Genomic DNA, 56497 nt, shown 5'->3' with positions numbered 1-56497 from the left:
CATTCCGCACTGGTGCGTGTCGATCGCCCTGGTCGAACGCGGGGAGCCGCAGCATGCGGTCATCTTCGATCCGCTGCGCAACGAGCTGTTCACGGCCAGTCGCGGCAGAGGGGCGGTGCTCAATGACCGCCGCATCCGGGTGGCGGAGCGCCGTGATCTGGACGGCGCCCTGCTGGCGACCGGCTTCCCGCCCCGCGAACGGGTCCATGCACCGGCCCAGCTGGAGTGCGTGCGCGAGCTGCTGCGCAGCGCCGAGGACATCCGCCGCACCGGCTCGGCCGCACTCGATCTGGCCTATGTCGCCTGCGGCCGCTTCGACGGGTACTTCGAATCCGGGGTCAAGCCCTGGGACATCGCTGCCGGCATACTGCTGGTGCGCGAAGCGGGCGGCCGGGTGTGCGATTTTGCCGGCGCCCAAACCGCCCCGCTGGACCAGCGTGGTATCCATGGCCGCGCCTTGATCGCCAGCAACCAGAAGCTGACCGGCGAACTGCAGGCGTTGATCCGCCAATCCGGTTACGCCGCAGCCATCGGCTGACGTTTTTCCGGCTCGCAGGCCCAACATGGCACAGGCCGCAGCAAACTGCGGCCTGCCTTGAACGACATGCCCTGACTGATCAGGGCCGGCGCGCTAGCTCGGCGTGATCCTTGGCCTTGGGCATCAGATCCTGCTTGGACACCTTGAACGGGCCGATGGTCAGCATCGGCACCGCCACCACCACCGACGACACCACCACGATCACCGCGCCGATCATGTGGGTCTCGGCCAGCCCCTGCATCGAGCTACCACCGTACAGGTACAGCGCCAATGCCGACAGGAAGAACATCACCGCCGTGATGACCGTGCGCGACAGGGTCTGGTTGATCGAGCGGTTGAGCACTTCCAGCGGCTCGACCCGCAGGCTGCGGAAGTTCTCGCGAACGCGATCGAACACCACGATGATGTCGTTGACCGCAAACCCCATCACCGAGAGCAGACCGGCCAACACGGTGAGATCAAACTCGCGCCCCATCAGCGACATGTAGGCGATGGTGAGAATCAGGTCGAAGAAGGCGGTGATGCTGGCCACGACCGCGAATTTGAACTCGAAGCGCACGGCGATGTAGGCCAAAAACCCGACCAGCATGAAAATGGTGGCATATACGCCATTCATCGCCAGGTCGCGCCCGACCTGCGGCCCGACGAACTCGCCAGGCTGCACGGTCACGGGGTTGTCGGGCGTATCGATGGCAGCACGCACCCGCTCGGCGACCTTCTGGGCCGCATCGGCCTCGTTGACATGCAGGCTATCCGGCTGCAGACGGATCATCACGTCATTGCCGCCGCCGAAGGTCTGCACCTGGGCATTGTGCATGCCGGCCTGCGCCAGTTTCTTGCGGACCAGCTCGACATCGACCGGCTTGGAGAAATGGGTGCGCACCATGGTGCCGCCGGTGAACTCCAGCGCGAAGGTGAACCCTTTGAGGCCGATGATGGCAATCGAGGCGATCAGCAACAGCAGCATGAACACCAGCACCGGCTTGCGGTACCGCATGAAGTCGATGTTGGTGTCGTTCGGGATGAGGTGAAGCGGAAACAGTTTCATGCAGTCAGGTTCCTAGTCCCGTCAGATCGCCACCGACTTGAGCTTCTTGCGCCGCCCATAGATCAGGGTGGCCAGCGCACGCGAAACGGTGATCGACGTGAACATCGAGGCGAAGATGCCGATGATCATGGTCAGCGCAAAGCCCTTCAGCGGGCCGGTACCGAAGGCGTACAGGGCAACGCCCACGATCAGGCCGGTCAGGTTGGCGTCCATGATGGTGTGCGAGGCACGCTCATAGCCCATGGCAATAGCCGTCTTGGGCGGCACCCCCTGCCGCAATTCTTCACGGATACGCTCGTTGATCAGCACATTGGCGTCCACCGACAGGCCCACCGACAACGCCAGACCCGCAAACCCCGGCAGGGTCATGGTGGCACCAAACAGCGACATCACCGCCACCACGATCACCAGGTTGAACAGCAACGCCACCGAGGTGATCAGGCCGAACATGCGGTAATAGATGCCAAAGAACACCAGGGTGAACAGGAACGAGAACACCACCGCCTTGACGCCGCGTTCCACGTTCTCCGCGCCCAGGCTGGGGCCGATCACGTACTCCTCGACGAAATCCATTGGCGCTGCCAGCGAGCCGGCGCGCAGCAGCTTGGCCAGGTTCTCGGCCTCGGCGCGCTCAAGCCCCGTGGTCTGGAACTGCTTGCCGAACACGCCCTGGATATTGGCCACGGAAATCACCTCCTCCTTGACCCGGAAGCTGCGCACTTCCTTGCCATCGACCATCTTCACCTGCGGCACGCGCTCGGTGTACACCACCGCCATCGGCTTGCCCACGTTGGCGCTGGTGAAGTCGAACATGCGCTGGCCGCCAACCCCGTTCAGGGTGACGCTGACCGCCGGCAGGCCGTTCTGGTCGGTGGACACGCTGGCCGCCACCATCTGGTCGCCCGTGGCGATGACCCGCTTGTTGAGCAGGATCGGACGACCGGCGCGGTCGCGGTACAGCTTGGCTTCCGGCGGGATGCGGCCGGTTTCAGCCGCTTCCTGGGCATTGCCCTCCACCACCGCGCGATATTCCAGGGTCGCCGTGGCACCGATCATGCGCTTGGCCTCGGCGGTATCCTGCACCCCCGGTAGCTCGACCACGATGCGGTCTTCGCCCTGACGCTGAATGATCGGCTCCGCCACGCCCAGCTCGTTGACGCGGTTACGCAGGGTGGTCAGGTTCTGCTCGATGGCACTGTTGGCGATCTGCTGCATCTCGGCCTGCGGCACCCGCACCAGCAGGCTGCCATCGGCACCATCGGTATAGGTCATCGTCGGCTGCGCCTTGACCAGTGCAGCACGCGCCTTGGCCAGATCGGCCGGATTGGCCAGCACCACTTTCAGGCTGTCCACGCCGCTGCGCTCGACCGCACGATACGGCACGTGGGCATCGCGCAGGGTGCTGCGAATATCGTCGGCGATGGCGTCGAACCGCTTGTCGATGGCGGCTTTCTTGTCCACCTGCAGGGTGAAATGGACGCCGCCGACCAGGTCCAGGCCCAGCACCATCGGCTTGCCACCCAGCCGGGTCAGCCACGGCGGCACGGTCGAGGCCAGATTGAGCGCCACCGTATAGCCATCACCGATGCTTTCGCGGATCAGGGTATTGGCACGCGCCTGATCCTCCAGCGAGGTCAGCCGCACCACCAGGCTCTCCCCTTCCTTGGCGATCGACTTTGGCTTGATCTTGGCGTCTGCCAGGACTTGGCTGACTTTCGCGGTCAGGGCGTCGTCGATCAGGGCGCCACGGTTGGCGGTGATCTGCACGGATGGATCCTTCAAGTACAGGTTGGGCAGCGCGTAAAGCACGCTCAGCGCCAGCACCAGAAGGATGAGGACGTATTTCCAACGTGGAAATTCAAGCATTGCAGGATCCTGCTCGACGCCGTGACAGCGTCAGGTCTGGACAAGAAAGAGGGTAAGGACTCAAGCCGACTTCAGCGTGCCCTTGGGCAGGACGCTGGCGATGGCGCCCTTCTGCACACGCAGCTGCACACCGTCGGCCACTTCCACGGTGACGAACGCCTCGCCGATGGCCGCCACGGTGCCCGCAATGCCGCCGTTGGTGATCACTTCATCGCCACGGGCCAGCTTGTCGAGCATGACTTTGTGCTCTTTCTGGCGCTTGATCTGCGGCCGGATCATCAGGAAATACATGATCGCGATCAGCAGGATCGGGAACAGCAGGGTGGACAGCAGGCCCGGTGCGGCAGGTGCGGGCGCAGCCGCCTGGGCATGGGCAACGGGAATCAGCAGATCAATCGGGTTCATCAGTACATCCGGAAGAAATGGAAGGTCTTGCATCAAGGCCAGCGGCGGATTATGCCACGGCTGGCCAGCCACCCTGACCGCCGAGCGTCTTGCCGGGGCTTCACCTTACGTCTGCGCCCCGCGCCGGGCGGCATAAAACGCCTCCCGAAACGCCTGAAACTGCCGCGCGGCGATGGCATCACGCATCTGCGCCATCAGCCGCTGGTAGTAGCGCAGGTTGTGCAGGGTGCCCAGGATCGGCGCCAGCATTTCGTTGCAACGATCCAGATGGCGCAGGTACGCGCGCGAAAAGCCACCGGCGCAGGCCACGCAATCGCAGCCTTCCTCGATCGGCCGCAGGTCGTGCTCGTACTTGGCATTGCGCACCCGCACCACCCCGGCGGCAGTGAAATAGTGGCCATTGCGGGCATTGCGGGTGGGCATGACGCAATCGAACATGTCGATGCCGCGCGCCACCGCTTCCACCAGATCTTCCGGCCGCCCTACGCCCATCAGATAGCGTGGCCGGTCGGATGGCAGCTGCGGGCAGGTGTGATCGAGCATGGCATTGCGTTCGTCTTCGCTCTCGCCCACCGCCAGCCCACCGACGGCATACCCATCAAAGCCAATCTGCAGCAGGCCCTGCGCGGACCGGGTGCGCAGATCGGGGTGTACGCCGCCCTGGACGATGCCAAACAGCGCCGCATCGTTGCCCTCGTGCGCGCGCTTGCTGCGCTCGGCCCAGCGCAGCGACAACTCCATCGATTTCTCGACCACCCGGCGGTGCACCGGCTGACCGTCCTTGCCGTGTACCGGCGGGCACTCGTCGAAGATCATCACGATGTCGCTGCCCAGTACCTTCTGGATGCGCATCGACTCCTCGGGCCCGAGGAACACCTTGCGGCCATCGGTGGGCGCAGCAAAGGTCACACCGTCTTCGGTGATCTTGCGGCGGTGCGCCAGCGAGAACACCTGGAAGCCGCCGGAGTCGGTCAGGATCGGCCCGTCCCAGCGGGCAAACCCGTGCAGGCCGCCGTGTGCCTCGATCACCTCCAACCCCGGCCGCAGGAACAGGTGAAAGGTATTGCCAAGGATGATCTGGGCACCCAGGTCGCGCACCTGCTGCGGCAGCACGCCTTTCACCGAGCCGTATGTCCCCACCGGCATGAACGCGGGCGTTTCGACCTCCCCACGCGGAAAGCTGATCCGACCACGCCGGGCCGCGCCATCACTACCCAGCAGGGTAAACCGCATCCGGCTCATGCCCCCGCCTCCTGCGGCCACAGCAGCATGGCATCGCCATAGCTGAAGAAGCGATAGCGCTGGCGCACCGCATGTTCGTACGCGGCAAACACCCGTGCCTTGCCGGCAAAGGCCGAGACCAGCATCAGCAGCGTGCTTTCCGGCAGATGGAAGTTGGTCATGAGGGCATCGATGCTGCGGATGTGATAGCCGGGATAGATGAAGATATCGGTGTCGCCGGAAAACGGGCGCAGCTCGCCTGCGACCATGGCGCTTTCCAGCGCACGCACCACGGTGGTCCCCACCGCGATCACCCGCCCGCCAGCGGCGCGGGTGCGCTGCCATTGCGCCACAAGCTCGGCGCTGACGTTGATCCATTCGCTGTGCATGTGATGCTGGCGCACGTCCTCCACCCGCACCGGCTGAAAGGTGCCCGCCCCCACGTGCAGGGTGATCTGACCGGTTTCAATGCCATGCGCACGCAACGCTGCCAGCAGCGGAGCGTCGAAATGCAGGCCCGCCGTCGGCGCGGCCACCGCCCCTGCCTCGCGTGCGAATACGGTCTGGTAGCGCTCGTGATCGGCGGGCTCCGGCGCACGCTGGATATAGGGCGGCAGCGGCATCTGCCCGGCGCGTTGCAGCCAGTCTTCCAGTCGGCCTTCGACATGGAAGCGCAGTTGCCAGAACCCATCGTCCTCGCGCGCCAGCACCTCGGCTTCGCCGCCCGCCTGAAGCAGGATCCGGCTGCCGGGTTTGGGCGGCTTGCTCACCCCTAACTGCACACGCGCCTCGTCGCCAGGCAGCAGACGCTCGATCAGGATCTCCACCCGCCCCCCGGTCGGCTTGGTACCAAACAGCCGCGCCGGAATCACCCGGGTGTCGTTGAACACGAGCAAGTCGCCCGGCCGTAGCAGCGCGGGCAAATCGCGCACATGGAGGTCTTGCAACGGCGCCGTGCCCGGCGGCACATGCAGCAGGCGACTGGCCGAGCGCTCGGGCAACGGCGCCTGGGCGATCAGTTCGGGCGGCAGGTGGTAGTGAAAATCGGTGGTTTTCAACGCAGCGTCAGGGCAGCCAGGGGCTGCGCATTGTAGAGGGTGGCGGCATCCGGCCTGCGGGCCGGGGCTTTCAGCGCTCAAACTTGGTGGACAGGATGATCGAGGTATTCGTGCGCTCCACGCCCTCGATGGCGCCGATACGGTCGGTCAGCACATCCATCTCGCCGACCGTACTGGTCACCACCAGCGCGATCAGATCATGACCGCCGCTGACCGAGTACAGGACCCGCACCTCATGCATGGCCTGCAAGGCCTTGACCACCAACGTCATCTGGCGGGGACGCACGGTGATCATGATGTGAGCGCGGATGCGGTTGCGCTCCAGTTCGTCATCGACACGCACGGTATAGCCGCGGATCACCCCGTTCTGCTCCAGCCGGGCGATCCGGTTCTGCACCGTGGTGCGGGACAACCCCAGCCGGCGGGCAATGTCGGCGGTGGACGCGCGGGCGTCCTCACGGAGCAGGGATAAAAGCTGTTCGTCGGCGGCAGAAATTCGCATAGTGCCGAATGATACCGTCGATTCGCCCAAAATGCCCTGCGTTTGGGTCGAAACCACCCTACCGAACGACACCGATCCCGCGATAATGGCATTTTGGCCGGCTGCCGCCCGCAGCCCATGGCCGCCGACCGGGAGAGTCCATATGCACCTGATCGATACCCTTGCCCCGCTGCGTGCCCATGGCGGCATGCGCACCATTGGCCTGGATGACGCCACCCTGGCCGCCTTCGCCGCGCGCGACCCGCAGCTCCCCGAAGCCGTGGCCGCTGCCGCCGCCGAGTATGAGCGCGTGCGCGCCGAGTTCCCGGAGCTGCTGGACATGCACGAAGACGCCCAACGCGCCCGGGTGCAGGACGGGTTCGTCAACTTCTACTCGCAGGACAATGCCAACCCCTACGTGGCACTGGCCGCGCGCGGGCCGTGGATCGTCACCCTGAAGGGGGCGGTGCTGTACGACACCGGCGGCTACGGCATGCTCGGTCTGGGTCATGCCCCGGCCGCGGTGATCGAGGCGATGGCCAAGCCGCAGGCGATGGCCAACATCATGACCCCCAGCATCTCGCAGCTGCGCTTTGCCCGGGCGATGCGCCGGGAGATCGGCCAGACCCGTGGCGGCTGCCCCTATGCCGCTTTCATGTGCCTGAACTCGGGCTCGGAATCGGTGTCGCTGGCCGCCCGCATCGTCGATGCCAATGCCAAGACCATGACCGACCCCGGCGCCCGCCACGCGGGCAAGACCATCAAGCGGGTGGTGGTCAAGGGCGCCTTCCATGGCCGCACCGAAGCCCCGGCGCTGTATTCGGACTCCACCCGCAAGACCTATGCGCAGCATCTGGCCAGCTTCCGCAACGAGCACAGCGTGATCACGGTGCCGCCTTATGACATGGACGCGCTGCGCAAGGTGTTCGCCGATGCCGAGGCCAATGGCTGGTTCATCGAGGCCATGTTCCTGGAGCCGGTGATGGGCGAAGGCGACCCCGGCCGCAGTGTGCCGGTGGCCTTCTATAACCTCGCCCGCGAGCTGACCGCCGCGCACGGCAGTCTGCTGCTGGTGGATTCGATCCAGGCCGGCCTGCGCGCCACCGGCTATCTGTCGATCGTCGATTACCCCGGCTTTGAAGGCATCGAAGCCCCGGACATGGAAACCTATTCCAAGGCGCTCAACGCCGGCCAGTACCCGCTGTCGGTGCTGGCGGTCAACGCACGCGCTGCCGACATCTACAAGCGCGGTCTGTACGGCAACACCATGACCGCCAACCCGCGCGCACTCGATGTCGCCTGCGCAGTGCTCAGCCAGATCACCCCGGCCCTACGCGAGAACATCCGCGAACGCGGCCGCCAGGCAATCGCCCTGCTGGAAGCCCTGAAAGCCGAACTGAACGGCCCGATCACCAAGGTGCAGGGCACCGGCCTGCTGTTCTCCTGCGAGCTGACCAAGGAGTTCAAGGGCTACGGCGCCGGTTCCACCGAGGAGTGGCTGCGCGAGCGCGGCATCGGTGTGATCCACGGCGGCGAAAACTCGCTGCGCTTCACGCCGCACTTCGCCATGACCGAGGACGAGCTGAAGCTGGTGGTCGGCATGGTCAAGCGCGCGATTCTGGAAGGCCCGCGCGTGGCCCGGCCTGCCGCCGCCTGAACCTGACTCACGCTCTGCCACACTGCCGGGGCGGCCATCTGGCCGCCCCGTCTGTTTTTGCGCGCACGATCCCGCTACGCTGGCAGTATGAAAACCGTCGTCGTCGATCATCCGCTGGTCCGCCATAAGCTCGGCAAGCTGCGCGACATCCAGACCGATCCGGTGCATTTCCGCCAAATCGCCGGTGAAGTGGCCAGCCTGCTGGCCTACGAGGCCACCCGCGACCTGCCCACCGAGCCGATCACGGTGCAGACCTGGGCGGGACCGCTGGCGGTCGAACACGTGCGCGGCGAGGCCCTCACCCTGGTGCCGATCCTGCGCGCAGGTCTTGGTTTTCTGCCAGGTGTGCAGGCGCTGCTACCGGCTGCGCCGGTGAGCGTGATCGGCTTGCGCCGTAACGAGACCACCCATCGTCCGGAAGGCTATTACCAGCGTCTGGCCGACCGCATGGACGAGCGCATCGCCCTGCTGATCGACCCGATGCTGGCCACCGGCGGCAGCGCCATCGCGGCCATTGCCATGCTCAAACAAGCCGGTTGTCGGCGCATCAAATGCCTGTTCCTGGTCGCCGCACCGGAAGGGTTGGCGGCCCTGGAGGCGGCGCATCCGGATATCGAGGTATTCGTGGCCGCCATCGACGAACGGCTCGACGAGAACGCCTACATCCGCCCCGGCCTGGGCGATGCCGGTGACCGACTGTTCGGGACGCCGGTGGACTGAAAAATCAGGGCAAGGCCAGCCACACCCCGGCCAACGCCATCAGCAGCAGCACCAGCCAGGTCAGGGCCGTCCCCCAGAAGCGCCCGAACGAATACCCGCCGGTCCGCGACAACCCCACCGCGTGCATCACCCGCGCCACCAGCAGGGTGCCGCCCAGCGCCCAGACGGCCAGCGGCGCCAAGCCGTTCATCTCCAGCAGGGCGAGCAGCAACAACGCCATTGGCACGTGCTCGACGAAGTTGGCATGCACCCGGATCTTGCGGGCCAGTTCCTTGTCACCACCATCGCCCAACCCGATCTTGTGGGCGTGGCGATGACGCGAAATCGGCGCCAACAGCGCCAGCAGCAAGACGGTGTGCAGGGCGGCAAACAGCAGGGTGATCTTGGGCGGCATAGGAGGATCGCTCAGTGGGCCAGGGGGCGGGCATGCAACTCGGCGTGCTCGTGCGCGGTGGTAAAGCGCCCGTTGCCGTCGCGCACCACCTGCGCCAGCGCACAGCCGGGGTCATGGGTGAAGAACAGGTGGACGTTGCGCGCCAGCTTGTCGTCCAGGAAGGCGCGCTTTTCGTCGATCAAAAGCTCGGGATAGCGGTCATACCCCATGGTGATGGGCACGTGCACCCACGGCCGGCCGGGGATCAAGTCGGCGCAGAACACCACACCGCCGTGCGGCTGGCCATCGACCATCTCCGGCCCGACGATCTCCGCCAGCAGCAGCCCTGGCGTGTGGCCATCGCTGTAGTGGAAACGCACGCTGTCGCCCAGAGCGTGGCAGTGGTCCCCCTCGACCAGCTCCAACCGGCCGCTGGCCTGCAGCAGCGCCGGAAGTTCCGGGATGAAGCTGGCGCGATCGCGCGGATGTGGCTGCGTCGCCCGCGCCCAGTGGCGGGCACTGACCACGAAGGTGGCATTGGGAAACAGCAGTTCCGGCGCGCGCCCCTCCGCCCATGGCGCCAGCAGGCCGCCGGCATGATCGAAGTGCAGATGACTGAGCACCACCACGTCGATGTCTTCGTGGCTGAAGCCCGCCTGTGCCAGCGAGTCCAGCAAGACGTGGCGGTCTTCCACCACGCCGTAGCGTTCGCGCAGCGCCGGCGGGAAGAACGCGCCGATGCCGGTCTCGAACAGCACGGTCTTGCCGTTCAGCGGACTGGCTAGCAGTGCGCGACAAGCCAGATCAATGCGGTTGTGGGCATCGACCTGCACCCAGCGCTCCCACAGCGCGCGCGGGGCATTGCCGAACATGGCACCGCCATCGAGTTTCTGGGAGTTGCCGAGGATCGACCAGAGCTTCATCGCACCCACTCCTGCCCGCAGGCCTTCAATGCGACACCAGGACGGCCGCCTTGCCGACCTCGTTGCGGGGATCGCTGCCGCCACGCAGCGCATCGCTGCGGCGATCCCACTCCACCGTCTGCAGGTTGCCCCAGACGTGGCTGGAACCGCGCCCGCCTTCGGCTTCGGCAGGCGGCAGCTCCAGGGTGTGGCCCATCGCGCGCAGCTTCGCCGCGGCCTCGGCGGAAATCGCGTTCGGCTCGGCATCGATCACATCCGGCAGCCACTGGTGGTGATAGCGCGGCAGCGCCGCGACCTGCTGCGCGTCCAACCCGGCGTCATAACCCAGGATGCCCAGCAGCACCATGGTGATGATGCGGCTGCCACCCGGGGTGCCAAGCACTGCCACCTTGTCCGGCGATTCCATGAAGGTGGGCGTCATTGAGCTCAGCATGCGTTTGCCCGGCTTGGGCGCATTGGCCTCGTAGCCCATCACGCCGAAGGCATTGGGGGTACCGGGCTTGAGCGCGAAGTCATCCATCTCGTCGTTGAGCAGCACGCCGGTGCCGGGCGGAATCAGCCCGGAGCCGTACAGCAGGTTGACGGTCTGGGTGGCGGCCACGCGGTTGCCTTCGGCATCGATGATCGAAAAGTGCGTGGTCTCCTCGTCCTCCAGCGGAGTCGGCTGGCCGGAGAGAAGATCACTGGGTGTGGCGCGGTCGGGGTCGATGCCAGCGCGCAGCCCGGCGGCATACTCCGGCGACAGCAGCAGCCGCTGCGGGATTCGCACGAAATCCGGGTCACCCAGATAGAACGTGCGATCACGGAATGCGCGCCGCATCGACTCCACCACCATGTGCACGCGCTCGGCCTCGGGCATCGCCTTGAGGTCGTAAGGCGCAAGAATCTGCAGCATCTGCGCCAGTGCGATGCCGCCCGAGGACGGCGGTGGCGCGGTGGTGATGGTCCAGTCGTGGTAGCGGAAGCGGATCGGCTCGCGCTCCTTGACCTGATAGGCCGCCAGTTCCGCCAGCGTCCACTGCCCGCCGGCGGCATTCACGCCCGCCACCAGACGCTTGGCGGTGGTGCCGCGGTAGAACCCGTCGAAGCCCTGCGCGGCAAGGCGCTCGAGCGTGGCGGCCAGATCCGGCTGGTGGAACAGATCGCCTTCACGAATCGGCCTGCCGTTGGGGGAAAACACCGCGCGGGTGCCGGGATAGCGATCCATCACCGCCCGCTTGACGGCATAGCCCTGCGCCATGCGTGCATACACCGGGAACCCATCGCGGGCGATGCGGATCGCCGGAGCCAGTGATTGCTTGATCGGCAGCCGCCCGTAGTGTTCGGCCACGTGCACCAACAGCGCCGGCAGGCCGGGGATGCCGGCCGACCACGGCCCGTTCTGGGCGCGGTCGGGATTGAGCTTACCGTTCTTGTCGAGGAAGCGCTCGGGTGTCGCCGCCGCGGGCGCGGTTTCGCGCCCATCGATGAACACATCGCGCCCGCTGCTGGCGTCATGCAGCAGCCACATGCCGCCCCCGCCCAGGCCGGAGCTGATCGGCTCGACCACCGACAACACCGCCGATACCGCCACTGCGGCATCGAAGGCGTTGCCCCCTTGCTTAAGGATCTCGATGCCGGCATCGGTGGCCAGCGCATGCGCGGAGGCCACCGCAGCGCCTGGCGGATGGGACTTGCCACCCGCTTCCGGCTCGGCCGACAGCACCGCCAGCGGCAGCACGAGCAGCAGAGTCCAGAGCGCTAAAACGACACGTTTCATCCGCGTGCTCCTGGCGGGTGGGCCGGCGGCATGACATCACGCCGCCGGCAGGGTACAGGCCAGAGCGACTTGCGCCCCCGGCTCAGCTCACTTGGCTTCTTCGAAGATGTAGGTCACCCCGGCCGGTTCAACCGCCACCTTGACCCGCTCCCCCAGGATCGGCGTGCCGATGAAAACCACTTTCACGCCCTTCATGGTGCCCGGCTGAACCTGCTTGAAGGCGGTCTCGATCATTTCGACTTCCTTCTCCTGCGCCGGCGAAGCAAACACCAGCATCACGCCCTCGGTCATGCCGCGCCCCAGGTCAGCCTGCAGCTTTTCCAGCTGGCGCTGGTACTTGCCTTCGAAATCTTCGGCATCGGTGTTGGGCAGGAAATACACATAGGGGCTGCTGGTGATGCCGCCCATGTGCGGAGTGATCTTGTATTCCAGATAGGGCTTCCAGTCTTTCTGTTCGCTGCTGGTGGGCAACGGTGGCGCGACCTTGGCCTCGTTCTGCTGCGGCGCCTCCTCCTTCTTACAGGCGGCAAATGGCAGCACCAGACTGGCAATCACGAGCAGGCGGAACACGATATTCATGGGCAATCCCCCGGGCGGTCAGTGGTTGTGGATGAAGCGGGCGCCTTCCTGCCGGAAACGGCCCGCCAATGGGCTTCGAGCGCCGCCGCAACGGCCGGCGGAACGAAGCCGGACACATCGCCGCCAAGGCGCGAAATCTCACGCACCAGCGACGACGAAATGAAGCTGTATTGCTCGGCCGGGGTGAGAAACAGCGTCTCCACCTCGGGGATCAGGTGGCGATTCATGCTCGCCATCTGGAACTCGTACTCGAAATCGGACACCGCCCGCAGCCCGCGCAGCAGGACGCCTGCGCCGACCTCGCGGACGAAGTACGCCAGCAGGCAGTCGAACCCCCGCACCTCCACGTTCGGATGGTGCGCCAGCGCCTGCCGCGCCAGCTCCACCCGCAGCGCAAGCGGCAGGGCCGGCCCCTTGGCCGGACTGGCGGCCACCCCGACCACCAGCCGCTGAAACAGCGGCGCCGCCCGGTTCACCAGATCCAGATGCCCGTTGGTGATCGGGTCAAAGGTGCCGGGATAGACCGCGATGCGCGAGGCGACACTCATATCGTCTTGGTCACTGCCGATCTGTCGAAAGATATCTGGGCAACGTCTGCGGAGAACTGCTCGGCAACGCTTGGGACGTCACCGCCATTCATGCGCCCAGTGTACCCCGCCGGTATAGGGCATAGCGCACCTGCCGGGTACGGTTTTCGCGATGCACCGCCCAGTCCGGGGGCAATACCGGGGTGTATTCCGCTGGCGTCTCCAGATACAGCCAGGCGGTGGTCGCCAGCCTGGGCGGCAGCAGTTCCAGCACGGCAGGCCATAGCCCGGCGGCAAATGGTGGATCCACGAAGGCGATGTCCCAGGCGGGCTCCGGGCTGGCTGCGCGCAAAAACGCCAGGGCATCGCCGCAATGCACCGCCACCCGGGACTGGCCCTGCAGGCGCTCCACTGTGGCCATCAGGCTACGCGCCAGGCCAGGGTCTGCCTCCACCAACTGGACGTGCGCGGCCCCGCGCGAGGCGGCCTCCAGACCCAGTGCGCCGCTGCCGGCAAACAGATCCAACACCCGCGCCCCGGGCAGTACCGGCTGCAGCCAGTTGAACAGGGTCTCGCGGACGCGATCGGAGGTTGGCCGCAGCCCGGGGCGGTCGGGCACCGGCAACCGCGAGCCGCGCCAGTGCCCCGCAATGATGCGCACGCTGCCGGGACGCACCATCGGTGCGCGCGTGGGTTGCCGACTCATCGGCACGGGAGGGAAGCAGGTACCATGCGCATCATTCTCCACCATTCCTGCGACCTCATGCTCAGCTGGTTCCGTCGCAAACCCACTGACCCCAAGCCTGCCGACCCCAAGCCTGGCAACGGCGAGCCCGCCGTGCTGGACGCAGCACCACCGGCACCCCCGGAGGTTCCTTCTGCCCCTCCCGAACAGGTGACCACGCCCGCCAGCAAACCCGGCTGGCGTGAGCGCCTGCGCGACAGCGCCCTGGCCCGCACGTTCAGCGGCCTGTTCTCGCGCAACCCCCGGCTGGACGATGCCCTGCTGGAAGAAATCGAAACCGCCCTGCTCACCGCCGATGTCGGAGTCACCGCCAGCACCCAGGTGATCGAATCGCTGCGTCGGCGCATGCAGGCGCGTGAGTTTGCCGATGCTCAGGCCTTGCGCAACGCACTGCGGGCAGAACTGCTGGCGATGCTGACCCCGGTGGCGGTGCCGCTGCGGATCGACCCGGCCAGCAAACCGTTCGTCATCCTGACCGTCGGCGTCAACGGCGCCGGCAAGACCACCACCATCGGCAAGCTGGCCCGGCGGTTCAAGGACGAAGGCCGCAGCCTGATGCTGGCCGCTGGCGACACCTTCCGCGCCGCAGCGGTGGCGCAGCTGCAGGCCTGGGGGGAGCGCAACGGCGTGGCGGTGATTGCCCAAGGCCAGAATGCCGATGCCGCCTCGGTGGCATTTGATGCCCTGCAAGCCGCCAAGGCGCGCGGTATCGACGTCCTGATCGCCGACACCGCCGGCCGCCTGCATACCCAGGGCGGGCTGATGGAAGAACTGGCCAAGGTGGCCCGCGTGCTGCGCAAGCTGGATCCACAGGCACCGCACGAGGTGCTGATGGTGATCGACGGCACCACCGGCCAGAACGCCATCAGCCAGGTGCGCAAGTTCCGGGAAAAACTGCCGGTCAGCGGGCTGGTGGTCACCAAGCTCGACGGGACCGCCAAGGGCGGCGTGGTGTTTGCGTTGGCACGCGAGTTTGGCATTCCGATCCGCTTTGCCGGGATCGGCGAACGGCCGGAAGATCTGCGCGTGTTCGACGCCGAGGCGTTCGTGGACGCCCTGCTGCCGGAGACGCTGGGCGGGTGAGCGCCGTGCCCGCACGCTGGCGTCGGGCCCTGTGGCTCCTGGCACTGCTGTCGATCGCGCTCACCGCCTGGCTGCTGCAACCGCAACGGGGCGGGCCACTGCTGCTGACCACGCTGGGACGCACACTCGACCTTGAGCTGGACGCCACCGCGCTCGATTACCGGCTGCGCGGCACCCCACAGCTGACGCTAGATGGCCTGGTCGTGCATCGCCCGGGCGATCCCCAGCCCCTGTTGCGCGTGCGCCGGGTGTACCTGGCCCTGCCCTGGCACACCCTGCTGCATGGCAACCAGGCGCTACGCCTGCGCCGACTCGAACTGGACGCTCCGGTGTTGAACCTGCCGGCCTTGCAACGCTGGCTGGCCAGTCGACCGGCAGGCGCCCTGCGTCTGCCGCGCCTCGATGACGGCCTGCGCGTACAGAATGGCCGGATCGACGCCGGCGCCCGGCACCTGGATCAGATCGACCTCGACCTGCCACGGCTGGACCCGACGCAATACTCCCGGCTCCTGCTGCTGGCACGCTACCGCGACACGGATGCCGGTCTTGCGATACCGGCCCGGCTGGTGGTGACGCTCGACTCACCGCAGGCCCTGCTGGCTGGCCGCCCTGCCCAGCTCACCGTGGAAGGCTGGCTGACCCCGACCGCCTCGGACTGGCGTCTGCCGATGGCCGTGCATGTGGCGGGTTCTTTGGTTCTGGCGGACGGCTCCCTGAAGCTGGCCCCCGCCCGCCTAGGGCTGGCCGGACGCTATCTGGCCGCGGCCCAGGTGCTGCCTTTCCGGCTCGGAGTGAACGGGTCGCTGGACCTCGATCAGCAGGGCATGCGGCTGATGCCGTTTGTCCTGCGCCTGTACGGCGACACGGCCGTCCCTGACCTGACCGCACAGGGCCGCCTGATCGTTGCCTCCCACCTGCAGGTGCAACTGCAGGGCATGCTGGCCGACTGGCCACCGGCCTGGCCGCCGCTGCCGTCCCCCTTGGCGACCTCCCGCGCACCGCTGCCGTTCACCTTGAACTACGTCGGCGCCGCGGACCTGAGCGCGCCCCTGACGCTGACCCTGCGCCGCGACGCCACCCAGTTGCAAACCCGTCTGGCATGGCCGCACCTGCAGACCTGGTTGCAGGCACCAGGCACCGGCTCGCCTCTGCCCCCACTGGACGGATGGCTGTCTGCGCCCACCCTCGAAATCGAAGGAATCCGGCTGGAAGGGGTGGAACTGCGGATAAAGGACACGCCATGACCGCCCCGACGACTGAGTTTGCGGCACGGCTGCTGGCCTGGTACGACCGCCACGGCCGCTTCGATCTGCCCTGGCAACACCCACGTACCCCGTACCGGGTCTGGCTGAGCGAGATCATGCTGCAACAGACCCAGGTGGCGGTGGTGATCCCCTATTTCCAGCGCTTCGTGACCGCCCTGCCCGACCTGCCGGCCTTGGCACACGCCCCGCAGGATCAGGTGCTGGCGCTGTGGTCGGGGCTTGGCTACTACGCCCGCGCCCGGAACCTGCACGCCACCGCCCAGCACTGCATGACGCACCACGGCGGCGCGCTGCCGCGTGATCTGGCCGCCCTGCAGGCGCTGCCCGGAATCGGCCGCAGCACTGCCGGCGCGATCCTCTCGCAAGCCTGGAACGAACCCGTCCCGATCCTGGATGGCAACGTCAAACGCGTGCTGTGCCGGGTGTTCGGCATCGAGGGCTGGCCGGGAACGCCAGCCGTGGAAAAGCAGCTCTGGGCGCTTGCCGAGCGCCTGCTGCCGCAAACGCGACCGGCCGACTGGACCCAGGCGCAGATGGATTTTGGCGCCACCCTGTGCACCCGCGCCCGGCCCGCCTGCCCGCGCTGCCCGTTGCAGGACATGTGCGTGGCGTACCGCAGCAACCGCATCGCCACCCTACCCACGCCACGGCCGAGCAAGGCGCTCCCGGTGCGCGACACCTGGATGTTGATCATCGAAGACAATGCCGGCCGCATCCTGCTCTGGCGCCGACCGCCCACCGGAGTGTGGGCCGGGCTGTGGTCCCTGCCCGAGCATGCCGAACCCGCCCAGGCGCAGACCTGGGCCAAGCGCCAGCTGGCCACTGATCTCGCCACCGCCCGCGCCCTGCCCCCGCTGGAGCATCAGTTCTCGCACTTTCGCTTGCGCATCCATCCGCAGCGGCTTGCCTGCAACGGGATGGCCTCCGCCATCGGCGATAATCCGGATCTGCGCTGGACGCCGCGGGACGAACTGCCTGCACTCGGGCTGCCGGCACCGATCAGAAAACTGCTTCAGGAGCCAATGCCATGACCCGCACCGTGCACTGTGTGGTGGACGATATCGACACCGAGGGCCTGGATTTCCCGCCCTGGCCGGGAGAACTCGGCCGGCGGATCTATGACATCGTCGGCAAACCCGCCTGGCAGCGCTGGCTTGCGCACCAGACCATGCTGATCAACGAGAACCGCCTCTCACCGCTCAACCCGCAGCACCGGGCCTTTCTAGAAGGCGAAATGGTCAAGTTCCTGTTCGCAGGCAAGGCCGACCTCCCCGCCGGTTACGTGCCCCCGGCGGGGTGATGGGATGCCCCACCCGGCGGTCACGAACCTGCCGGCGCGGTGGCTTCGGCCGGCCGTTCGACCGGCTGCGCAATCTTGCTGGCATCCCGCTCGGCCTGGCGGATCGCCTTCACGTCCAGCGGCTGGATCGACTTGATGGTGCAGGGAATGTCCGGCATGCGCGGGCCAAAGCCCACCGGAATCACCTTGTCGAACCCGGCCCAGACCTGACCCACACTGCGGCTTAAGCTGATCATGGGGGCAAAGCTCAGGTTGTTGCATGGCCCGTACAGCTTGAGCAGATAAGCACGGCCGGGGCTGGCCCAGACCGCCAGGGCGCTGTCGCCAAGCGGCGTCCAGCCATCCAGTGCCATGGTGTAGGAAAAGCTGGATACCGGTGCACCGGCGTGCTGCTCATACAGCGCCAGCTTGTCGGCATCACTCATCCGCGGCCCGCTGGCGCAACCGGCCAACACGGCCGCCGTCACCGCCAGTGCCGCCACCCAATGTGGTTTCTTGCTAGGCATCGTCATCTCCTCCTGCCGGTCAAAGGGGCATGGCGCATGATCCACGCCACAGCGTCCGCCTGCATGAAATGTGGATGAAAGCGGCCGCAGACAAGTGGGGCGGATTGCGATGATTCAGCTTCGCGCCGACGGGTCAGGCGCGCTTGGCGGCGCCATAACGGCGCTCGACGTATTCATCGATCAAGGCGATGAACTCGCTGGCAATGTTGTCACCACGCAAGGTCACAGCCTTCTCGCCATCGATGAACACCGGCGCCGCCGGGGCTTCGCCGGTGCCCGGCAGGCTGATGCCGATATTGGCATGGCGCGACTCGCCCGGCCCGTTCACCACGCAGCCCATGACGGCAAGCGTCATGTTCTCGGCGCCGGGGTGGCTGATCTTCCACTCCGGCATCTTCGCGCGGACATGCGCCTGAACGACTTTGGCCAGCTCCTGGAAAAACTCCGAGGTGGTCCGACCGCAGCCCGGACAGGCGGTGACCATCGGGGTAAAGGCCCGCAACCCCATGGTCTGCAGCAGCTCCTGCGCCACGATCACTTCCTGCGTCCGCGAGGCCCCCGGCTCCGGCGTCAGCGAGACGCGGATGGTGTCGCCAATGCCTTCCTGCAGCAGCACCGCCAGCGCGGCCGCGGAGGCCACGATGCCCTTGCTGCCGATGCCGGCCTCGGTCAGGCCTAAGTGCAGGGCGAAATCACTGCGCGCCGCCAGATCGCGGTAGACCGCAATCAGCTCCTGCACGCCGCTGACCTTGGCGCTGAGCACGATGCGTTCCTTCGGCAGGCCCAGTTCCACCGCCCGCTGCGCCGACTCCAGCGCCGACAGGATCAATGCCTCGCGCATCACCCGGCCGGCATCCCACGGCTCTGCGCGCTGGGCGTTTTCGTCCATCAAGCGCGCCGCCAGGGCCTGGTCCAGCGAACCCCAGTTGGCGCCGATCCGCACCGGCTTGCCGTAACGGATGGCGAACTCGATGAGCTGGGCGAACTGGGTGTCCTTCTTCTTGCCAAAGCCGACGTTGCCGGGATTGATGCGGTACTTGGCCAACGCCTCGGCGCAGGCCGGCTCATTCGCCAGCAGGGTGTGCCCGTTGTAGTGGAAGTCGCCGATGATCGGCACGTGCACGCCCATCATCGCCAGTCGATCGACGATGCGCGGCACCGCGGCTGCGGCCTCCGCTGTGTTCACCGTGACCCGCACCAGCTCGGAACCTGCCCGCCACAACTCAGCGATCTGGCGGGCAGTGGCCACCACGTCGGCGGTGTCGGTGTTGGTCATCGACTGCACCACCACCGGTGCGCCGCCCCCCACCTTCACCCCGCCGATCTCGACCGGCCTGGTCATACGCCGCGGACGCGGGCCGTAGCTGTCTTGATGCTGTGCGTGCATGGCGGCAATTCTACCCGTCGCTGGGCCGGCACCGGGCTGACCAGTGCCGGAACGGCGGGTATGCTGGGCGGATGCGCCGTGAACCCGAGGTCCTGACCCCCAGCCAGCTCAATACGCTGGCCCGCACCCTGCTGGAAGACAGTTTCCCCGCCATCCTGGTGGAAGGCGAAATCAGCGGCCTCAGCCGGCCAGCCTCCGGGCATCTGTATTTTTCCCTCAAGGACGAACGCGCCCAGGTGCGCTGCGCCATGTTCAAGCCCAAGTCGCAGTGGCTGCGCTTCCCGCTGCGCGACGGGCTGAAGGTGCTGGCACGCGGGCGGATCACCCTATACGAGCCTCGCGGCGACTTCCAGCTGGTGTGCGACAGTCTGGAGGAAGCTGGCGAAGGGGCACTGCGTCGCGCCTTCGAAGCCCTGAAAGCACGGCTGCAGGCCGAAGGGCTGTTCGACCAGGCGCGCAAACGACCACTGCCCGCGCTGCCGCGCCGGATCGGGGTGCTCACCTCGCCCACTGGTGCGGTGATCCGCGACATCCTCAGCGTGCTGCGCCGGCGCTTTCCACTGGTCGCTGTGGAACTATTGCCGGTTCCGGTGCAGGGGGAAGGCGCCGCGGCGCAGATCCGCGCAATGCTGCAGGCCGCCGATGCCAGCGGCCGCTACGACGTGCTGGTGCTGGCGCGCGGCGGTGGCTCGCTGGAAGACCTATGGGCCTTCAACGACGAAGCCTTGGCGCGCGCGATCGCCGCCTGTGTCACCCCGGTGGTGGCCGCCATCGGCCACGAGACCGATGTTTCGCTGGCCGACTTCGCCGCCGACCTGCGCGCCCCCACCCCATCGGCGGCAGCCGAGTTGCTGGTGCCGGACATGCAGACCCTGGCGCGACAGCTTGCCACCCTGCGCCAACGCCTGAATGCACTTGCCCACCATCACCTGCAACGCGCCGCCCAACGCAACGACCGGGCCTGGCTGCGGCTGCATGCCCAACGTCCGCAACTCCGGCTGGCCAGCCAGGCGCAGCGTCTGAGCCAGGCCAGACAACGCCTGGATATGGGCGTGCGCCAGCGCCTGCTGGGCGCGCGCGCAGAACTGCGGCATCTGTGCGCCGTGCTGCGTGGCCAGCAGCCGCAGCTGCAACTGGCCCGACACCAGCAACGGCTACTGCAGTTGCGGCGTCGCCTGGAAACCGGCATCCAGCAGTCGCTCAAGGACAGCCGCATCCGCCTGCGGCATGCCGGTGCCGCCCTGCGCGCTCAGCATCCCGGCCAACTGCTGGCACGCCTGCGCCGACGCCTGACCGAGCTGCAACCGCGTCCACGCCGGCAGCTCGAACGCACCCTGCAGATCCTCCGTCAGCGTCTGGACATGCTCGGCATGCAGCCGCAGGCCTGGATCGCCCGTCGCCTGCAACACCATTTGCTGCGCCTGGAAGGGCTGGCGCGCTCCCTCAGCGCGAACAAAGTGGACGCCACCCTCGCACGCGGCTACAGCATTCTGCTGCGCGAGCATGGACAGGTCGTTGCCAGCGTGCACGATGTGCAGCCCGGCGAACGGCTGCGCGCCCGGCTCCGGGACGGCGAACTGCGGCTACGGGTGGAGCCGACGGAATGACCGCCGGCAGGTTCAACCTGCCGGCAGCGGCACTGGCGGGCTGAACAGGAAACCCTGCCCGTAGTGACACCCCAGCGCTTGCAGGCGATCGCGCTGGTGGCGGGTTTCCACACCCTCGGCGATCAACTCGATGCCAAGGCTGCCGGCCAATGCCACGATGGCGCGGATCACGGCCACGCTCTCGGTACTGGAATCGCTTTCCAGCCCGGACACGAAACTGCGGTCGATCTTCAGGCAGGTAATCGGGAACCGGTGCAGGTAGGACAGCGCCGAAAACCCGGTACCGAAATCATCCAACTGCGCGCACACCCCATGGCGTTTGAGCAGCGCCAGGCTTTCACGGGTTCGCGGTGCATCGTCGAGCAGGGCCACCTCGGTGATCTCCACCCGCACCCGCACTGGGGCCACGCCGGCCTGATCGAGCAGATTGAGCAGGCGCTCTGCGAAATCCGGGGCCCGGAAATGCAGCGGCGAGACATTGATGGCCACATACCCAGGCAGCACATTGCGCGCCACGTCATGCACGACACGGGTATACATCAGCCAGTCGATCTGCTCGATCAGACCGCTGTCCTCGCCAACATCCAAAAACTCGCCCGGCACCAGCAACCCATTCTGCTCATGATGCCAGCGCAGCAGTGCCTCATGGCCGACGGTCGCACCGCTCTCCAGCGCCACGATAGGCTGGTAGTACGGCACGAAGCGTTCCGTCTGGATCGCTCGCCGCAGATCCATTTCCATATCCAGGCTGCGCAATGCCTGGCGATGCATTTGTTCGTCAAACAGCATGCAGCGATCGCGCCCTTCCGCCTTGGCGCGATACATCGCGGCATCGGCGTCGCGCAACATTTCCTCGCCGCTGCGATAACGCGGATGCCACATGGCAATCCCGATGCTGGCACCTTGGAACAGCTCGCGCCCGGCAATCCAGATCGGGGCATTGAGTGCGTCAAGCACGCGCATCCCCAGCTCTTCCGCCATCGCCGGGCCATCCAGCCCGTCGGCAAGGATCGCGAACTCATCGCCCCCCAGCCGCGCCACCACATCCGTGCTGCGCACACTGGCCACGATCCGACGACCGGCTTCGATCAGCAATTCGTCACCAACGGCGTGCCCCATGCTGTCGTTGACCACTTTGAACCGGTCCAGATCCATGAACAGCACGGCAAAACAGGCATCCGGTGTTTGCCTGGCATGGGCGATGGCCTGCGCCAGCCGTTCCAGCAGTTGCAGCCGATTCGGCAATCCAGTCAGTGGGTCGTGCAGGGTCTGATGCAGCAGCTTGCGCTCGATCCGCACACGCTCGCCGATCTGCTCGAGCAACTCGGCATTGGCCTCGGCCAGCTCGCGGGTGCGCTCACTGACCCGCTGTTCCAGGCTGTTATAGGCCTGAACCAGCCGGTCCTGCGCCTGCTTTCGGGCCAGGCTGCTGCCGATATGGAACGAGACAAAGGTCAGCAGATCCTGATCATGCGGGTAGAAGGCGATATCGGCGGAATAGCTCTGCACCGCGATCACCCCGACCACCCGGTCTTCCTGCCATAGCGGCACCCCCAGCCAGCAATGCGCCATGCTGCCATGGATCTGGATCTCGCCCTGGGCCTCCAGCGCAGCGATGTGCTCTCGATCGGCCAGCAGCGGCTTGCCGGTGCGGAGCACGTACTCGGTCATGCCACGCGACAGCTTGCGCGGCTGCCGGTGCAGATCGCGCTCGTCCACCGAATAGGGGAACTCCAACATAGTGCCGTCGTCGGACAGCATGGCAATGTAGAAATTGCGGGCATACAGCAACTCACTGACGACGTCATGCACTTCCGCATAAAAAACCGCCAGACTCTCGCTGGTCATCGACAGTTCGGCAATCCTGAACAACGCCCGCTGGATTTCCTGGCTGCGCTGCCGCTCGAATACTTCGATCTGCAACTCTTCGTTGGCGCGCTGCAACTCGGCAGTGCGCTCGGCCACGCGCTCTTCCAATCGCTTGCGCGCCTCGCGTCGCTCCAAAGCGGTCATCACATGCTGGGCGACAAAAACCAGCAGCACGCGGTCGGCTTCGGTATATACCCCTGCCTGTTCATAGCTTTGCACCACCAGCGCCCCGGTCACGCGACCGTCACGCCACATCGGCACGCCAAGCCAGTCCGCCGCGTCCGGGCCAGTTGCATCGCTCAACGCAACTCCGTACTGCGCCCGCAGCACATGCGAGGGCCCGCGCATGGTCTGCCCTGACATCAGCAACTGGTAGGTCAGGGAGTTTTCAAGCTCGGCTACCGGCATTTCCCGTTCCGGATCAACGGCGTAACTGTCCTGCTGATCGACGAAATAGGCAAAGCGCACGGTCTGCTTCACATCGTCAAACAGCACGATGTAGAAGTTTTCGGCATACATCAATGTGCCGATGATGGCGTGCACACGCTTGAGCATGACCGGCAGATCCAGGCCGCCACTGGCCAGATCGGCGATCTCATACAACGCCTTGCCCAGCTGCTCGGAGCGCCGCAGTTCATTGATCCGGTCGTGCGCCAGCTCCAGCGCCACAGCCTGCTCCACCAACTGCCTGGCCTGCCCCATCCAGGCATCCAGCGCCATCACAGGCCAGTCCTGCGGCAGAACCGCCATCACCTCGAACGTGCCGCCGTCGCCATCGCTCCAGGCCAGTCGCTGCCCCGTGGCGGGTGGCTCGCCGCCCGCGCTGACCGCATGACCGCGCCCCAGGGCGGGGTGGTGCCAGTCCACCCGGACGCAGGCTCCTGCCGGCAGGCTCTGCGCCAGTCGGTCAGCCGTCCCAGCCAGCATCCCATGCAGGGGCGCACGTGAAGCACTGGCGACGGAAGCCGGCAAAGGCGTCAAGGAAGCGTTCATATTCGCTCCATATTGCCTGCAATGCGCTTGGGATGCCATCGCCGGCCACAGGCAACGTCAGCCAGCGCTCGATAGCGCATCCCCCGCACCGACAGGCCACAGCAGCAAGGCTAGAATGCACGCCATGGACACTCCTTCTGCGGCGCATGGCAAAGCGCCTCTTGGTTCCCTGCGCGCGCTGTGGCCGTTCATCCGTCGCCATCGCGTGCTGTTTGTGGCGTGGCTGCTGGCGTTGGGCGCATCCTCCACGGCCTCGCTGAGCCTGCCGGTCGCCTTCCGCACCATGATCGATCACGGCTTCCGCAGTGGTGCGCCGGGCGAGATCGACCGCGCCTTCCTGCTGCTGTTTGCCGTGGCGCTGGTGCTGGCGGTGGCCACGGCGGCCCGTTTCTACTTCGTCTCGCTGCTCGGCGAGAAAGTGGTCGCCGACCTGCGCAACCAGCTGTATGGCCACCTGATCGGGCTGGATGCCGAGTTCCATGACCGCACCCGCAGTGGGGAATTGGTATCGCGGCTGACCGCCGATGTCGAACTGATCCGCAACCTGGTCGGCAGCGTCATGTCGATCGCGCTACGCAGCAGCATCACCGCGATCGGCGCCCTGGTCATGCTGTTTGTCACCAGCCCGCGGCTGGCCGCCTGGGCCTTGCTGGGAATCCCGGCGGCGGTGCTGCCCGTGGTGCTGGCGGCGCGCCGGATCCGCAAGATCTCCCGCCGCAGCCAGGATCGTGTCGCCGAGGCCAATGCCATGGCGGGCGAAACCCTGGGCGCGGTGCGCACGGTACAGGCGCATGCCCGCGAGGCGTACGAACGCAGCCGCTTTGCCGCGGCGGTGGCGCAGGCAGTGGCGGTGGCGCGCCGGCGCATCGGCGCACAGGCGCTGATGACCGGCACGACCATCACCCTGTTTTTCGGGGCGATCTCCCTGGTGCTGTGGTCGGGCGCGCATGATGTGATCGCCGGCCGGATGAGCGCCGGCACCCTGCTGCAGTTTGTGCTGTATGCGGTCTTCGGTGGCGGCTCGGTGGCTGCCCTGGCCGAGGTCTGGAACGAACTGCAGAAGGCCGCGGGCGGCATGGGTCGGATTGACGAGCTGCTGCATGAACGTCCGCGCATCGTGGCCCCGCCGCAGCCGCAACCGCTGCCCAACCCGCTGCGTGGCGAGATCGTATTCGACAACGTGACCTTCCATTACCCGCAGCACCCCGAGCGCCCGGCGCTGCAAGGGTTCAACCTGCGCGTGGCCCCTGGCGAGACGGTGGCGCTGGTCGGCCCGTCCGGTGCCGGCAAGAGCACGGTGCTGGCACTGCTGCTGCGTTTTCATGATCCCCAGGCCGGGCGCATCCTGTTGGACGGGATCGACATCCGCGCATTCGATCCGGTCAAGCTGCGCGAGGCAATCGGGCTGGTGCCGCAATCACCGGTGATCTTCGCGACCAGCGCGCGCGACAACATCCGCTATGGCGACCTCGACGCCAGTGACGAGCGCATTGCACACGCCGCCCGGCTGGCTGAGGCGGATGCCTTCATCCGCGCACTGCCACAAGGTTATGACACCGAACTGGGCGAACGTGGTGCGCGGCTGTCCGGCGGCCAGCAACAGCGCATCGCCATCGCTCGTGCGCTGCTGAAGGATGCGCCGATTCTCCTGCTGGACGAAGCCACCTCGGCGCTGGACGCGCAGAGCGAGCGCGCCATTCAGACGGCACTGGAACATCTGATGGCTGGACGCACCACGCTGGTGATCGCCCACCGGCTGGCCACGGTATTGCGGGCCGACCGCATCGTGGTGATGGAACACGGCCGGGTGGTGGCGGAAGGCCGCCATGCCGAGCTGATGGCCCAAGGCGGCCTGTATGCCGAGCTGGCCAGGTTGCAGTTCCTGGATCGACACGACTGAATCACGCCGCCCGGCCAAGGCCGGGCGGCGTGTCAGTACGATCGATTGACCAATCGCTTATTTCTGCTTCCAGCTACCACCGGACTGATACCACCAACCCGGCTTGGCGCTGTCGATCCATTGCCGTGCGAACACGGCACGAATCTGGGCTTCCCACTCGGGATGCCCGTTGGCCACTGCCACTTCCCGATAGACGGCGTTGCGGTCACGATTTTCATCGGCCACTGCGGCGGTGATCGCCACTCGATCCTTCAGATCCAGCTTGGCCGGATCACGCACGGCCACCAACCCGTCTTCCGTAAAGCCCAGCGCACCGCTGTCGAAACCGGCACGCAGCACGGTATCGAACCGCTGCTTCATGCGCGCCTGGATGGCCTGAATCGCTGGCGTCTTGATGGTGATGTCAGGCGCGGCTTGCGCCCGGGCACTGCCAATGCCCAGCAGCACCCAGGGGTCGAGTCCTTCGCTGCGCACCCGCATGCCGTCGCTGCTGGCCATCCCGCCACCACCGCCAGCCGGCGGGGTTTGCTTGATCTCCACCTTGTCGGCATCGTTGATGATTTTTTCGACGAACTCCTTGGCCGCCTCCTTGGCCTCGGCCGCCGGGAAATACACGTTGATGGTCACGCATGCACTCAGCACGAGCGCGCTTGCAAGGGGAAGCCCCCACCACTGTTTCATGACCGGTCTCCTTCTCTGACCATGACGGTTTCAATGAATCACTGGGGCCGTATCACCGCGGGTTGCGGCCCGTAACCGGTTGACCAGGGTTTCCCAGTCCACCGCCCGGTTATGGCCGACCACATCCAGACGCGGCAGGCCCTGACCCTCGACGATAGTAAAGGCGTTGCCTTCTGAACGCAGACCGGATGTGGTGCAGATCTGGTGCTCCAGCTTGCAGCCGATTCCGATGCGACGGTAACCGAAATCGTCGAACAGGCGCAGCAGCCGACCCTGCAGCGTTTGCACCAGCGAAGCCCCACCCACGCTGCTGATGTCCTGTACCGCACGTTGACTGATGCGCCGCGGCACGCCGGGTTTCTCATCGGTAATCAGCCGGGCATCGAAGGCCACCGGTGTCCAGTCCACGAGTCGCAGTCCGGTGATGCGTCCGTCCAGCCGGCCGGTGATACTGCCAAACCCCAGCACTTCGGTCAGACGCAGCAAGTCCAGATCGTCCATAGCGATATCTGCGCTCAGGCTGGGCGCAGGCCCAAATGGGCGCTCCAGTGTCAGCCCCGAGACCGCGACCCGGCCGTCGAACACGCCCAGTTGCAGGCCGCCATCGAAGTCGATGCGGTTGCCGGCGTAATGGGCCTGCGGCAGATCGCCGTTCAGCCGTCCCTTGAACGGCGGCAGGTCGAGCGCCTGCGCCACCTGGCCGACATCGACGTCGGCCAGCCCCAGACCAAAGCGCACATCCAACCCCTGCCCAGCACGGGGCGGGCGGATCCGCACGTTCGTCAGCGTCATCTGGCCGCCCATCAGCGGCACCGTCACCGGCTCCCGGGTGCGCAGTTCGCCGCCGGCGCTGATCCAGGCCGTACGCGCTGGACCAAAGCGCAAGCCGTACAACTGCCCGCCCTGCCAAGCAAGCTCACTGTTCACCGGCGCGGCGGCGGAATAGCGCAGATCACCCTGCAAGCGATCGAACACGAACCGCCCGGACGGATCTTGCACGTTGACCGCATGCAGCCGTGCGTCCACCGCCTGCAGTACACCCTCCTGCACGGTCAGGGCCAGCTCCAGACCGCCATCCAAGCCAATCCCGCTCAACCCGGCCAGACCCAACCAGGCTGACAGGTAGCGGGCCGGAAGCGGCGCCAGCGTCTCGCTGCGCGCGGTCAGCGCCAGCCGCTGCAAGCGGCCATCCGGGGCCAGTTCGGCCATCCCGCTGGCGTGCAAGGCGGTGCCGTCCTGCCAGGTCAGTTCATCCAGCCGCCAGCCAGCCGCCGCCGGCTGCTGCGCGCGAACGCTCAGCGTCACGGGCGTTCCGCCCAGCGCCACGTACGTCGAGCCGACCAGCCATTCGCCGCCCTCCAGCCGCCCCTGCAACGCAACTCGTGTGTTGTCCCGACTGGCGCGATAGTCCAGCTGCAGATGCCCTTGCACGCCCTGCGCAACGACACTGGCGTCCCCGGACTCCAGCCCGGCATCTCGCACGTCCAGCGCCCCACCCACCTGCATGTCGCCGGTCGCTGGCATGTCCACCTGCACGCCACCAGTCAACCGACCAGCAGTCAGCCGGGCCTGTGGCCACCCCTGCGCCAGCAGCCCCTGCAGCCAGGCCAGCGGCACCTGCGACAGCACCGCCTCCAGCCGGTCGGGACGGGTCGCAGATTGCGTCAGCCGAAGCCGGGTCTGCCCCTGCTGCAACTCGGCCGTGGTGGTCACCTCACCCAACCGAATCAGCAACTGCGCCGGCGCCGCACCCGCAACGCGCAACGCCCCGGTACAGCCCCACCCCCCTTCAGGCAGACGGCGCAGCTGGCAATGCCAGTCCACCTGCCGCAGATCCGCGCCCAGGGCCGGCACCTGCACACGCACCGCCTGTACCCGCAACTGGCCGGCCGTGGCCGTGGCCGGCCAGTCCAGCGCAATACGTATGCTTTCCATGGTGGCCCCTGCTGCCGACAGACGCCGGGCCTGCAGCTCCAGCGTACCTGCCGCTGCCGTGGAGGCCGCCAGCCATCCCAGCAGCCCGAAAAGATGGTTTAGGATCGGCCGGCGCATGGACGCAGGATACAAACCGCAAGGAGCATTCGCATGCACGAGCCTTCTTTACCCTCCCATCCCTGGCTGCTGCTGGTGGAAGACGATCCGGCCAGTGCCGTCTTTATGACCGCTGCGGCCACGCCCCTGCCAGCCCAGGTCTGTCAGGCCGACGCTCTGGACGAAGCGCGCGCGCTCTGTGCCGCGCACACCTTCGACCTCCTGCTGATCGACGTCAACCTCCCCGATGGCCATGGCGAGGATTTCCTGCGCGAGCTGCGTGACGCCGGCATCGCCACCCCGGCACTGGCGCACACCGCCGACCCTGACCCGGCGCTACATGCCCGTCTGCGCGCGGCAGGATTCGCGGAGGTTCTGCTCAAGCCGATCGCCGCCACCACCCTGCGCGCCGCATTGCGTCGGCATCTCCCGGAGACGGCCAGCCCGATCTGGGACGACACCGATGCACTGGCGGCACTGGGCGGACAAGCCGAGCATGTGCAAACGATGCGCGACTTATTCTTGGCTGAACTGCCGGCACAACGCCAGCGCATCGTGCAAGCCGCCATCCATGCCGACATCAGCGCATTACGTGCGGAACTGCACCGGCTGGTGGCCAGTTGTGGATTCGTCGGGGCACGCCGCCTGGAACAGGCGGTCCGCAGGTTGCAGGCATCCCTGCTGGATCCGGACGCCCTGCGTGCACTGGAAGCCGCCATCGAGGAGCAGCTGACCACCCCGGCCGCTTGACCGCGCCGGCTGTGGTCTGGGCGCGACCTCATTCGCCGGTGCGCAGCACCTCAAGCAGGGCCTGGGTCACCGGATCATCCGCCTGCCCTTGGCCTTGCAACGCCGGCAGCAGGCGCGAGGCCAATTGCTTGCCCAGCTCCACCCCGAACTGGTCGAATGCGTTGATCTGCCACAGCACCGCCTGCAGATACACGCTGTGTTCGTAGAACGCGATCAACATGCCCAGCGCCTGCGGGGTGAGCGCATCCAGCAACAGCAAGGTACTGGGACGGTTGCCCGGATAGCGGCGGTGCGGATCCTCGCTGTCTTGCCCATTGGCAAGCGCCTCGGTCTGCGCAAGCAGGTTGGCCAGCAGGGCCGCATGGTTGGCTTCAAACCCATGCGCGGCCTGGCGCACACCGATGAAATCCGCCGGCACCACCTGGGTGCCCTGATGCAAAGCCTGGAAGAAGCTGTGCTGGGTATCGGTGCCAGCCCCGCCCCACCACACCGGGGCGGTGTTCACGGCCACCGATGCCCCGTCGATCCGCACCGATTTGCCCAGGCTTTCCATGACCAGTTGCTGCAGGTAGGCCGGCAGCAGCCGCAGCCGTTCGTCGTAGGGCAGCACCGCCTGAGTTGCGGCCTGCAGGCCGTTGCGGTTCCACACCGCGGTGAGTGCATGCCAGACCGGAAGGTTCTCGCGCAGCGGCGCCTGCAGGGCGTGCGCATCCAGGGCCGCCGCCCCTTCCAGCAACGCCTCGAAGCGCTCCATGCCTAACGCCAATGCGATCGGGAACCCGACCGCCGACCACAGCGAATAGCGCCCGCCAACCCAGTCCCACATCGGCAGCACGCGCTCCGGCGCGATACCAAACGCTTCGGCCCGTTGTGGATACGCGGTGACCGCGTACATGCGCTCAGCATCGCCCAACCAGTCGCGGACGATGCCACCATTGAGCAAAGTTTCCTGAGTGGTGAACGTCTTGGAGATCATCACCGCCGCAGTGCGCGCCGGATCCAGCCCGGCCAGCACACGCTGGGCGGCGTGACCATCTACATTGGACAAAAAATGCACGCGGAAGCGCGCCTGCGGCTGCGCCAGTGCATCCACCACCAACCGCGGGCCAAGATCGGAGCCGCCGATGCCGATGCTGACGATATCGGTCACCGGGCTTGCCGCCAGCGCCTGCACCAGCTCGCGCATGCGCAGCTGCACGGACACCGCCTGGGCCCGGGCCGCCAGCGCGAACGCAGACTGCGCGACCGCACCGCGCAGGGCACTATGCAGGGCCGGCCGCGCTTCGGTGGGGTTGACGATGTCGCCTTCCAGCAGACGCCGCAATGCACCGGCCAGATCGGCACGCTCGGCAATCGCAAACAGCGCATCGAGTGCCGCGCGGTCGTAACGCTGACGGGCGAAGTTCACATACAGCGGACCGCAACGCAGAGCAAACGCCTGGGCGCGTTCGGGATCGGCGGCGATCAGGGCCGACAGCGGTGTGCCGGCCAGCCGGCGGACGTGTGCGTCTAAAGCCTCGCGCAGGCCGCCCATGCCGGTTCAGGCTGCCTGCTTGGGCATCGAGTGATTGGTGTGGGTCAGCCGGTTGTCGCGGTCCACGTACACGCACACCGGCTTGTGTGCAGCCGCCTCGGCCTCATCGCACTGCACATAGGCGCAGATGATGATCAGGTTGCCCACCTGCGACTTGTGCGCGGCCGCGCCATTGACCGAAATCACGCCACTTCCCTCCTCGGCGCGGATGGCATAAGTGGAATAACGCTCGCCGCTGGTGACATCGTAGATGTCGATGCGCTCGTATTCGCGGATGCCGGCAATGTCCAGCAGGCGGCCGTCGATGGCACACGAGCCTTCGTAGTGCAGCTCGGCATGGGTGACGGTGGCACGGTGGATCTTGCCCTTGAGCAGGGTCAGTTGCATGGGGGGACTCCGGTGGCACGACGCCCGCCGCCAGGCGGGCCGATAAGTATAGGCCGCGATGCGGCGTCGCACCAAATGCCCGTATGCGCACACCACCCCCGGTCACCGCCCGGTTTGGAGATCATCCGAAGATCCACGGCGCTTACCGCCCTGTTGCTTGCGGCACGCGCAGTCGGCCCAGTTCGCCCAGCATGTCCCAGGATTTCAGGCCACGCCCGCCCAGGTGGTGCAGCAGCACGGCACGCAGCGGCAGGCGCAGACTGGCCAGATCGTCTGGCGCTGGCAATACGTCGGCCGCCAGTGCCAGCAGGGCGCGCCCGGTGGCCGCCTCGCGCCACTCACCACCGCGCGCACTGCGCAGCCGGCATGGGCCGTTTTCCGGATCCAGACGGTAGCGTGCCGCCGGATCGATGGGGGCCCCGTCGACATCATGGTCGAGCGGCAACCCCAGGCCCTGCGATTCCAGCAGGTCACGTTCGAACCGGCGCAGGCTCCAGGCCAGCGTGTCGCCTGCGCGCAAGCGTTCGCGCAGCTTGGCATAGGCCAGATGCAGTTCCGGCTGCGGCACCTGGCGCGGCGCCAGACGCAGGCACAGCTCGTGGGCGTAGAACGCCGCCAGTGCCGGATCGCCGTGCAGGACCGGAGCCGCATCCACCGCCTCGGCAGCCACCAGCCGGGCCAGCTCGCCGGCCTGCACGGCATCAAAGCGAATCGACTGCAGCGGCTGCAAAGCGGCCCGCAGCGCGTGTTTCTTCGGCCCGGTGACGCCACGCGCCACCAGCCCGAGCCGCCCATGCGCAGCGCTCAGGACTTCGACCAGCAAGCTGGTTTCCCGCCACGGGCGGGCATGCAGGACAAAGGCAGGCTCGGCGGTATAACGCATAGGGTTACGCCGGACCGACGCTGGCGCTCACTCCTGGTAGCCGAGCTCGCGCAGGGCCGCCTCGTCGTCACTCCAGCCTTCGCGCACCCGCACCCAGGTCTGCAGAAACACCTTAGCGCCGAACAACCGCTCCATCTGCACTCGCGCACGTGCACCGATCTCGCGCAGGCGCTCACCGCCCTTGCCGATCACGATGGCTTTCTGGCCCTCGCGCTCGACCCAGATCACTGCATCGATGCGGTACATGACCCCCGCCTGCGGCGAGGGCTCTTCCTCGAACCGTTCCACTTCGACGGTAGTGGCATAGGGCAGCTCAGCGCCGAGCTGCCGCATCAGCTGCTCGCGCACCAGTTCGCCTGCAAGAAACCGCTGGCTCTTATCGGTGATCTCATCTTCGCCATAGACCGGCTCACCTTCCGGCACCAACGCCAGCAGGGTCTGCACCAGTGCGTCCAGCCCGCTGCGCTTGAGCGCCGACACCGGATGCACCGCAGCAAAGTCACGCCCAGCGGTCACCTCGGCAATGAACGGCAGCAGCGTGCTCTTGTCCTTGAGCCGATCCACCTGGTTGATCACCAGCACCACCGGCACACCCGCCTTGCGCAGGGCCTCGAACGCCAGGCCATCCTCGTCGTCCCAGCGGCCGGCGGCAATCACCAGCATCGCCGCGTCCACGCCATCGAGGGCATTGCGGGCCGCACGATTCATCATCCGGTTCATCGCCTTGGCCGAACGCCGGCCCTGTTCGCGATGGATGCCTGGGGTATCCACCAACTGCAACTGCCCGCCGGGGAAGGTGGCAATCCCCAGCACCCGGTGCCGGGTGGTCTGCGGACGATTCGAGGTGATGCTGATCTTGGCCCCGACCAGGGCATTGACCAGGGTGGATTTGCCGACGTTCGGGCGGCCGATCACCGCAACCGCGCCGCTATGCCGGGGGGTGAACGTGTCATGCATGGGGTGCGATCCGATCCAGGGCGGCCTGCGCCGCCTGCTGCTCGGCGGCCCGGCGCGAGGTGCCCTCGCCTTCGGTCTGCAGGGCGGGGGCGGTCAGGGTGCAGCGAACCCGGAACAGGCGGGCGTGATCCTCACCGGACTCCTGCAGCAGGGTATAGACCGGCAATGGATGCTGGCGTGCCTGCAGCCATTCCTGCAAACGGGTCTTGGCATCCTTGCCGACCTTTCCGGGCGGCGGCAGGGCGGCGATCAGCGGCGCAAACCAGGGTAGAACGGCGGCCTTGCAGGCATCGAATCCGGCGTCGAGATAGATCGCGGCCACCACGGCTTCCAGCGCATCGGCCAGGATCGAATCGCGACGATGGCCGCCGGTTTTCATCTCGCCCGGGCCCAGCACCAGGTGCGCGCCCAGATCGAGGGTGCGGGCGATTGCCGCCAGCGCCGACTCACGCACCAGTTCGGCCCGGGCGCGGGTCAGTGCGCCCTCGTCGGCCTGCGGCCAGTGCTGGTACAGCGCCTCGGCCGCGATCAGGTTGACCAGGGCATCGCCCAGAAATTCCAGCCGCTCGTTGTGCGGGCTGCCGGCGCTGCGATGGGTCAACGCCTGCGTCAGCAAGGCCGGGTTGGTAAACGCATGCCCGACCTGCAACCGGCGGTACTCACTCAACGCTGGCACCACGTGGCATCACCTGCTCGGCATGGAACTTGCCGACCACGTCCAGGTTGGCCAGCAGCGGCTCACGGCGCTCGTAATCCACCACCAGCTTCAGGCCGCCCTCGCCAGAGTCGAACTTGAGCGCGTCCATCTCCTTGACGTGGTCTGCATAGTTCATCTCCAGACGCCGCTGGTAGAACTTGCGGATCTCGTCCTTGGAAGCACCGGCCAGACTGGAGTCCTCCGCAAGCCCTTTCAACGCCTGTTTCACCGAATAGAACTCGATGTACATCGGCACGATCTTCATACCGACATAGGCAAAGAAGATCACCACGCACAGGGTGATCAGAAACCCCAACATGGTCATGCCGCGCTGCATCCGCTTCATGTGCTGTTCCCCTCAAAAATCAGACTGGGTGATGAAAACCGCCCGGCGGGCCGGGACGGGGCATTGCAGCCCTGCCTAGTGTTGCATGGCTTGCCGCCTGCCGCACAACCGGCCATGTGGCGTAACCGGCCGGTACTGTGCAGTCAGGGAATGCGATCGCCAATGCGGGAAAAATCCACCCAGCGCGGCGCACTGGCATCGAAGTTCATCCAGATCATGAACGCCTTGCCGCGCAGGTTGGCCTCCGGCAGAAACCCCCAGAACCGGCTGTCCTCGCTGTTGCCGCGGTTGTCGCCCATGACGAAGTAATGCCCGGCGGGGACGGTCCACTCGCCCTCGGCGAGGCTGAACTCGCGCTCCAAGACCTGATGCGGACGCCCCGGCAGGGCCTCGGTGAGCAGCATGTCGCCGGTCTCACCGGCGCCCTGGCCGACGCCGGTATAAATGCCGTCCACGTGATACGGCAACACGGTGCCGTTGATGCTCACCTTGTGATCGTGATAGCCGATGGTGTCGCCGGGCAGGCCGATCACCCGCTTGATCCAGTCTTCGTTGGGCCGCATCGGCGGCCGGAATACCACCACGTCACCGCGCTGTGGCTCGCCGATGTCCAGGAATTTCCGGTTGGTGATCGGCAGCCGCAGCCCGTAGGCAAACTTGTTGACCAGAATGAAATCGCCGATCAACAGGGTGGGCATCATCGAGCTGGACGGAATCCGGAACGGTTCGGCCACGAAGCTGCGCAAGCCCAGTACCAGCGCCAGGATCGGGAAAAACGAGCGGGCGTAATCGACCAGCACCGGCTCCCTGGCGTCGCCACCGGCGGCGGCGATGGCCGCCCGGCGCTTGGCAAACACCTGCCGGTCGATCAGCCAGATCAGACCGCTGAGCAGGGTCAGGCTCACCAGGATCGTTTCGAACCACACCATCATGCGCTGCTCTCCTTTGTCATCGGCGCCACCCATGCCGGCGGCAGGCAAGCGACGGCAGCGCGCCGTCGGCCTGCTTAGGCACGAAAAACACCGAACGCATCACTTGTTGTCCACCTGCAACACGGCGAGGAAGGCTTCCTGCGGGATCTCCACCCGCCCGACCTGCTTCATCCGCTTCTTGCCTTCCTTCTGTTTCTCCAGCAGCTTCTTCTTGCGGGTGACGTCACCGCCATAGCACTTGGCCAGCACGTTCTTGCGCAGCGCCTTGACCGTGGTCCGGGCGATGATCTGGCTGCCGATCGCGGCCTGGATGGCCACGTCGAACATCTGCCGCGGGATCAGATCTTTCATCTTCTCGCACAGCTCGCGGCCGCGGCGGTCGGCCTGGCTGCGATGGACGATGATGGACAGCGCATCCACCCGATCGCCGTTGATCAGCGTATCCACCCGCACGAACGGCCCCGGCTGGAAGCGCAGGAAGTGGTAGTCCAGCGAGGCATAGCCGCGGCTCACCGACTTGAGCTTGTCGAAGAAATCCAGCACCACCTCAGCCATCGGCAGCTCATAGCTGATCTGCACCTGGCTGGCCATATAGGTGATGCCCAACTGCACACCGCGTTTTTCTTCGCACAGCTTGATGATGTTGCCGATGTAGTCGGGTGGCGTGAGGATGTTGGCGCGGATGATCGGCTCGCGGATCTCCTCGATGTGATTGACCGGTGGCAGCTTGGCCGGGTTGTCGATCGGAATCACCGTGCCGTCGGTCTTGACCACTTCGTACACCACGGTCGGCGCAGTGGTGATCAGATTGAGGTCGTATTCGCGCTCCAGCCGCTCCTGCACGATTTCCATGTGCAGCATGCCGAGGAAGCCGCAGCGGAACCCGAACCCCATCGCCTCCGAGCTTTCCGGCTCGAAGCGCAGCGCGGCATCGTTCAGGCGCAACTTCTCCAGCGCCTCGCGCAGGGCCGGGTAGTCTTCGGCATCGACCGGGAACAGGCCGGCAAACACCCGCGGCTGCATTTCCTGGAAGCCCGGCAACGGGGCCGGCGCCGGATCGTTGGCCAAGGTGAAGGTGTCACCCACCGGGGCGCCGTGGACGTCCTTGATGCTGGCGGTGACCCAACCCACCTCGCCGGCACCAAGCCGGTCGAGCAGCTTGCGCTTGGGCGTAAAGACACCGACCTGATCGACCTGGTGGGTGCGCCCGGTGGACATCACCAGCAACTTGTCGCCGGGGCGGATCTCGCCCTGCATCACCCGCACCAGCGACACCACCCCGAGGTAGTTGTCGAACCAGGAATCGATGATCAGCGCCTGCAGCTTGTCGGTATCACGCGGCTTCGGCGGCGGGATGCGCTTGACGATCGCCTCCAGCACCTCTTCCACGTTGAGCCCGGTCTTGGCACTGATCGCTACCGCCTCGGAGGCATCCAGACCAATCACCGCCTCGATTTCCGCCTTGACCTTGTCGATATCGGCGGTGGGCAAGTCAATCTTGTTCAGCACCGGCACCACTTCCAGCCCCTGCTCCACCGCGGTGTAGCAGTTGGCCACCGACTGCGCCTCCACGCCCTGGGCGGCGTCCACCACCAGCAGCGCGCCCTCGCAGGCCGCCAGCGAACGGCTGACCTCATAGCTGAAATCGACGTGACCGGGTGTATCGATGAAGTTGAGCTGATAGGTGTGACCATCGCGCGCGGTGTACGGCAGCGACACCGACTGCGCCTTGATGGTGATGCCGCGCTCGCGCTCGATCGGATTGTTGTCGAGCACCTGCGCTTCCATCTCGCGCTCACTCAGACCACCGCACAGCTGGATGATCCGGTCGGCCAGGGTGGATTTGCCGTGATCAACATGGGCGATGATGGAAAAGTTGCGGATGAACCGCATCGCGTCGGGCTGCATGGACACTCGATACTGACGATGACGGCCGCGGGCTGCGGCCGTCCATGAAACAAGCGCGGCATTATCGCACAGCACCGCCCGCCCCCTTCGCCGGGGCGGGCTGCCGGGTCACCCGGCCCGACTCATTCGGGCTTGGGATTGACCGCCACGTAGCGGGTGCCGCCACCGCGACGGATCAAGAGCATCACCGGCTTGTCGGTGCCAGCGGCGCGCAACTGGGCATTGAGCGCATCCACACTACCGACGTCGTTGCGACCCACCGCCAGCACCACGTCACCCGGCTGCAGGCCAGCGTCCCGCGCAGCCTGACCGGTCACCCGGGCAATCAACACGCCTTCCTTGGGCTGCAGGCCAAGCCGACGCCGCTGCTCTTCGCTGAGGTCCTGTCCGACGATGCCAAAGGCATTGCCGTCCGTTGCTGCCGGCGCCTTGCCGGTTCCCGTGTCCCGACCTGCAGAGGCAGTGGCGTCGTCCAGCGCCCCCAGGGTCGCCACCAGGGTGCGGGGCTTGCCGTCGCGGATCACCTCCAGGGTGACCCGCGATCCCGGCGCCATCGACCCGATCACCGGCGGCAGATCGCTGGATTCATAGATCGGGCGGCCATTGACGCTGCGGATCACGTCCTGACGCAGCAGACCGGCGCGTTCGGCCGGGCTGCCCGGCTCGACGCTGGCCACCAATGCGCCGCTGACGTCCTGTAACCCCAGCGCCCTTGCGGTATCGCGATCCAGCCCCTGCACCTGCACGCCGAGCTGGCCGCGCACTACTCTGCCGGTCGCCTTGAGCTGCTGGACGGCGTTCATCGCCACATCAATCGGAATGGCGAAACTGACGCCCATGTAGCCGCCGGAGTTACTGAAGATCTGCGAGTTGATACCGACCACCTGGCCGCGGGTGTCCAGCAGCGGCCCGCCGGAGTTGCCCCGGTTGATGGCCACGTCGGTCTGGATGAACGGCACATAGCGCTGGTCGGCATCCGGATTGGCGCGCCCGACCGCGCTGACGATACCGGCGGTCACCGAATGATCCAGCCCGAACGGCGAGCCGATCGCCACCACCCACTGCCCCGGCTTGAGGCTGCGCGAATCACCGATGCGCACCACCGGCAGGTCACGTGCGTCGATCTTGAGCAGCGCCACGTCCGACTGCGGATCGCTGCCCACCACCTTGGCGGTGAACTCGCGCCGGTCAGCCAGCTTGACGTGCACGGTGTCAGCCCCATCGATCACGTGATGGTTGGTCAGCACATAGCCATCGGCAGAAATGATGAAGCCGGTGCCCAGCGAAACCCCACGCGGCCGCGGCTGCGGCCCGCCGGGAATCCCGGGCATGCCCGGCAGCAGGTCAGGGCCGAAAAAGCGACGGAAGAACTCGGGGATCTGGTCTTCGTCGTCGCCTTCATCCCCCGGCGACAGCGGGCGTGCCGAACGCCGCGCAATCGCCCGGCTGCCGATCTCGGCCTGCACGCTGACCACGGCCGGCCCCACCTGCTCCACTAGGCGGGTGAAGTCCGGCAGGTTGCCGACCAGATCGGGGGCCGGGGCTGCCGGAGCTGCGGGCGCCGCGACCGCCGGCACCTTGGCACTGGCCGGGGTCTGGCCGCTGCAGGCGCCCACACCAGCCACCGCCAGAGCGGTGACCAGCAGGATGGGACGCAGCGATTTGATGCGTTGTGCAGACATGGGAACACTCCTTCGGAGATGAACGAACGAAGCGAAAAAACACCTGCAGGCCGATCAGACGCCTGCACTTGAAAAGTTCCACCGACGAGGGTGGCCAGGCCTACAAATGTCGGCCCTTAAGGGTGTGCCGAACACACGTCAGCTCGATGCGGCTCAGGGCCGGGTGGACGCGGCGTCTTCACCGTCCTGCACCCGCCGCTCCGGCAGCGAACCTGGCCGCAGCCACTGCAATGGCCGCGAGTCAAAAGGCGCAGACAGCACCGGGAACCCATCCGGCCGACCGACCTCCAGGCGCGCCGGCTGAGCCGGCAGGCCAAACCCGACCGTCACCCCATCCTCACCGCCATACTGCGGCAGGATCCGGCGCGGCCAGGGCCGGCTGACGATGGTGTCCGGCACAGACACCGGCTGCGCCAAGGCAAGGCCAGCGTCCTCGGTGGGGGCGCTCGCCGTCGCGGGGACCACTGGCGCGGAGTCAGACCGTCGCAGCTGCGAACCGGCACGAGTAGCCGGCCGAGCCACAGCCGCCACCTGCACCGGCGCCGTCGAGGCCGCCACGCTGGCGACCTGTGGCGCGACGACTGTGGCGGGCGCGGAAGGCGCGGGCCTGGGCACGGACGCAACCTGCGCGCTCGGTGCCGCTGAGGCGCGAGCCGTCTGCGCCGGCGGCGTGGTCATGCGTGGCGCCAGCGGCAGCACCGCCAGCAGCGCCAATGCCGCGGCCAGGGCGCCGCCGCCCGCCCAGAGCCAGCGATTGCGGGTGCTGGCGGCCGGTCGCACCGACGGCTGCGTCGGTGCCTGCAAGGCAGCCGCCACCCGCAAGGCGAAATCGGCCGGCAGGTGTCGCTCCGGGGTCATGCCGCGCATGATGTCGCTGGCAATCCGCCAGCGCTCCCAGCAAGCCGCCAGCGCCGTGTCGTGACGCAGACGGCGCAGCAGGAAGCGGGTCTGATCCTCCGGCAGCATGCCATCCATCAGCGCGGACAACTGCTCCCGGCTGGACAGCTGGGTCAGGCCAATGCAGTGACGGTCGGTATCGGCGTTGGTGTCCATGGGCATATCCGGGTACGTCAAGACGACGCTTTCGAACGTTTAGTGGCGGGCTGCGCCTGATCGAGCAGCGGGCGCAGGCGGGCGTCGATGGCCTCGCGGGCGCGGAAGATGCGCGAGCGCACCGTCCCGATCGGACACCCCATGCGCTCGGCGATCTCCTCGTAGCTCAAGCCTTCGATTTCGCGCAGCGTGATCGCCTCGCGCAGCTCCGGCGGCAAGGCTTCGACCGCGGCAATCACGGTTTGTTCCAGCTGCTGGCGCATCAGCTCCCGCTCCGGCGTGTCGTGATCGCGCAGGCGCAGACCGGAGTCGAACTGTGCCGCCTCGTCGAGGTCGATGTCCTCGCTCGGCGGGCGCCGGCCATGTGCCGCCAGATGATTGAGCGCGGTGTTGACCGCGATCCGGTGCAACCAGGTGGAAAACTGTGCATCCCCGCGAAACCCGCCGATGGCGCGGAAAGCGCGGATGAACGTCTCCTGTGCCACATCCTGGACGTCCGACCAGTCATGGATGTAGCGGGAAATCACCGCCGCCACCCGATGCTGGTATTTGCGCACCAGCAGATCGAACGCAGCCAGATCGCCACGTTGCACGCGGGCCACCAGATCCTGATCCAGCGCTTGCGACACCCGATCCTCCGTCATTTCCGCCGCGCCCTCCGTGTGGCCCGGCGTGTTCCGGGCGTCTATGACAGGCGCACCGGCGCAAAAGTTCCGCCGCTGCACCACCCACCACCACACCGGTTTGAACATGCACTCAAGCCGGTACCGGCTAGGATAGCGGCCTACCCAGGTTTGGATGGCATGCCATGACCACACCCCCCGGTTTCGATGGACTCCACCTTCGCCACTGGACGCCCTCCCGCCGCGACGACGGCGTCTTGGTGCTGGCATTCGATCGCGCCGACGCATCGGTCAACGCGTTTTCCCAGGATGCACTGATCGAGCTGGGCGAGGTACTCACGCGGATCGCGCTGGAACCACCCAAAGCGCTGGTGATTACGTCTGGCAAACCCACAGGGTTCATCGCCGGGGCCGATCTCAAGGAGTTTCAGGACTATGACCGCCGCGGCACCGTCGAGGAGGCGATCCGCCGCGGCCAGGACACCTTCCAGGCACTGGCGGAGCTGCCCTGCCCGACAGTGGCCGCCATCCACGGCTTCTGCATGGGCGGCGGCACCGAACTGGCGCTGGCCTGCCGCTACCGTGTGGCCAGCGATGCGCCCTCCACCCGGATCGGCCTGCCCGAAATCCAGCTGGGCATCTTCCCAGGCTGGGGCGGCAGCGCCCGCCTGCCGCGCCTGATCGGCGCACCGGCGGCAATGGACCTGATGCTGACTGGCCGTGCGCTGAGCGCAAAGGCGGCGCGCGCCATCGGCCTGGTGGACCAGGTCGTAGCACCCGCGATCCTGGTGGATACCGCCGCCCAGTTGGCACTCCAGGGCACGCAGCGCCCGCTGAAACAGCGGCTTTTGGGCTGGCTGACCAATACCTGGCCGGCACGCAAGCTGCTGGCACCGCAAATGGTCAAGCAGGTGGCGCGCAAGGCGCCCAAGGCGTTCTATCCCGCCCCTTACGCGCTGATCTCCACCTGGGAACGCTTCGGCGGCAAAGGCATCCGCGCCCGTCTGGATGCCGAGCGCCGTGCGGTGGTGAAACTCGCCGCCACGCCCACCGCCCGCAACCTGATCCGCATCTACTTCCTCACCGAGCGGATGAAGGCGCTGGGCAAGGGTGATGCCGGCATCACCCGCGTGCACGTGATCGGCGCTGGTGTGATGGGCGGTGATATCGCCGCTTTTGCCGCCCTCAAGGGCTTCGAGGTGACGTTGCAAGACCGCGAGCAGCGCTTCATCGACGCTGCCCTACAGCGGGCACAGACGCTGTTTGAAAAGAAGGTGAAGGACGCAACCCAGCGCCCGACAGTGGCCGCGCGCCTGAAATCCGACCTCGACGGTGCCGGCGTCACGGACGCGGATCTGGTGATCGAGGCGATCATCGAGAACCCGGACGCCAAGCGCGCGCTGTATCAGTCGGTGGAGCCGCGCATGAAGGCGGACGCCCTGCTGACCACCAACACCTCGTCGATCCCGCTGGACGAACTGCGCGGCCACCTGCAACACCCCGACCGGTTCGCCGGGCTGCACTACTTCAACCCGGTGGCGCAGATGCCGCTGGTGGAGATCATCCGCCACGACGGCATGAGCCCGGAGACCGAGCGCCGCCTGGCCGCCTTCTGCAAGGCACTGGGCAAGTTCCCGGTGCCGGTGGCCGGCACGCCGGGCTTTCTGGTCAACCGTGTGCTGTTCCCGTACATGCTGGAAGCGGCCACGGCCTATGCCGAAGGCATCCCCGGCCCGGCCATCGACAAGGCGGCGACGCGCTTTGGCATGCCGATGGGCCCAATCGAGCTGCTCGACACCGTAGGCCTGGACGTGGCCGCCAGCGTCGGCAAGGAGCTGGCCCCCTTCCTCGGCCTGGAGGTGCCAGCCGCACTGGCCACGGTCGACCCAAGCAAGCGCGGCAAGAAGGACGGCCAAGGCATCTACAAATGGGAGAACGGCAAGGCGGTCAAACCGGAACTGCCGGCCGGGTATGTCGTACCTGAGGATCTGGAAGACCGCCTGATCCTGCCGCTGCTCAACGAGGCGGTGGCCTGCCTGCATGACGGCGTGGTCAGCGATGCCGACCTGCTGGATGCCGGCGTGATCTTCGGCACCGGCTTTGCCCCGTTCCGCGGCGGCCCGATCCAGCACATCCGCACGGTCGGCGCCGACGCCCTGCTGGCCCGGCTGCAGGCCCTGCAGAGCAAATACGGAGATCGTTTCGCTCCACGCCCCGGCTGGGACGCCGCCATCCTGCGCGAACCGCCAGCGTAAGCGCAGCCTCCTTCCGGACGATCAACAGCCCTCTGCACGACCGTTACAAAAGGCAAGGATCGCTCAACAGTCCCACCCACGGCATGAGGATGCCGGAACAAGCCGCCATTAACCCACTTGCCAAAATAACCAATTAGGTTATAGTTCCAGTGTGGAAAAAGGCACCCCGCACTGCAAGCTAGCGGTCGTCAAAGCCCTGGTAGACGCTGGACGGGTCAGAGCGACGGCCACCGCCTACAACGGTGCCCGTGAGCTTGGGATTCATGACCTGGCGGGGATGTGCGCGGTTGTCTTGGCGCTCACTCCCGCCGACTTCTACAAGAGCATGACCACCCATGCCGATCACACGATTTGGCAGGACGTGTACCACGCCAAGACAGCAAGCGGCGACGAGGTGTACCTGAAGCTGACCGTCATCGATGACGTGCTGATCGTGTCCTTCAAGGAGCTATGACCATGAAATGCCCATGCTGCGGCGCGGCGGAGCTGATCCACGACACGCGCGACCTCCTCTACACCTACAAAGGTGAATCCACCACCATCCCAGCGGTGACGGGTGACTTCTGCCCCGCCTGCGGCGAAGTTGTCTTGAATCGTGAGCATGGCGACCGCTACAGCGAATTGGTGGGCCTGTTCCAACGTCAAGTGAATGCCGCCTACGTCGATCCCGCCTACATCGCCAAGGTGCGCCGCAAACTCAATCTTGATCAGCGACAGGCCGCCGAAATCTTCGGTGGCGGTGTCAATGCCTTTTCGCGCTACGAGAACGGCAAGACCAAGCCGCCGCTGGCCTTGGTCAAGCTGCTCAAGCTGCTGGACCGTCACCCCGACCTGCTGGCCGAAATCAAAACCGCTTGACCAAGTGCGCGGCAAGCCCGACCGCTGAACAGCGGCGCCTACCGCACACACGGGTCAGGCGATCACATCCGACGCAGATCAAACCCGGCCGCGCAGGCAAGAGTGTCGAACCCAGGGAACGACGTGGCCACGTTGGCCACGTCGCGGATTTGCACCGGCCCGGTGGCGCGCTGGGCTGCGACTGCAAACGCCATGGCAATGCGGTGGTCGCCGTGACTGTCCACACAGCCGCCGTGCAGGACGCCGGGGTAGATCGTGGCACCGTCCGGTGTTTCATCCACCCGCAGGCCGAGCGTGCGGAGCCCTGCCGCCATGCCGGCAATGCGGTCGGATTCCTTGACCCGTAACTCAGCCGCGCCACGCACCGTGGTTGGCCCATCCGCGCAAGCGGCGGCGACGAACAGGGCCGGGAACTCGTCGATCATGTCCGGCACGACCGCCTCCGGCACCGCGATGCCACGCAGCGGCGCGTGCCGCACCACCAGATCGGCCACCGGCTCGCCCCCGTGTTCGCCGGGATGCTCTTCCCGGATGTCTGCCCCCATCTGCCGCAACACGCGCAGCAGCCCGGTGCGACGCGGGTTGAGGCCCACCTGCCGCAGGCGCAGCTCCGATCCAGGCACGATGCTGGCCGCCACAATGAAAAACGCCGCCGAAGAAATATCCGCCGGCACCGCCACATCGGTGGCACGCAGGCGTTGGCCGCCGTGCAGCCGCGCATGGCCGGGAGAAAAGACGATGTCCACACCAAACGCCGCCAGCATGCGCTCGGTGTAGTCGCGGGTGGGGTGCGGCTCGTTCACTTCGGTGTGGCCTGCGGCATACAGCCCGGCCAGCAACAGCGCCGATTTCACCTGCGCGCTGGCCACCTCCAGCGTATGAACCCGGCCCTGCAGACGCTGGCCGCCATGGATGCGCAAAGGCGGCAGACCACCTTCGGCGGTGTCGATGCGCGCACCCATCTGCGCCAGCGGCACGGTGACGCGCCGCATCGGCCGCCGGCTGAGCGAGGCATCCCCGACCAGCACGCTGTCGAACCGCTGGCCCGCCAGCAACCCAGCCAGCAGGCGCATTCCTGTGCCGGCATTGCCGCAGTCCAGCGGGCCGTCCGGTGCCCGCAGGCCATCGAGGCCGACCCCATGCACGATCCGCCGCGAGGGTGCCGGTGCCTCGATGCGCACCCCCATGCGGGCGAAGATGGCCGCCGTGGCGCGGGTGTCCTCGCCTTCCAGGAAGCCGTCGATGGTGGAGACGCCATCGGCCAGCGCGGCCAGCATCACCGCCCGGTGTGAGATGGATTTATCGCCAGGCACCGTCAGCGTGCCACGCAATGGGCAGCCGGGCGCGACGATCCAGTGCTGCTGCGCAGGCCCGCTGGCGTCAGCCGGGCCGGTTACGTCGGTCGTCTCAGCCATGGGTGGCCTGGAACTGACGCATGAACTCCACCAGCGCCTGCACGCCGGCCTCGGGCATGGCGTTGTAAAGCGAAGCACGCATGCCGCCAAGCACGCGATGGCCTTTCAGGCCGATCAGCCCGGCCTGCTTGGCCTCGCTCAGGAACAGGGCATCCAGCGCCGGATCGTGCAGGAAGAACGGCACGTTCATGCGCGAGCGCGCCGCTGGCGCCACCTCGTTGCGGTAGAAGCCGCCAGAGCCGTCGATGGCGTCGTAGAGCAACGCCGCCTTGCGAGCATTGCGGCGGGCGAACTCGGCCACCCCGCCTTGCTCCAGCATCCACTGCACGGTCAGGCCCAGCACGTACCAGTTCCAGCTGGGCGGGGTGTTGAGCATGGACTCTGCGGCCGCGATGGCGCGATAGTCCAGGATCGGGGCGCGCGGTTGGCCGGCGCGCTCCAACAGATCGCGACGCACGATCACCACGGTGATGCCCACCGGCCCGAGGTTCTTCTGGGCACCGGCATAGATCAGCCCGAACCGGCTGACATCCAGCGGTTCGGAAGCAATCGAGGAGCTGAAATCAGCCACCAGCGGCACGGCGCCGGCATCGGGGATGTGCCGCCATTCGACGCCGTGGATGGTCTCGTTGGCGGTGACGTGGACATAGGCCGCATCGGGCGACAGCTGCCACTGCTCGCGCGGCGGCAGGTCACGGAACCCGCCGGCCTCGCTGCTGGCGGCGATGCGCGCCTCCACATACGGCGCCGCCTGCTTCAGCGCAGTCTTGCCCCAATGGCCGCTGATCACGTAATCGCACGGCTGCCCAGGAGCTGCGAAGTTGAGCGGCAGCAACGCCTGCACCGTGGTCGCGCCGCCTGCGGTGAACAACACCGCGTAGTCATCCGGGATCGTAAGCAACGTGCGCAGATCGGCTTCGGCCTGGCGCGCCACGGCAAGAAAATCGGCCCCGCGGTGGCTGATCTCCAGGATCGAGGCCCCGACCTCCCCGTATTCCAGCAATGTGGCCTGCGCCTGCCGCAATACCGGCTCGGGCAACATGGCAGGACCTGGGCTGAAGTTGTAGGCGCGCGACATCGACAGGCTCTCAACGACGGGGCCGGAGAGTATGCCGCGCCGCAGCGGGTTTGCGGGTATCCGTCTCAGAAGCGTTCTTTGAGCACGCGCCGGATCTCGGCCTCGATGGGTTCCTTGAACATCGCGGTCAGAAAGCCCAGCTTGGCATGCACCTGCAGGGCACCGGGCAGCAGCTCGATTTTTCCGTCCACCCCCGAGCGGGAAAAATGCAGGGTGTCGCCCTGCCAGTCACATGCCAACTGGAACCGCTCGTGCAGTTTGCGCGCCACCTCCTCGACCGCCTTGCGGGCCTGGGCCTGGGTCAGGGAGTGGGCGTGACGGATCTCGATACGCGACATGGCCGAAAAAGGAAGCCGACAGGACACCTGCATTCTGCCGGCCCGCCCCTGCCGGGAACAAGGGCGCCTGCTGCGCAAATCACACGCCCCCTTGCTGCAGCGCCACGGTTGACCAGCGTTGCACGGCATTTGCCATGCTAGATTGCACGGCGATGACTGCCTTGTGCCTGCGCTTTAGCGACGACGCCCGCCCCGACCTGCCGCTCGACACCGGCGTCCATGCCCTGGCCCTCCGGGACGGACGGCTGGTGCCAGTCGCCAGCGACGATGCATGGTTGTTGCAGATCTGCCATGACCGCCGCGGCATCTGGCTGGTCGTGGCACCCGGCGTGCGCGGCATCCACGTCAATGGCCGCCCGGTGCGTCAACTGGCGCTGCTGCGCGCTGGCGACAGCATTCATGCCGAAGGCCACGAGCTGCTGCTGGTCGCGCCCCGCGAACATCCGCCACTGCCCCCCCCGGACCCAATCCCGACCGGCAGCGTGCATCTGGTTCTGCGCGGCATCGGTGGCGACCACCATGGCCGCAGCGTGAGTCTGGAGCAGCCGCGCTGGATCGGCAGCGCCAGCGGCTGCGACCTGCGAATCGAGGGACACGGCATCGTCCCCGAGCACGCCCGGGTGGCCCTGCGCAGCGGTCAGGTCGTGCTCGACCAGACCGGCGCCGAGGTCTGGCTGAACGGCGAGCCGGTGCGACAGGCCGTGTTGCAAAGCGGCGACCAGCTGGTGTTCGGCGGGCGTCATCGTTTCGTGCTGGAAGGCCCGCCGGCGTCCTTGCAGACGCCTGTGGCCGTCACCCCATTGCCGCCTGAGCCACCCACGCCGGCGCCCGCACACTGGACCCAGCGCGTGCCCTGGCTGCTGGTTGCCGCCTTGCTGCTGGCCCTGCTGCTGTCAGGGTTGCTGATGTTCGGGCCACGCTGAGACCACACCGCCCGCAAAACCGAACGGATCAGGCGCACCGGCAAACAGCCGCTGCATGGTACGGGTTTCCTGCACCCGAATATGGTCGAGGAAAGCACGCGCATCACCCAGCGCGACAAACGCTGCAAACCCGCGCTCCAAAAACCCCTGCAACTCGCCCAAACCGGCGGCACGCGCCGGCAACCGGGACAACCGCAGCAGCCGTGCCACACCCGGCATCTGCACTGCGGCAGCCAGCCCGCTGCCCACCTCGTCGATCAGGGCGATCTGCCATGCCCGCAGGCGTGGATGACCAACCTGGCGGTACGCCTGGCCATACAGCGGTACGTCCAGGGTCGCCGTCACAGGCGCCAGATCATGCAGCGCCTGTGCCATGCGCAAATCGAAGGCATGGCTGAGCGCAGCCAACGCAATCGCATCGGCCAACGTGAGCAGCAGCGGCTCCGGCAGCAGCCGCTGCATCATCGGCATGACCCGGGCGATGTCGGCATCCCGCTGGCGGAAGTCGCGGTCGCCATAGACATCGGTGAGGAAAAACCGCGCTGCCGGACGCTGCGAGGGATCCTGCAGGAACACCGAAAAGCTGCGCTCCAGCCGCGCCGCCTGCCAGCGTTGCAGCGGCTTGAGCCAGGGCAGCGCATTACGCGGCTCCAGGCGCGGGTCGAACAGGCGCTGATGCAGGGCCAACCGCCGCGCCAGGCGTGCCCGCAGCGTCGAACGTGGGGTCATGGTGACAGTGTCGGGGTCGCCTGCCATCCAGGCAAGGGCACATCCCATGCACGCGATGCCGCACCCGTTCCGCCGCGCTACACTCGCGGCATCGTCCTGTCGAGTGCCGTCCATGCTGTCTCTGCACGTCGCCCAGCCGCCGCGCCCGCCACACCAGCCGCCCCGGATCGGGCTGGCCATCGCCGGTGGCGGGCCGGTCGGCGCGATGTACGAACTGGGTGCCCTGCGCGCGCTGGAGGAGGCCTGCGACGGGCTGGATCTAACCCGGCTGGACTGCTACGTCGGGGTCAGCTCCGGGGCCTTCCTTGCCGCTGGCCTGGTCAACGGCATCAACACCGCCGAGCTGTGCCGGATTTTCATCACCGGTGACAGCGAAGAGATCCACTTCCGCCCCGAGACCTTTCTGCGCCCGGCGCTCGGCGAGTATCGCCGGCGTCTGGCCCGGCTGCCGCGACTGGGGATGCGCCTGCTGCGCGACATCTGGAGCGGCCGCAGCGACTCGCGCTGGTCGGACGTGCTCAACCGGCTCGGCAGCGTGGTACCGACCGGGCTGTTCGACAACGACGCAGTCGAACGCTTCCTGCGCGAGATATTCACGCGCAATGGCCGCAGCAATGATTTCCGCACCCTGCCGCGCCCGCTGTACGTGATCGGCGTGGATCTGGACAGCGGCGAAACCATCCGTTTCGGGGATGCCGGCTGGGAGGACGTACCGCTCTCGCGGGCGGTGCAAGCCAGTGCCGCCCTGCCGGGTCTGTACCCGCCAGTCACGCTGCGCGACCGTCAGGGCCAGGTGCACCACGTGGTGGATGGCGCCCTGCGCCGCACCATGCACGCCTCGATGGTGCTCGACCGCGATATCGACCTGATGTTGGGCATCAATCCACTGGTTCCGTTCAACCCCGGCACCGACTCCAGCGAAGCCGCACTGGCGCACCGCTTCAGCGACCGGCGCATCGCCGAGGGCGGCCTGCCCGGCGTGCTTTCGCAGACCCTGCGCACGATGCTGCAATCGCGCATGCAGGTGGGGCTGGCCCGCTACCCGCAGCAGTACCCCGGCATCGACCAGTTGGTGTTTGAACCCAATGCCGGCGACCGCGAGCTGTTCTACACCAACATTTTCAGCTTCTCGGCGCGGCGCCGGATCGCCCAGTTGGCCTACCGCAACACCCTGACCGATCTGCGCCAGCAGCAGGCGCGGCTGACGCCGGTGCTGGCACGCCACGGCATCCGTCTGCGCGAGGAGGTCATCGCCGACCGGCCACGCTCGATCGTGGCGCACCTGCCGCCCCCTCGCCGCACCACCGCCACCACCGCAAAACTGCATCGGGCGCTCGACGACCTCGAACATCGTCTGCGCCGCCAGCACATGGTGTGAATGCTCTAGACAGCGCGCCGATCCTGCATCTGAATCCACACGCGCGTCGCAGACGCAAAGGGGCAACGCATGGCTACGCTGAAGAAGAAATCCACCCGCACCACTGCACGCAAGGCGGCCGCTGGCAACACCGCCCGCAAACGCAGCACCCGCAGCACCGCCCGCAAGTCGTCCGGCCTGCTGCTGAACGCCAAGAGCATCACCGAATCCGCCCAGCAGATCTGGCTGGCTGGCATGGGCGCCTTCACTCGCGCCCAGGCCGAGGGCAGCAAGCTGTTTGAAACCCTGGTGCGCGACGGCCTGTCGCTGGAGCAGACCGCCCGCAAGTTCGCAGGCAGCCGCGCCAGCGCGGTGCGCGATGCGGTGGAAGGGCAGGTCGAACAGGCCCGCGAACGCGCCGCTGACACCTGGGACAAGCTGGAAAAGGTGTTCGAAGAGCGCGTCCAGCGTGCCCTGGTCAAACTCGGCGTACCGACCCGGGAAGACCTGCAAACCCTCAATGCCCGCGTCGAGAAGCTGACTGAGGCCTTGCGGCAGAGCAAGGGCGGCGCCAACCAGACGGCAGCCCGAACCCGGACGTCGGCCAAGGCGGCGACCGCCAAGAAAGCAACCCCGGCCAAGGCAGCCAAGTCCGCCAAGCCCGCAACAGCGACCAAGGCCGGCAACGGCGCCAAAGTGACCCCCTCCACCCGCGCGCCCCGCAAAGCCGCCGTCAAGCCGCAGCAAGCAGCGGCGGACACCACACCCGCCCCGGCTGCGGACACCGGCAGCGCCAGCTAAGCGCGCTTCCCGCACCTCACCCCGACGCCCCCGCCCTGCGGGGGCGTCGCGTTTGCAGCCCCGGCTGGATCGGATTGGCCTGTGACACGCAGGTTCTGCCGTTTCAAACGGTATAGTTGCCCCCCGTCTTCCCCCGACTCTACACCCCTGTCCACGACATGATTGCTCTGCTCATCGCATTGATCGCCTTCGTTGTGTCCGGTCTGGGCCTGACGCATTGGCTACGCCACACTCTTTCCACCCGCGCCACGGAGGCACCGAAGTCGCGCGATGCCGACCTGCTGGCCAGCCTGCACTGGCGGGAATTTGCCCGGCTGGTGCTCAAGGCCATGCATGCGCGCGGCCTGGATCCGGTGATCGAAGACGGCATGCCGGCCGATGGCATCCCCACCAACGGCAACGACATCCTGCTGCAGCGCAACGGCGAGCGCGTCCTGCTGTCCTGCAAATATGGCACTGCCTCGGTGGTGGGCGCCCAGCCGCTGTTGGGCCTGTCCAAGGCCGCCACCCTGCGCGGCGCCAGCCGCGTGATCGTGGTGACGCCTGGACGTTTCGACGAAGAAGCGGTTCGCCTGGCGCATGAACAGGACATCGAGCTGATCGACGGCGAGACGCTGTGGCCGGAAGTCCGCCCATATGTGCCGCATCAGCCGGAACAGCCCCCCGCGGCCCCTGTGTCGTCCTCAGGCGCCCTGCCCGGCCCGCTGCTGGCCTGGGGCGGTGCGGCGCTGATCGGCGGTCTGGTCTGGATGCTGGCGCAAGCGGCACTGCCTGTATCCACGCCGGAGGATGGCATGCCGCCCCCGCCGCCGCGCGTGCGCACCGTCGCCCCAACGCCTGCCCCGACGGCAACGACGGAGGCCATCCCCACCGATCCGGCGGTGCTGGAACAGCGACGTCGTGAGGCCGCAAACAGTATTTCCACCCTATTCGGGGTGGATCGTGCCCTGTGGTCCAGCCAGTCCACCCTGCTGGTGTATCTGAGCAGCGAGGAGGCTGATCCGATCAACGAACTCTGCCCGCTGCTGGAGCGCTATCCGGAGCTGGCGGCCTCGCGCATCCAGCTGCAACCCCCAGCCGGCAGCAAAAAACCGGTTCGATTCAAGCAGTGCCGCACGTTCTGACCGCACGACCGGCGCGGCAATCCACCGCGCCGGTCGTCGCGCCATCGGCGCTGCTTACCAATGCACGCCGCGCATCAGCGCGGCAAAGGCGATCTGCTCCTGGCTCGGCGTCTCGTCGCGCAAGGCCTGCTTGTCGCCCTTGGCCGCTGCCGAATCCGGGAACAGCTCGAAGGCGGTGTTCATCACCGCTTCGTACGCCCTGGGTGCCACGGCATTGATCACGGCGGCAAAGATGCCCAGCCGAGTGGCAATGCGGCTGGGCTTTTCGATGATGCCCTTGACCACCAGATCCGCCGCCTCGTCCGGAGTCAGGGTCGGCACGTTCTCATACACCTTGGTAGGAGCGATCATCGGCGTCTTCACCAGCGGCATGTTGATGGTGGTGAAGTGGATTCCCTTGCCGGACAGCTCACCCTGGGCGCAACGGCTGAACGCATCCAGCGCCGCCTTGCTGGCCACGTAGGCGGAAAAGCGCGGCGAGTTGGCCAGCACACCGATCGAGCTGATGTTGATGATGTGCCCCTTGCGTCGCTGCACCATGGTCGGCAAAAACCCCATGATCAGGCGCAGGCTGCCGAAATAGTTGAGCTGCATGGTGCGCTCGAAATCGTGGAAGCGGTCGTAGCTGAGCTCGATCGAACGCCGGATCGAACGGCCGGCATTGTTGATGAGGATGTCCACATGGCCATGCGCCTTGAGGACTTCGGCCACCAGACGATCGCAGTCGGCCATATCGGACAGGTCGGCGGTATAGGCGAACACCTTGCCACCGGCGGCCTGCATCTCATCGCGTGCTTTGAACAGTTCCTCCTGCCCACGCGCCACGATGATCGTGATCGCCCCAGCCGCGGCCACCTTGCGGGCGGTGGCCAGCCCAATGCCGGATGACCCACCGGTGATCACCACCACCTTGCCCGCGACCGTGCCTTTCAGGCTGCGATCGATGAACAGATCCGGGTCGAGATGACGCTCCCAGTAGTCCCATAACCGCCAGGCGTAGTCCTCCAGGCGCGGCACCGCGATGCCGCTCCCTTTGAGCGCGCGCTCGGCCTCACGGTTGTCGAACCGGGTGGGATAGGTGATGAACTTCAAGACCTGCCGGGGAATGCGGAAGTCGCGCAACAAGGCGCCAACGATGCGCCGCACCGGCGGCAGGCTGCCCACCGCCATCCGCACGCTCGGCGGCACGAACGCGAACATGCGTGCATCCAGCCGCATGCTCATCTCCGGGGCATGGGCGGCGCGGGCGAACACGTTGAGCACCTCGCCCACCCGCAGCGGATCGGGGTCGGTGAGGTGGAAGCAGTGGCCATCCAGACGCGGTTTGTGGGCGATGTGATCGAGCGCATCGGCGACGAAGTCCACCGGCACGATGTTGATGCGCCCGCCCTCCAGGCCCAGCATCGGCATCCACGGCGGCAGCATCTGCCGCATCTTCTTGATCAGGGTGAAGAAGTAGTAAGGCCCGTCGATCTTGTCGATCTCACCGGTCTGCGAATGCCCCACCACCATGCCGGGACGATAGATCCGCCACTTGATCCGGGTCTCGTGCCGCACCAGCCCTTCCGATTCGTGCTTGGTGCGCAGATAGGGGTCATCCAACCCTTCCGCTTCCTCGAACATGTCCTCGCGGAACACCCCCGGATACAGGCCGGCGGCAGCGATGGAGCTGACATGGTGGAAACACCCGGCTTTCAGCGCCGCGGCCAGATCCAGGGCATGACGTGTGCCTTCGACATTGGCCTGATACATCTGGTCGGCACTGGCAGTGAGGTCATACAGCGCCGCCAGATGAAAGACATGGCGGATCTTGCCAGCCAGCGCACGCACCTGTGCAGCGGACACTCCGCACCCGGGCGCGGCCATATCACCGACCAGCGGAACCACCCGCTTGCGATCCCAGCCACGCTGCTTGGCCAGCGCCTCGAACTTCTTCAGCGACGCCTTGCGCACCAGCACATGGATGGTGCCCTTGCGCTTGAGCAGGTTGTCGATCAAAAACCGGCCGATGAAGCCGGTGCCCCCAGTCACCAGATATGCCATGACGTAACTCCCCGGATGTCCGGCGCACCTCGTGCGCCCTTCCACTGCTACGTTGCCAGAGCTGCACGCGGCCGACAATTCCCCCGCGTATTGACCACCCGGAAAGCGCGTGGTGTGATGCGCCCATCAGCCAAAGGGGAACCACCATGAGCGATCTGAAAGCCCGTTTCGAGCAGGCAGCCCGCGACGTGCAGGGCCTGTCCGAACGCCCGGACAACGACACCCTGCTGCGCCTGTACGCCCTTTACAAGCAGGGCTCGGAAGGCGACGTCAGCGGCCCCAAGCCGGGCTTCTTCGATTTCGTCGGCACGGCCAAGTACGAAGCCTGGGCCAAGCTCAAAGGCATGCCACAGGAACAGGCCATGCAGCAATACATCGACCTGGTGAAGAAACTGACCGCCTGACCCGGCCCGCCGATACTCCCCCGACATGGCTCGCCAGACGCGCCAGCGCATCCTCGACACCTCGCTTGCGATGTTCAACGCGCAGGGCGAGCCCAACGTCACCACCAACCACATCGCCGACGAGCTGGAAATCAGCCCCGGCAACTTGTACTACCACTTCCGTAACAAGGACGACATCATCGAGCACCTGTTCACCGGTTACGAGGCGCGCATGGATGCCGCGCTCACCGCGCCGCAAGGGCGGCTTCCCGGGCTTGAGGACATCTGGCTGCAGCTGCACCTGGTGTTCGAGTGCATCTGGGACTACCGCTTTCTGTACCGCGATCTGGTCGACATCCTCAGCCGCAACCGCCGCCTGCGGCTGCGCTTTGCGCGCATCCTCAAGCGCGCCGACGAACAGGCGCATGCCGTGCTACGCGGGCTGGTGCAGGCCGGAGTGATGCGCGCCTCCGCCGACGAGCTACACGCCGCGGCCACCAATGTGCTGGTGGTGGCCACGTTCTGGCTGAATTACGCCGCCGCGCGTGGGGATCGTGACGAGCAGGCCTCGATCCGCGACGGCATCGTCCAGGTGATGATGCTGATCGCCCCGTTCCTACGCGACGCCGAACGGGTGCATCTCAATACCCTGGTGCGCGCCTATCTGGACTGACCAGGCGGGCGCGGCCGGCGCAGGGCGCGCGCCAACAGGCCCAACGCCGCCAACCACACATGCCGCGCGGTCGGGACAAAACCGGCCCTGGCCGATAGCCTCGGCGTGGTGGAGCGTCGACGTGCAGGCATGGCGTCCTCCTCGATACGACTGGCAGCCTCGGTCAACCCGTCCGAGCAATCACACTACATAAGCACAGGGCACGCCCACCCTGGCGGCGACACCCCAAGTCCGGCCCAGCCCATGTTCACGCGTGGGGGTTGCCAACGCAATCGATGCCCCAGCACGGTTTGCAGGCTGGCGAGTCCGGATCGGCAATCTCCCCCTTGCCAGCGCAACACGGACACTGGATGCTGGCAGCAGGTTCAATCTCCGAGGTATTGCGCATGGCTCGCAAGAAATCCGCCGCCTGGGCGCCGTTTCCCTATGATGCCTCCGGCTTCGCCTACCCCGGCGATGCCTTGAAACAAGCCTGGCCGCGTCTGCACGCCGGCGACTGCGAGCCGTACCCGGACAGCAAACGCGCCGCGGCACTGCTGAAAGCCGCCGGCAAGGCGGCTCCGAAACTCGATGCCGCCGCCCTCGCCGAGGCTCTGACGGACGCCTGGCGCGCCTTCCACCATGGGGATTTCCAGGCGGCGTTCGAGGCCGGCCAGGCACTCGGCCCGGTCGGAGCGTCAGTCGCAGTCAAAGCCATCGGCATCCACGCCACCTACCTGGTCGAGGACGAGGAGGAAAAACTTCGCCGTTTCGAGCTGGCCGCCGATCTGGCCCAGGCGGCCGTCGAGGCGCTGCCGCGCGAAGCCAACAGCCATTATCGGCTGGCCTTCGCGCTGGGCCGCTACAGCCAGGGCCTGTCCATCGTGAAGGCGCTGAAACTGGGCATTGCCGGCAAGGTGCGCACCGCGCTGGACACCACCCTGGAACTTGCGCCCAAACACGCCGAGGCGCATATCGCGATGGCGGTCTATCACGCCGAAATCGTCGACAAGATCGGCGCCATGCTGGCCGGGCTGACCTACGGTGCCCAGGCCTCGGAGGCCGAGCAGCACATCAAGACGGCGCTCAAACTGACCCCCGACGCCCCGATCGCCCACCTCGAACACGGCAACGTGCTGCTGTTGCTAGACGCCCGCCGCAATGAAGATGCGGCCGCAGCCGCCTACGAGAAAGCCAGCCAGTGCACGCCGCACGATGCGATGGAGGTACTGGACGCGGCCTGGGCGGCGGAGCAAATCGAATAAGCCAGACGCGCCTCGCCAGCGCCGACTACTCCACATCCGGCACGGCCAGGGGTGCCGGGTGTGCAGCGGGTGCCCGCCGCAGCCGACGGAAGAACGCCACCGCCCGCTCGCGCCGGCGGCTCAGCAGATACCAGGCCACGGTCAGCGCAACAAACCCCAGCAGCAGCAACGGCGGCGGCACCTGCATGCGCTTGAGCACGGCCGCCACCAGCCCGCACAGCAGGCTGAACCAGGTCAAATGCAAGGCCGCCCGGGTGGGCCCGAAGCCGGCGTCCTGCATGATGTGGTGGATGTGATCGCGCCCGGCGGAAAACGGCGAGCGCCCCTCCTGCAAGCGGCGCACGATCAGCACCAGGCAATCGATCACCGGCACCGGCAACATCCATAGCGCCAGCACCGGGATCACCGGATGCGCTGGCGTCTGGGTCAGACGGAAGCTGATCCAGGCGATCACCAGCCCCAGCATGGCGCTGCCGGAATTGCCCAGGAACACCTTGGCGCGCGGCCGCCAGGGCAGACGTATATTCCACAGCAGAAACCCGGCCAGCGCCCCGACCAGCACCGACAGGCGCTCGGCCAGCAACGTGTTGCCGGAATAGATCGCCGCTGCGGTCAGCATCGCCAGTGCCGCCAGCCCCAACAGACCGCACAGGCCGTCGGCGCCGTCGATCATGTTCATCGCATTGATCACGCCGAGGGTGGCGAAGATGGAGAACGGCACCGAGAGCCAGCCCAGCGCGGTCGGGCTCATGCCGAATACCGGGCCGATGTATTCCACCCGCACACCGCCCCAGTAGATGATGAGCAGCGCCGCCAGCGTCTGCCCCAGAATCCGCCAGTACCAGCGCAGGTCGTACAGGTCATCCAGCACGCCGAGCACGATCAGCAACGCCGAAGCCGCCAGGAAGGAATAGGCCGCCGGACTGCGGGCACCGGTCCAGAAAAACAGGACGGTCACCGCCAGGAAAATGGCGATGCCCCCGGTGACCGGGGTCGGCACCG

Annotated in this window: 53 protein-coding genes and 1 pseudogene (1 of these 54 only partly in view); 20 read left to right on the top strand and 34 right to left on the bottom strand. The window is 66.8% G+C overall.

All coding sequences use genetic code 11. The annotated features are described in order from the left end of the window. Positions 1 to 538 carry the 3' portion of an inositol monophosphatase family protein gene (locus BUA29_RS03330; RefSeq protein WP_072755210.1) on the top strand. 284 nt of this gene lie to the left of the window's left edge, so 538 of the gene's 822 nt are visible here — the last part of the coding sequence; its start codon lies off the left edge, out of view; it ends in the stop codon at positions 536 to 538. 79 nt (positions 539 to 617) lie between these two features. Here BUA29_RS03330 and secF read toward each other — a convergent pair whose 3' ends face one another. The 6 genes from secF to BUA29_RS03300 form a co-directional block, all read right to left on the bottom strand. Beyond that, positions 618 to 1586 (bottom strand): protein translocase subunit SecF, encoded by a 969-nt coding sequence (gene secF, locus BUA29_RS03325; protein WP_072755209.1) that lies wholly within the window; start codon positions 1584 to 1586, stop codon positions 618 to 620. Positions 1587 to 1607: 21 nt separating this feature from the next. Beyond that, positions 1608 to 3452 (bottom strand): protein translocase subunit SecD, encoded by a 1845-nt coding sequence (gene secD / locus BUA29_RS03320; protein WP_072755208.1) that lies wholly within the window; start codon positions 3450 to 3452, stop codon positions 1608 to 1610. Between the two features lie 60 nt (positions 3453 to 3512). Beyond that, complete coding sequence (gene yajC, locus BUA29_RS03315) at positions 3513 to 3857, bottom strand: preprotein translocase subunit YajC (protein WP_072755207.1); 345 nt, start codon at positions 3855 to 3857, stop codon at positions 3513 to 3515. Between the two features lie 105 nt (positions 3858 to 3962). Then, the gene (tgt, locus tag BUA29_RS03310; RefSeq protein ID WP_072755206.1) at positions 3963 to 5099 is read right to left on the bottom strand and encodes a tRNA guanosine(34) transglycosylase Tgt; all 1137 of its coding nucleotides are present in this window, start codon (positions 5097 to 5099) and stop codon (positions 3963 to 3965) included. Further along, positions 5096 to 6136 carry a tRNA preQ1(34) S-adenosylmethionine ribosyltransferase-isomerase QueA gene (gene queA / locus BUA29_RS03305; protein WP_072755205.1) on the bottom strand — a complete coding sequence of 347 codons (1041 nt, stop codon included), beginning with the start codon at positions 6134 to 6136 and terminating at the stop codon, positions 5096 to 5098. Before queA ends, tgt begins: the two co-directional genes overlap by 4 nt. Positions 6137 to 6206: 70 nt before the next feature. After that, on the bottom strand, positions 6207 to 6638 hold the full coding sequence (locus tag BUA29_RS03300) for an Lrp/AsnC family transcriptional regulator (RefSeq protein WP_072755204.1): 432 nt from the start codon (positions 6636 to 6638) through the stop codon (positions 6207 to 6209). A gap of 142 nt (positions 6639 to 6780) precedes the next feature. On the opposite strand from BUA29_RS03300, the gene BUA29_RS03295 reads away from it, so the two are divergent. Both BUA29_RS03295 and upp read left to right on the top strand, forming a co-directional pair. After that, the gene (locus BUA29_RS03295) at positions 6781 to 8274 is read left to right on the top strand and encodes an aminotransferase class III-fold pyridoxal phosphate-dependent enzyme (RefSeq protein WP_072755203.1); all 1494 of its coding nucleotides are present in this window, start codon (positions 6781 to 6783) and stop codon (positions 8272 to 8274) included. Positions 8275 to 8361: 87 nt separating this feature from the next. Continuing rightward, positions 8362 to 8994, top strand: coding sequence for a uracil phosphoribosyltransferase (upp, locus tag BUA29_RS03290; protein WP_072755202.1), 633 nt, complete (start codon positions 8362 to 8364; stop codon positions 8992 to 8994). Between the two features lie 4 nt (positions 8995 to 8998). On the opposite strand, the gene BUA29_RS03285 is transcribed toward upp, so the two are convergent. The 6 genes and pseudogenes from BUA29_RS03285 to rsmD form a co-directional block, all read right to left on the bottom strand. Beyond that, entirely contained in the window at positions 8999 to 9388 is a 390-nt protein-coding gene (locus BUA29_RS03285; RefSeq protein ID WP_072755201.1) for an MAPEG family protein, read from the bottom strand. Between the two features lie 11 nt (positions 9389 to 9399). Further along, entirely contained in the window at positions 9400 to 10290 is an 891-nt protein-coding gene (locus BUA29_RS03280) for an MBL fold metallo-hydrolase (RefSeq protein WP_072755200.1), read from the bottom strand. A gap of 25 nt (positions 10291 to 10315) precedes the next feature. Next, positions 10316 to 11962, bottom strand: a pseudogene (ggt, locus tag BUA29_RS03275) (gamma-glutamyltransferase); the annotation flags it as partial. Positions 11963 to 12136: 174 nt separating this feature from the next. Further along, the gene (locus BUA29_RS03270) at positions 12137 to 12628 is read right to left on the bottom strand and encodes a hypothetical protein (RefSeq protein ID WP_072755198.1); all 492 of its coding nucleotides are present in this window, start codon (positions 12626 to 12628) and stop codon (positions 12137 to 12139) included. After that, entirely contained in the window at positions 12625 to 13176 is a 552-nt protein-coding gene (gene coaD / locus BUA29_RS03265) for a pantetheine-phosphate adenylyltransferase (RefSeq protein ID WP_072755197.1), read from the bottom strand. The genes BUA29_RS03270 and coaD overlap by 4 nt, the downstream gene beginning before the upstream one ends. Before the next feature lie 88 nt (positions 13177 to 13264). After that, complete coding sequence (rsmD, locus tag BUA29_RS03260; RefSeq protein WP_072755196.1) at positions 13265 to 13861, bottom strand: 16S rRNA (guanine(966)-N(2))-methyltransferase RsmD; 597 nt, start codon at positions 13859 to 13861, stop codon at positions 13265 to 13267. Positions 13862 to 13918: 57 nt separating this feature from the next. On the opposite strand from rsmD, the gene ftsY reads away from it, so the two are divergent. The 4 genes from ftsY to BUA29_RS03240 are packed head-to-tail and all read left to right on the top strand — an operon-like array spanning position 13919 to position 17548. Next, on the top strand, positions 13919 to 14983 hold the full coding sequence (gene ftsY / locus BUA29_RS03255; protein WP_084602327.1) for a signal recognition particle-docking protein FtsY: 1065 nt from the start codon (positions 13919 to 13921) through the stop codon (positions 14981 to 14983). Beyond that, positions 14980 to 16227, top strand: coding sequence for an AsmA family protein (locus tag BUA29_RS03250; protein WP_072755195.1), 1248 nt, complete (start codon positions 14980 to 14982; stop codon positions 16225 to 16227). Before ftsY ends, BUA29_RS03250 begins: the two co-directional genes overlap by 4 nt. Continuing rightward, a complete protein-coding gene (gene mutY / locus BUA29_RS03245) occupies positions 16224 to 17279 on the top strand; it encodes an A/G-specific adenine glycosylase (protein ID WP_072755194.1) in 1056 nt (351 codons plus the stop codon). The genes BUA29_RS03250 and mutY overlap by 4 nt, the downstream gene beginning before the upstream one ends. After that, on the top strand, positions 17276 to 17548 hold the full coding sequence (locus BUA29_RS03240) for an oxidative damage protection protein (RefSeq protein ID WP_072755193.1): 273 nt from the start codon (positions 17276 to 17278) through the stop codon (positions 17546 to 17548). Before mutY ends, BUA29_RS03240 begins: the two co-directional genes overlap by 4 nt. Before the next feature lie 20 nt (positions 17549 to 17568). Here the strand turns inward: BUA29_RS03240 and BUA29_RS03235 are convergent, their stop codons facing one another. Continuing rightward, entirely contained in the window at positions 17569 to 18054 is a 486-nt protein-coding gene (locus tag BUA29_RS03235) for a DUF6491 family protein (protein ID WP_072755228.1), read from the bottom strand. Between the two features lie 133 nt (positions 18055 to 18187). Next, positions 18188 to 19441 carry a flavodoxin-dependent (E)-4-hydroxy-3-methylbut-2-enyl-diphosphate synthase gene (gene ispG, locus BUA29_RS03230; RefSeq protein ID WP_072755192.1) on the bottom strand — a complete coding sequence of 418 codons (1254 nt, stop codon included), beginning with the start codon at positions 19439 to 19441 and terminating at the stop codon, positions 18188 to 18190. A gap of 71 nt (positions 19442 to 19512) precedes the next feature. Here ispG and xseA point away from each other — a divergent pair, with 71 nt between their 5' ends. Next, positions 19513 to 21048: an exodeoxyribonuclease VII large subunit gene (gene xseA / locus BUA29_RS03225; protein WP_072755191.1), complete on the top strand. Its 1536-nt coding sequence runs from the start codon at positions 19513 to 19515 to the stop codon at positions 21046 to 21048. 12 nt (positions 21049 to 21060) lie between these two features. On the opposite strand, the gene BUA29_RS03220 is transcribed toward xseA, so the two are convergent. Further along, the gene (locus BUA29_RS03220) at positions 21061 to 23910 is read right to left on the bottom strand and encodes an EAL domain-containing protein (protein ID WP_245770494.1); all 2850 of its coding nucleotides are present in this window, start codon (positions 23908 to 23910) and stop codon (positions 21061 to 21063) included. A gap of 124 nt (positions 23911 to 24034) precedes the next feature. Here BUA29_RS03220 and BUA29_RS03215 point away from each other — a divergent pair, with 124 nt between their 5' ends. Next, a complete protein-coding gene (locus BUA29_RS03215) occupies positions 24035 to 25810 on the top strand; it encodes an ABC transporter transmembrane domain-containing protein (protein ID WP_072755227.1) in 1776 nt (591 codons plus the stop codon). 57 nt (positions 25811 to 25867) lie between these two features. Here the strand turns inward: BUA29_RS03215 and BUA29_RS03210 are convergent, their stop codons facing one another. After that, positions 25868 to 26437 (bottom strand): YdbL family probable chaperone protein, encoded by a 570-nt coding sequence (locus BUA29_RS03210; protein WP_245770493.1) that lies wholly within the window; start codon positions 26435 to 26437, stop codon positions 25868 to 25870. A gap of 84 nt (positions 26438 to 26521) precedes the next feature. Further along, the gene (locus BUA29_RS03205; RefSeq protein WP_072755188.1) at positions 26522 to 28543 is read right to left on the bottom strand and encodes a translocation/assembly module TamB domain-containing protein; all 2022 of its coding nucleotides are present in this window, start codon (positions 28541 to 28543) and stop codon (positions 26522 to 26524) included. Between the two features lie 33 nt (positions 28544 to 28576). Here BUA29_RS03205 and BUA29_RS03200 point away from each other — a divergent pair, with 33 nt between their 5' ends. Then, positions 28577 to 29272 (top strand): response regulator, encoded by a 696-nt coding sequence (locus tag BUA29_RS03200; RefSeq protein WP_072755187.1) that lies wholly within the window; start codon positions 28577 to 28579, stop codon positions 29270 to 29272. A 28-nt stretch (positions 29273 to 29300) separates the two neighbouring features. On the opposite strand, the gene pgi is transcribed toward BUA29_RS03200, so the two are convergent. From pgi to rpoE, 11 genes are all read right to left on the bottom strand, one after another. After that, complete coding sequence (pgi, locus tag BUA29_RS03195; protein ID WP_072755186.1) at positions 29301 to 30806, bottom strand: glucose-6-phosphate isomerase; 1506 nt, start codon at positions 30804 to 30806, stop codon at positions 29301 to 29303. 6 nt (positions 30807 to 30812) lie between these two features. Then, on the bottom strand, positions 30813 to 31193 hold the full coding sequence (gene panD / locus BUA29_RS03190) for an aspartate 1-decarboxylase (protein ID WP_072755185.1): 381 nt from the start codon (positions 31191 to 31193) through the stop codon (positions 30813 to 30815). Positions 31194 to 31335: 142 nt separating this feature from the next. Next, positions 31336 to 32076 carry a DNA repair protein RecO gene (gene recO, locus BUA29_RS03185; protein ID WP_072755184.1) on the bottom strand — a complete coding sequence of 247 codons (741 nt, stop codon included), beginning with the start codon at positions 32074 to 32076 and terminating at the stop codon, positions 31336 to 31338. A gap of 27 nt (positions 32077 to 32103) precedes the next feature. Further along, positions 32104 to 33033 (bottom strand): GTPase Era, encoded by a 930-nt coding sequence (gene era, locus BUA29_RS03180; protein WP_072755183.1) that lies wholly within the window; start codon positions 33031 to 33033, stop codon positions 32104 to 32106. Beyond that, positions 33026 to 33709, bottom strand: coding sequence for a ribonuclease III (rnc, locus tag BUA29_RS03175; protein ID WP_072755226.1), 684 nt, complete (start codon positions 33707 to 33709; stop codon positions 33026 to 33028). Before rnc ends, era begins: the two co-directional genes overlap by 8 nt. Further along, entirely contained in the window at positions 33693 to 34076 is a 384-nt protein-coding gene (locus tag BUA29_RS03170) for a DUF4845 domain-containing protein (RefSeq protein ID WP_072755182.1), read from the bottom strand. Before BUA29_RS03170 ends, rnc begins: the two co-directional genes overlap by 17 nt. Before the next feature lie 143 nt (positions 34077 to 34219). Then, positions 34220 to 35005 (bottom strand): signal peptidase I, encoded by a 786-nt coding sequence (gene lepB, locus BUA29_RS03165; protein ID WP_072755225.1) that lies wholly within the window; start codon positions 35003 to 35005, stop codon positions 34220 to 34222. A gap of 102 nt (positions 35006 to 35107) precedes the next feature. Beyond that, positions 35108 to 36916, bottom strand: a complete 1809-nt coding sequence (lepA, locus tag BUA29_RS03160; protein ID WP_143148783.1) for a translation elongation factor 4 — start codon at positions 36914 to 36916, stop codon at positions 35108 to 35110. Positions 36917 to 37038: 122 nt separating this feature from the next. Beyond that, a complete protein-coding gene (locus BUA29_RS03155) occupies positions 37039 to 38598 on the bottom strand; it encodes a DegQ family serine endoprotease (RefSeq protein ID WP_072755180.1) in 1560 nt (519 codons plus the stop codon). Between the two features lie 153 nt (positions 38599 to 38751). Continuing rightward, complete coding sequence (locus tag BUA29_RS03150) at positions 38752 to 39651, bottom strand: sigma-E factor negative regulatory protein (protein ID WP_072755179.1); 900 nt, start codon at positions 39649 to 39651, stop codon at positions 38752 to 38754. Between the two features lie 17 nt (positions 39652 to 39668). Continuing rightward, entirely contained in the window at positions 39669 to 40295 is a 627-nt protein-coding gene (rpoE, locus tag BUA29_RS03145) for an RNA polymerase sigma factor RpoE (protein WP_072755224.1), read from the bottom strand. A 164-nt stretch (positions 40296 to 40459) separates the two neighbouring features. Here rpoE and BUA29_RS03140 point away from each other — a divergent pair, with 164 nt between their 5' ends. From BUA29_RS03140 to BUA29_RS03130, 3 genes are all read left to right on the top strand, one after another. Then, positions 40460 to 42529 carry a 3-hydroxyacyl-CoA dehydrogenase NAD-binding domain-containing protein gene (locus BUA29_RS03140; protein ID WP_072755178.1) on the top strand — a complete coding sequence of 690 codons (2070 nt, stop codon included), beginning with the start codon at positions 40460 to 40462 and terminating at the stop codon, positions 42527 to 42529. 151 nt (positions 42530 to 42680) lie between these two features. After that, positions 42681 to 42983: a type II toxin-antitoxin system MqsR family toxin gene (locus tag BUA29_RS03135; RefSeq protein WP_072755177.1), complete on the top strand. Its 303-nt coding sequence runs from the start codon at positions 42681 to 42683 to the stop codon at positions 42981 to 42983. After that, positions 42980 to 43387, top strand: coding sequence for a type II toxin-antitoxin system MqsA family antitoxin (locus tag BUA29_RS03130; protein WP_245770491.1), 408 nt, complete (start codon positions 42980 to 42982; stop codon positions 43385 to 43387). The genes BUA29_RS03135 and BUA29_RS03130 overlap by 4 nt, the downstream gene beginning before the upstream one ends. 62 nt (positions 43388 to 43449) lie before the next feature. On the opposite strand, the gene aroA is transcribed toward BUA29_RS03130, so the two are convergent. From aroA to BUA29_RS03115, 3 genes are all read right to left on the bottom strand, one after another. Continuing rightward, positions 43450 to 44802 carry a 3-phosphoshikimate 1-carboxyvinyltransferase gene (gene aroA / locus BUA29_RS03125; protein ID WP_072755175.1) on the bottom strand — a complete coding sequence of 451 codons (1353 nt, stop codon included), beginning with the start codon at positions 44800 to 44802 and terminating at the stop codon, positions 43450 to 43452. Continuing rightward, positions 44795 to 45880, bottom strand: coding sequence for a 3-phosphoserine/phosphohydroxythreonine transaminase (gene serC, locus BUA29_RS03120; protein WP_072755174.1), 1086 nt, complete (start codon positions 45878 to 45880; stop codon positions 44795 to 44797). Before serC ends, aroA begins: the two co-directional genes overlap by 8 nt. Positions 45881 to 45945: 65 nt before the next feature. Next, positions 45946 to 46218 carry a polyhydroxyalkanoic acid system family protein gene (locus BUA29_RS03115; protein ID WP_072755173.1) on the bottom strand — a complete coding sequence of 91 codons (273 nt, stop codon included), beginning with the start codon at positions 46216 to 46218 and terminating at the stop codon, positions 45946 to 45948. 152 nt (positions 46219 to 46370) lie between these two features. Here BUA29_RS03115 and BUA29_RS03110 point away from each other — a divergent pair, with 152 nt between their 5' ends. Beyond that, positions 46371 to 47141: an FHA domain-containing protein gene (locus BUA29_RS03110; RefSeq protein ID WP_072755172.1), complete on the top strand. Its 771-nt coding sequence runs from the start codon at positions 46371 to 46373 to the stop codon at positions 47139 to 47141. Here BUA29_RS03110 and BUA29_RS03105 read toward each other — a convergent pair. Further along, positions 47112 to 47870 carry a DUF8198 family protein gene (locus BUA29_RS03105; RefSeq protein WP_072755223.1) on the bottom strand — a complete coding sequence of 253 codons (759 nt, stop codon included), beginning with the start codon at positions 47868 to 47870 and terminating at the stop codon, positions 47112 to 47114. The two genes, BUA29_RS03110 and BUA29_RS03105, sit on opposite strands and share 30 nt — an antisense overlap. Before the next feature lie 112 nt (positions 47871 to 47982). Between BUA29_RS03105 and BUA29_RS03100 the strand changes: the two genes are divergently transcribed. The 3 genes from BUA29_RS03100 to BUA29_RS03090 all read left to right on the top strand — a co-directional run bounded on the left by BUA29_RS03100 (position 47983) and on the right by BUA29_RS03090 (position 51152). Beyond that, complete coding sequence (locus BUA29_RS03100; RefSeq protein ID WP_072755171.1) at positions 47983 to 49248, top strand: patatin-like phospholipase family protein; 1266 nt, start codon at positions 47983 to 47985, stop codon at positions 49246 to 49248. Positions 49249 to 49317: 69 nt separating this feature from the next. Continuing rightward, complete coding sequence (locus tag BUA29_RS03095; protein WP_072755170.1) at positions 49318 to 50028, top strand: phasin family protein; 711 nt, start codon at positions 49318 to 49320, stop codon at positions 50026 to 50028. Positions 50029 to 50186: 158 nt separating this feature from the next. Then, positions 50187 to 51152 carry a restriction endonuclease gene (locus tag BUA29_RS03090; RefSeq protein ID WP_072755169.1) on the top strand — a complete coding sequence of 322 codons (966 nt, stop codon included), beginning with the start codon at positions 50187 to 50189 and terminating at the stop codon, positions 51150 to 51152. Between the two features lie 54 nt (positions 51153 to 51206). Here BUA29_RS03090 and BUA29_RS03085 read toward each other — a convergent pair whose 3' ends face one another. Beyond that, positions 51207 to 53195 carry an SDR family oxidoreductase gene (locus BUA29_RS03085; protein ID WP_072755168.1) on the bottom strand — a complete coding sequence of 663 codons (1989 nt, stop codon included), beginning with the start codon at positions 53193 to 53195 and terminating at the stop codon, positions 51207 to 51209. 146 nt (positions 53196 to 53341) lie between these two features. Between BUA29_RS03085 and BUA29_RS03080 the strand changes: the two genes are divergently transcribed. The 3 genes from BUA29_RS03080 to BUA29_RS03070 all read left to right on the top strand — a co-directional run bounded on the left by BUA29_RS03080 (position 53342) and on the right by BUA29_RS03070 (position 55495). Then, positions 53342 to 53599, top strand: coding sequence for an acyl-CoA-binding protein (locus tag BUA29_RS03080; RefSeq protein ID WP_072755167.1), 258 nt, complete (start codon positions 53342 to 53344; stop codon positions 53597 to 53599). Positions 53600 to 53624: 25 nt separating this feature from the next. Then, a complete protein-coding gene (locus BUA29_RS03075) occupies positions 53625 to 54251 on the top strand; it encodes a TetR/AcrR family transcriptional regulator (RefSeq protein ID WP_072755166.1) in 627 nt (208 codons plus the stop codon). A gap of 386 nt (positions 54252 to 54637) precedes the next feature. Beyond that, positions 54638 to 55495, top strand: a complete 858-nt coding sequence (locus tag BUA29_RS03070; RefSeq protein ID WP_072755222.1) for a tetratricopeptide repeat protein — start codon at positions 54638 to 54640, stop codon at positions 55493 to 55495. A gap of 25 nt (positions 55496 to 55520) precedes the next feature. Here BUA29_RS03070 and BUA29_RS03065 read toward each other — a convergent pair. Then, positions 55521 to 56497: MraY family glycosyltransferase (locus tag BUA29_RS03065; RefSeq protein WP_072755165.1), on the bottom strand; the 977-nt coding region annotated here is incomplete at its 5' end.

The organism is Thermomonas hydrothermalis (genome assembly GCF_900129205.1).
GTDB classification, from domain to species: domain Bacteria; phylum Pseudomonadota; class Gammaproteobacteria; order Xanthomonadales; family Xanthomonadaceae; genus Thermomonas; species Thermomonas hydrothermalis.
The sequence above is the reverse complement of the archived record's forward strand: the minus strand, read 5'-3'. Positions and strand labels throughout refer to the sequence as shown.

What these genes read in the sequence shown, in the direction of transcription:
- BUA29_RS03155 (WP_072755180.1), bottom strand. Translation starts at nt 38,598, where the DNA reads ATGTCTGCACAACGCATCAAATCGCTGCGTCCCATCCTGCTGGTCACC.
- BUA29_RS03095 (WP_072755170.1), top strand. Translation starts at nt 49,318, where the DNA reads ATGGCTACGCTGAAGAAGAAATCCACCCGCACCACTGCACGCAAGGCG.
- BUA29_RS03200 (WP_072755187.1), top strand. Translation starts at nt 28,577, where the DNA reads ATGCACGAGCCTTCTTTACCCTCCCATCCCTGGCTGCTGCTGGTGGAA.
- serC (WP_072755174.1), bottom strand. Translation starts at nt 45,880, where the DNA reads ATGTCGCGCGCCTACAACTTCAGCCCAGGTCCTGCCATGTTGCCCGAG.
- pgi (WP_072755186.1), bottom strand. Translation starts at nt 30,806, where the DNA reads ATGGGCGGCCTGCGCGAGGCTTTAGACGCACACGTCCGCCGGCTGGCC.
- panD (WP_072755185.1), bottom strand. Translation starts at nt 31,193, where the DNA reads ATGCAACTGACCCTGCTCAAGGGCAAGATCCACCGTGCCACCGTCACC.
- BUA29_RS03295 (WP_072755203.1), top strand. Translation starts at nt 6,781, where the DNA reads ATGCACCTGATCGATACCCTTGCCCCGCTGCGTGCCCATGGCGGCATG.
- BUA29_RS03235 (WP_072755228.1), bottom strand. Translation starts at nt 18,054, where the DNA reads ATGCCTAGCAAGAAACCACATTGGGTGGCGGCACTGGCGGTGACGGCG.
- BUA29_RS03300 (WP_072755204.1), bottom strand. Translation starts at nt 6,638, where the DNA reads ATGCGAATTTCTGCCGCCGACGAACAGCTTTTATCCCTGCTCCGTGAG.
- BUA29_RS03140 (WP_072755178.1), top strand. Translation starts at nt 40,460, where the DNA reads ATGACCACACCCCCCGGTTTCGATGGACTCCACCTTCGCCACTGGACG.
- secF (WP_072755209.1), bottom strand. Translation starts at nt 1,586, where the DNA reads ATGAAACTGTTTCCGCTTCACCTCATCCCGAACGACACCAACATCGAC.
- BUA29_RS03115 (WP_072755173.1), bottom strand. Translation starts at nt 46,218, where the DNA reads ATGTCGCGTATCGAGATCCGTCACGCCCACTCCCTGACCCAGGCCCAG.
- BUA29_RS03285 (WP_072755201.1), bottom strand. Translation starts at nt 9,388, where the DNA reads ATGCCGCCCAAGATCACCCTGCTGTTTGCCGCCCTGCACACCGTCTTG.
- yajC (WP_072755207.1), bottom strand. Translation starts at nt 3,857, where the DNA reads ATGAACCCGATTGATCTGCTGATTCCCGTTGCCCATGCCCAGGCGGCT.
- BUA29_RS03080 (WP_072755167.1), top strand. Translation starts at nt 53,342, where the DNA reads ATGAGCGATCTGAAAGCCCGTTTCGAGCAGGCAGCCCGCGACGTGCAG.
- BUA29_RS03280 (WP_072755200.1), bottom strand. Translation starts at nt 10,290, where the DNA reads ATGAAGCTCTGGTCGATCCTCGGCAACTCCCAGAAACTCGATGGCGGT.
- xseA (WP_072755191.1), top strand. Translation starts at nt 19,513, where the DNA reads ATGCGCCGTGAACCCGAGGTCCTGACCCCCAGCCAGCTCAATACGCTG.
- BUA29_RS03170 (WP_072755182.1), bottom strand. Translation starts at nt 34,076, where the DNA reads ATGAAGCGGATGCAGCGCGGCATGACCATGTTGGGGTTTCTGATCACC.
- BUA29_RS03100 (WP_072755171.1), top strand. Translation starts at nt 47,983, where the DNA reads ATGCTGTCTCTGCACGTCGCCCAGCCGCCGCGCCCGCCACACCAGCCG.
- recO (WP_072755184.1), bottom strand. Translation starts at nt 32,076, where the DNA reads ATGCGTTATACCGCCGAGCCTGCCTTTGTCCTGCATGCCCGCCCGTGG.
- BUA29_RS03130 (WP_245770491.1), top strand. Translation starts at nt 42,980, where the DNA reads ATGACCATGAAATGCCCATGCTGCGGCGCGGCGGAGCTGATCCACGAC.
- BUA29_RS03075 (WP_072755166.1), top strand. Translation starts at nt 53,625, where the DNA reads ATGGCTCGCCAGACGCGCCAGCGCATCCTCGACACCTCGCTTGCGATG.
- upp (WP_072755202.1), top strand. Translation starts at nt 8,362, where the DNA reads ATGAAAACCGTCGTCGTCGATCATCCGCTGGTCCGCCATAAGCTCGGC.
- aroA (WP_072755175.1), bottom strand. Translation starts at nt 44,802, where the DNA reads ATGGCTGAGACGACCGACGTAACCGGCCCGGCTGACGCCAGCGGGCCT.
- BUA29_RS03215 (WP_072755227.1), top strand. Translation starts at nt 24,035, where the DNA reads ATGGACACTCCTTCTGCGGCGCATGGCAAAGCGCCTCTTGGTTCCCTG.
- ispG (WP_072755192.1), bottom strand. Translation starts at nt 19,441, where the DNA reads ATGCACGCACAGCATCAAGACAGCTACGGCCCGCGTCCGCGGCGTATG.
- lepA (WP_143148783.1), bottom strand. Translation starts at nt 36,916, where the DNA reads ATGCAGCCCGACGCGATGCGGTTCATCCGCAACTTTTCCATCATCGCC.
- BUA29_RS03105 (WP_072755223.1), bottom strand. Translation starts at nt 47,870, where the DNA reads ATGACCCCACGTTCGACGCTGCGGGCACGCCTGGCGCGGCGGTTGGCC.
- rpoE (WP_072755224.1), bottom strand. Translation starts at nt 40,295, where the DNA reads ATGACGGAGGATCGGGTGTCGCAAGCGCTGGATCAGGATCTGGTGGCC.
- BUA29_RS03085 (WP_072755168.1), bottom strand. Translation starts at nt 53,195, where the DNA reads ATGGCATATCTGGTGACTGGGGGCACCGGCTTCATCGGCCGGTTTTTG.
- mutY (WP_072755194.1), top strand. Translation starts at nt 16,224, where the DNA reads ATGACCGCCCCGACGACTGAGTTTGCGGCACGGCTGCTGGCCTGGTAC.
- BUA29_RS03240 (WP_072755193.1), top strand. Translation starts at nt 17,276, where the DNA reads ATGACCCGCACCGTGCACTGTGTGGTGGACGATATCGACACCGAGGGC.
- BUA29_RS03220 (WP_245770494.1), bottom strand. Translation starts at nt 23,910, where the DNA reads ATGAACGCTTCCTTGACGCCTTTGCCGGCTTCCGTCGCCAGTGCTTCA.
- ftsY (WP_084602327.1), top strand. Translation starts at nt 13,919, where the DNA reads ATGCTCAGCTGGTTCCGTCGCAAACCCACTGACCCCAAGCCTGCCGAC.
- BUA29_RS03205 (WP_072755188.1), bottom strand. Translation starts at nt 28,543, where the DNA reads ATGCGCCGGCCGATCCTAAACCATCTTTTCGGGCTGCTGGGATGGCTG.
- BUA29_RS03110 (WP_072755172.1), top strand. Translation starts at nt 46,371, where the DNA reads ATGACTGCCTTGTGCCTGCGCTTTAGCGACGACGCCCGCCCCGACCTG.
- BUA29_RS03090 (WP_072755169.1), top strand. Translation starts at nt 50,187, where the DNA reads ATGATTGCTCTGCTCATCGCATTGATCGCCTTCGTTGTGTCCGGTCTG.
- coaD (WP_072755197.1), bottom strand. Translation starts at nt 13,176, where the DNA reads ATGAGTGTCGCCTCGCGCATCGCGGTCTATCCCGGCACCTTTGACCCG.
- era (WP_072755183.1), bottom strand. Translation starts at nt 33,033, where the DNA reads ATGCATGACACGTTCACCCCCCGGCATAGCGGCGCGGTTGCGGTGATC.
- tgt (WP_072755206.1), bottom strand. Translation starts at nt 5,099, where the DNA reads ATGAGCCGGATGCGGTTTACCCTGCTGGGTAGTGATGGCGCGGCCCGG.
- rsmD (WP_072755196.1), bottom strand. Translation starts at nt 13,861, where the DNA reads ATGAGTCGGCAACCCACGCGCGCACCGATGGTGCGTCCCGGCAGCGTG.
- BUA29_RS03270 (WP_072755198.1), bottom strand. Translation starts at nt 12,628, where the DNA reads ATGAATATCGTGTTCCGCCTGCTCGTGATTGCCAGTCTGGTGCTGCCA.
- BUA29_RS03070 (WP_072755222.1), top strand. Translation starts at nt 54,638, where the DNA reads ATGGCTCGCAAGAAATCCGCCGCCTGGGCGCCGTTTCCCTATGATGCC.
- secD (WP_072755208.1), bottom strand. Translation starts at nt 3,452, where the DNA reads ATGCTTGAATTTCCACGTTGGAAATACGTCCTCATCCTTCTGGTGCTG.
- BUA29_RS03150 (WP_072755179.1), bottom strand. Translation starts at nt 39,651, where the DNA reads ATGGACACCAACGCCGATACCGACCGTCACTGCATTGGCCTGACCCAG.
- lepB (WP_072755225.1), bottom strand. Translation starts at nt 35,005, where the DNA reads ATGGTGTGGTTCGAAACGATCCTGGTGAGCCTGACCCTGCTCAGCGGT.